The sequence below is a fragment of the candidate division KSB1 bacterium genome (genome assembly GCA_034506335.1).
Classification (GTDB): domain Bacteria; phylum Zhuqueibacterota; class Zhuqueibacteria; order JANLFK01; family Oleimicrobiaceae; genus Oleimicrobium.
Map to the genome: position 1 here is coordinate 1 of JAPDPR010000004.1, position 46,135 is coordinate 46,135.

General features: G+C 60.2%; 34 protein-coding genes. All 34 read left to right on the plus strand.

Going from position 1 to position 46,135, the window contains the following annotated elements; all coding sequences use genetic code 11:
- Positions 1–139: 139 nt before the first annotated feature.
- The gene (locus tag ONB25_02455; protein MDZ7391747.1) at positions 140–1,075 is read left to right on the plus strand and encodes a thiamine pyrophosphate-dependent enzyme; all 936 of its coding nucleotides are present in this window, start codon (positions 140–142) and stop codon (positions 1,073–1,075) included.
- A gap of 21 nt (positions 1,076–1,096) precedes the next feature.
- The gene (gene pgsA / locus ONB25_02460) at positions 1,097–1,723 is read left to right on the plus strand and encodes a CDP-diacylglycerol--glycerol-3-phosphate 3-phosphatidyltransferase (GenBank protein MDZ7391748.1); all 627 of its coding nucleotides are present in this window, start codon (positions 1,097–1,099) and stop codon (positions 1,721–1,723) included.
- Positions 1,720–2,166, plus strand: coding sequence for a phosphatidylglycerophosphatase A (locus tag ONB25_02465; protein MDZ7391749.1), 447 nt, complete (start codon positions 1,720–1,722; stop codon positions 2,164–2,166). Before pgsA ends, ONB25_02465 begins: the two co-directional genes overlap by 4 nt.
- 120 nt (positions 2,167–2,286) lie before the next feature.
- Positions 2,287–3,561, plus strand: coding sequence for a competence/damage-inducible protein A (locus tag ONB25_02470; protein ID MDZ7391750.1), 1,275 nt, complete (start codon positions 2,287–2,289; stop codon positions 3,559–3,561).
- Between the two features lies 1 nt (position 3,562).
- On the plus strand, positions 3,563–4,132 hold the full coding sequence (gene thpR / locus ONB25_02475) for an RNA 2',3'-cyclic phosphodiesterase (protein ID MDZ7391751.1): 570 nt from the start codon (positions 3,563–3,565) through the stop codon (positions 4,130–4,132).
- 18 nt (positions 4,133–4,150) lie between these two features.
- Positions 4,151–5,212 carry a recombinase RecA gene (recA, locus tag ONB25_02480; GenBank protein MDZ7391752.1) on the plus strand — a complete coding sequence of 354 codons (1,062 nt, stop codon included), beginning with the start codon at positions 4,151–4,153 and terminating at the stop codon, positions 5,210–5,212.
- Positions 5,213–5,229: 17 nt separating this feature from the next.
- A complete protein-coding gene (locus ONB25_02485; protein ID MDZ7391753.1) occupies positions 5,230–5,901 on the plus strand; it encodes a RecX family transcriptional regulator in 672 nt (223 codons plus the stop codon).
- 25 nt (positions 5,902–5,926) lie between these two features.
- On the plus strand, positions 5,927–8,554 hold the full coding sequence (alaS, locus tag ONB25_02490; GenBank protein ID MDZ7391754.1) for an alanine--tRNA ligase: 2,628 nt from the start codon (positions 5,927–5,929) through the stop codon (positions 8,552–8,554).
- 19 nt (positions 8,555–8,573) lie between these two features.
- Positions 8,574–9,320, plus strand: coding sequence for a geranylgeranylglyceryl/heptaprenylglyceryl phosphate synthase (locus tag ONB25_02495; GenBank protein ID MDZ7391755.1), 747 nt, complete (start codon positions 8,574–8,576; stop codon positions 9,318–9,320).
- A 43-nt stretch (positions 9,321–9,363) separates the two neighbouring features.
- Positions 9,364–9,939 carry a rubrerythrin family protein gene (locus ONB25_02500; GenBank protein ID MDZ7391756.1) on the plus strand — a complete coding sequence of 192 codons (576 nt, stop codon included), beginning with the start codon at positions 9,364–9,366 and terminating at the stop codon, positions 9,937–9,939.
- A 27-nt stretch (positions 9,940–9,966) separates the two neighbouring features.
- Positions 9,967–10,764, plus strand: a complete 798-nt coding sequence (locus tag ONB25_02505) for a hypothetical protein (GenBank protein MDZ7391757.1) — start codon at positions 9,967–9,969, stop codon at positions 10,762–10,764.
- An 8-nt stretch (positions 10,765–10,772) separates the two neighbouring features.
- Positions 10,773–11,381, plus strand: coding sequence for a D-sedoheptulose 7-phosphate isomerase (locus ONB25_02510; GenBank protein ID MDZ7391758.1), 609 nt, complete (start codon positions 10,773–10,775; stop codon positions 11,379–11,381).
- A gap of 66 nt (positions 11,382–11,447) precedes the next feature.
- Complete coding sequence (locus ONB25_02515; GenBank protein ID MDZ7391759.1) at positions 11,448–13,547, plus strand: BatA domain-containing protein; 2,100 nt, start codon at positions 11,448–11,450, stop codon at positions 13,545–13,547.
- Positions 13,544–14,863, plus strand: coding sequence for a GTPase HflX (hflX, locus tag ONB25_02520; GenBank protein ID MDZ7391760.1), 1,320 nt, complete (start codon positions 13,544–13,546; stop codon positions 14,861–14,863). The genes ONB25_02515 and hflX overlap by 4 nt, the downstream gene beginning before the upstream one ends.
- Entirely contained in the window at positions 14,860–16,542 is a 1,683-nt protein-coding gene (locus tag ONB25_02525) for a hypothetical protein (GenBank protein MDZ7391761.1), read from the plus strand. The genes hflX and ONB25_02525 overlap by 4 nt, the downstream gene beginning before the upstream one ends.
- A gap of 102 nt (positions 16,543–16,644) precedes the next feature.
- Positions 16,645–17,925 carry a bifunctional folylpolyglutamate synthase/dihydrofolate synthase gene (locus tag ONB25_02530; GenBank protein MDZ7391762.1) on the plus strand — a complete coding sequence of 427 codons (1,281 nt, stop codon included), beginning with the start codon at positions 16,645–16,647 and terminating at the stop codon, positions 17,923–17,925.
- 360 nt (positions 17,926–18,285) lie between these two features.
- Positions 18,286–19,395 carry a sn-glycerol-3-phosphate ABC transporter ATP-binding protein UgpC gene (gene ugpC, locus ONB25_02535; protein ID MDZ7391763.1) on the plus strand — a complete coding sequence of 370 codons (1,110 nt, stop codon included), beginning with the start codon at positions 18,286–18,288 and terminating at the stop codon, positions 19,393–19,395.
- 215 nt (positions 19,396–19,610) lie between these two features.
- Positions 19,611–20,858 (plus strand): transcription termination factor Rho, encoded by a 1,248-nt coding sequence (rho, locus tag ONB25_02540; protein MDZ7391764.1) that lies wholly within the window; start codon positions 19,611–19,613, stop codon positions 20,856–20,858.
- Positions 20,859–21,011: 153 nt separating this feature from the next.
- Positions 21,012–21,866: a hypothetical protein gene (locus ONB25_02545; protein MDZ7391765.1), complete on the plus strand. Its 855-nt coding sequence runs from the start codon at positions 21,012–21,014 to the stop codon at positions 21,864–21,866.
- A 68-nt stretch (positions 21,867–21,934) separates the two neighbouring features.
- Entirely contained in the window at positions 21,935–24,199 is a 2,265-nt protein-coding gene (locus ONB25_02550) for a hypothetical protein (GenBank protein ID MDZ7391766.1), read from the plus strand.
- Positions 24,200–24,228: 29 nt separating this feature from the next.
- Entirely contained in the window at positions 24,229–26,910 is a 2,682-nt protein-coding gene (locus ONB25_02555) for a T9SS type A sorting domain-containing protein (GenBank protein MDZ7391767.1), read from the plus strand.
- A 40-nt stretch (positions 26,911–26,950) separates the two neighbouring features.
- The gene (locus ONB25_02560) at positions 26,951–28,483 is read left to right on the plus strand and encodes a hypothetical protein (protein MDZ7391768.1); all 1,533 of its coding nucleotides are present in this window, start codon (positions 26,951–26,953) and stop codon (positions 28,481–28,483) included.
- Positions 28,480–31,227 carry a TonB-dependent receptor gene (locus tag ONB25_02565; protein MDZ7391769.1) on the plus strand — a complete coding sequence of 916 codons (2,748 nt, stop codon included), beginning with the start codon at positions 28,480–28,482 and terminating at the stop codon, positions 31,225–31,227. The genes ONB25_02560 and ONB25_02565 overlap by 4 nt, the downstream gene beginning before the upstream one ends.
- A 20-nt stretch (positions 31,228–31,247) precedes the next feature.
- Positions 31,248–32,264, plus strand: a complete 1,017-nt coding sequence (locus ONB25_02570) for a PorV/PorQ family protein (protein ID MDZ7391770.1) — start codon at positions 31,248–31,250, stop codon at positions 32,262–32,264.
- 10 nt (positions 32,265–32,274) lie between these two features.
- Positions 32,275–33,426: an NHL repeat-containing protein gene (locus tag ONB25_02575; protein ID MDZ7391771.1), complete on the plus strand. Its 1,152-nt coding sequence runs from the start codon at positions 32,275–32,277 to the stop codon at positions 33,424–33,426.
- A gap of 439 nt (positions 33,427–33,865) precedes the next feature.
- A complete protein-coding gene (locus tag ONB25_02580) occupies positions 33,866–36,559 on the plus strand; it encodes a TonB-dependent receptor (GenBank protein MDZ7391772.1) in 2,694 nt (897 codons plus the stop codon).
- A 737-nt stretch (positions 36,560–37,296) separates the two neighbouring features.
- On the plus strand, positions 37,297–38,424 hold the full coding sequence (locus tag ONB25_02585) for a hypothetical protein (GenBank protein MDZ7391773.1): 1,128 nt from the start codon (positions 37,297–37,299) through the stop codon (positions 38,422–38,424).
- Between the two features lie 189 nt (positions 38,425–38,613).
- A complete protein-coding gene (locus ONB25_02590; protein MDZ7391774.1) occupies positions 38,614–39,387 on the plus strand; it encodes a metallophosphoesterase in 774 nt (257 codons plus the stop codon).
- Between the two features lie 605 nt (positions 39,388–39,992).
- Positions 39,993–40,796: a metallophosphoesterase gene (locus ONB25_02595; GenBank protein MDZ7391775.1), complete on the plus strand. Its 804-nt coding sequence runs from the start codon at positions 39,993–39,995 to the stop codon at positions 40,794–40,796.
- A 798-nt stretch (positions 40,797–41,594) separates the two neighbouring features.
- Complete coding sequence (locus ONB25_02600; protein MDZ7391776.1) at positions 41,595–42,167, plus strand: hypothetical protein; 573 nt, start codon at positions 41,595–41,597, stop codon at positions 42,165–42,167.
- A gap of 22 nt (positions 42,168–42,189) precedes the next feature.
- A complete protein-coding gene (locus tag ONB25_02605) occupies positions 42,190–43,332 on the plus strand; it encodes a divergent polysaccharide deacetylase family protein (protein ID MDZ7391777.1) in 1,143 nt (380 codons plus the stop codon).
- A 37-nt stretch (positions 43,333–43,369) separates the two neighbouring features.
- Positions 43,370–44,104 (plus strand): pyridoxine 5'-phosphate synthase, encoded by a 735-nt coding sequence (locus ONB25_02610; GenBank protein MDZ7391778.1) that lies wholly within the window; start codon positions 43,370–43,372, stop codon positions 44,102–44,104.
- A 32-nt stretch (positions 44,105–44,136) separates the two neighbouring features.
- Positions 44,137–44,679 carry an HD domain-containing protein gene (locus ONB25_02615; GenBank protein MDZ7391779.1) on the plus strand — a complete coding sequence of 181 codons (543 nt, stop codon included), beginning with the start codon at positions 44,137–44,139 and terminating at the stop codon, positions 44,677–44,679.
- A gap of 21 nt (positions 44,680–44,700) precedes the next feature.
- Entirely contained in the window at positions 44,701–46,077 is a 1,377-nt protein-coding gene (locus ONB25_02620) for a tryptophanase (GenBank protein ID MDZ7391780.1), read from the plus strand.
- Positions 46,078–46,135: the final 58 nt, after the last annotated feature.

Here is a 46,135-nt window from a genome sequence, read left to right on the forward strand (position 1 = left end):
ACGGGACTTGGAACCGGAACACATCTACCAGGTCTATGCCGATTTGCGGCAGATAATTGCCACCGGGCGGGTGGCTTTCGAAGTGGGCTATCTGGGCTTGCGCGAATAGCGCGCCCTCTTTGAGTGCGGAGAGTCCTGTATGGCGACCATCAAGGAGCTTGCACAGCGTGGGGATAAGTTGTCGCCTGGGCACCGAGCGTGCGCAGGGTGCGTCCCGATCATTGCTTTTCATCAGGTACTGCGCTCCGTGCAGGGGCATGTGGTGTGTGGTTGTGCTACCGGATGCATGGAAGTGGTCACCACCATCTTTCCTTACACGGCGTGGAAGGTGCCATTCATCCACAACGCGTTCGAAAACGTCGCAGCGACCATTAGCGGCGTGGAAGCCGCCTACCGAGCACTGAAGCGGCAGGGTCGGGTGGAGAAGGATATCAAGTTTGTAGCTTTTGGGGGAGATGGCGGCACCTATGACATCGGCTTACAGTCGCTTTCCGGCGCCCTGGAACGAGGACACAACTTCCTCTACGTCTGTTACGACAACGAAGCCTATATGAACACCGGGATCCAACGTTCCAGTGCCACCCCTTTTGCCGCCGATACCAAGACGGCTCCGGCCGGCAAGGTGCACAAAGGCAAAAGGCAATTCCCCAAGAATCTGACTGAGATCGTCATCGCGCATGATGTCCCTTATGCGGCGCAGGCGAGTGTAAGCCATTGGAAGGACTTGAACCGCAAGGTGGAGCGGGCGCTGGCGGTGGAGGGTCCCACCTTCATCAACATCCTTGCGCCGTGCCCCCCAGGCTGGCGTTTCCCCCAGGAAATGGGTGTCGAGATGGCGCGCCTTGCGGTGGAGACCTGTTTCTGGCCTCTCTACGAGTACGACCACGGCGTACGCATCTTGAACTACCGACCAAAGGAAAAGAAGCCGCTGAGTGAATGGACCAAGCACCAAGGGCGGTTTCGTCATTTGCACCGGGCGGAAAATGCCCACCTGCTGGAGGCGGCCCAGGCAGAAGTGGACCGGAGGTGGGAGCAGCTGGTGCGTCTGTGCGAGCAGGCTGCCCGTCAGCAGTGACTGCAAACCACGTGGGGAACTATGACGCTTGCCAATGGCTTGACCCTGTTGCGCATTGCGCTCACGCCGGTGTTCGTGGTCCTGGTCATGGGCGAGGACCTTCTCAGCGTCTACGCGGGGTGTCTGATTTTTGTGGTGGCGTCGCTCACTGACCTGTATGATGGCTATGTGGCCCGCCGGTTTGGGGCCGTGAGCACCTGGGGCAAATTCCTAGACCCGTTGGCAGACAAGATCTTGATCACCGCCGCACTTATCTGTCTGGCGATACAGGGATACGTGGCAGTGTGGATGGTGGTGGTCATTGCCGTGCGCGATGCGGTGATCACCGGCTTGCGCTCGTATGCCATGTGGAAGCGGCAGCCGGTGGTGACCATGGGTCTGGCGCGCATGAAGACGGCCGCGCAGGCCTTGGCCGTGTACGTGGTGATGGGGTACATGTTGGCAGAGCGGACCTTCGGTGGGAAACCGTGGGCAAGCCGGCCCCTGGAGAGCATCCACCGCTGGGGCCTCGTGGACAAGCTGATGTTCTTTGTCACCTGCCTGACGGTGATCACCGGCGTGCTCTACTTGATCGACAACCGGTCCCATGTACGGCAGGTGGCGGCTGCATTGGTGCGCGCGCTCATCCCGCGGGGGGCGCGCGTATGAGCCCGCTAACTAAGCTTTGCGCCACCGGGCTGTACACGGGATTCTCGCCGGTGGCGCCCGGGACGGCCGGCAGTTTCTTGGCCCTGGTGCTCGCGTTCGTGCTCCCGCGCCCTGGCCTGCTGGGCTGGGCAGCGGTTTTGGCGGTGCTGATCCCCCTTGGCATCGCGGCCGCCTCGCGCGCAGAACGCGTGTACGGCCACGATGCCTCGCAGATCAACATTGACGAAGTGGTGGGCATGCTCGTTGCCCTGTCCGGAGTGCCCAGGACGCCAGCTGCTTTCGCCGCGGCTTTTGTGCTGTTTCGACTTCTCGATGTGGTCAAGCCCTTCCCTGTGGACGAGCTCCAAGAATTGCCGGCTGGATGGGGGGTGATGGCCGATGATTTGATGGCCGGCCTGTACACGTGCCTGGGACTGCATGTGGTGCTGAAGATAATCTCCTGAATTTTCCCTTTGCAGCGTGCCGTGCTTCTGCGCGAGGTGGGTTGGCTCCGGTGAAAACTCACCTTTGTTTTTTCTTGCAGAATTGCTTATATTTCCCCTGGTGCAACACTGGAGAAGTTGATGGCGCACGCCGCACGCGTGGTTGCCGAGCTGGTTGCCATCGGCGATGAGCTCCTGGCTGGCCACGTGGTCAATAGCAACGCACAGTTCTTAGCACGTGCCCTCCGAGGCGTGGGTGTGGTCCCGCAGTGGATGACCACGGTTGGGGACGACCCCGAGCAGATGCGGGATGCTCTGCAGCGGGCACTTTCCCGCGCTCAGGTGGTGCTCATCACCGGCGGGTTAGGCCCGACACCGGACGATCTGACCAGGGAGGTGGTGGCACAGCTGCTCCGAGTGCCTCTGGTGGTGGACCAGGAGGCCTTGGAGGCTATTCGGGCGCGCTTTGCGGCGCGCGGCTTGCCCATGAGCGCGAACAACGAGCGCCAGGCCCACATCCCGCGAGGTGCCACCATACTGCGCAATCCGCTGGGTACGGCCCCGGGTTTCATGTTCAGCTGGCAAGGAGCAGTGGCCTTCGCCCTGCCTGGAGTCCCGGGCGAGATGCGCGCTATGATGGAGCAAGAGGTGTTGCCGCGTCTGCGCACACGGACTGCAGGCTGGTGCGTGGTGGAGCGCGTGCTCCGCACGGTGGGCATCCCAGAATCCACCTTGGCCGAGCGACTCCAGGGGCTGGAAGAGAACCGGACGGTCCGGGTCGCATTTCAGGCCCATCGCACAGGCGTGGATGTGCGCCTCACCGCTGAGGGAGAAAACCGCGCCGCCTGCGTGGAGGCCATCGCCCAGAGCGAGCAGATGGCGCGTACCAGGGTTGGCGAGTTCATTTACGGAGTGGACGACTGCTCGTTGGAAGAGGCGGTGGGGCAGCTGCTGAGCGGCGCGGGAAAGACCATCGCCGTGGCCGAGTCGTGCACCGGGGGGTTGGTGGCCCATCGCCTGACCAACGTCTCTGGAAGCTCATCGTATTTCGAGCGCGGGGTGGTCGCCTACAGCAATCAGGCAAAAGTGCAGCTTCTGGGTGTGCCTCCTGAGCTCATAGCCCAGCACGGAGCAGTGAGCGCGGAGGTAGCCGTCGCTATGGCCGAAGGTATCCGCCGGGTAGCTGGGACTGATTTGGGCCTTTCCACGACCGGCATTGCCGGTCCTACGGGAGCCACCCCCACCAAACCGGTGGGCCTCGTCTACATAGGCCTGGCCGACAGTGCGCAAAGCGTGTGTAAGCGCAGCGTCTTTTCCTTGGATCGAGTCGGCAACAAGGAGCGGGCTGCGGCAGCAGCGCTGGACATGGTGCGGCGGTACCTTGCTGGGCTGCCCGTGATCAATGAGGCGATGTGAGGTGGCTAAGGTCAGGACTTTTATCGCCATCGATATCCCAGCTGCGCAGAAAGAGCAGATAGCCACGCTGCAGGGCCAGTTGCGTGCCCTTGGAGCGCGGGTGACTTGGACGCGGCCGGAGGGGATACACCTGACGCTGAAGTTTCTCGGCGACGTTGACGAGGGGCAGATTACCCAGGTGGCCGAGGCGGTGGGACGCGCTGCGCGAGGGATTGAGCCGTTTGAGGTGAGCATTGCAGGGACAGGGGCTTTTCCGGACTTTCGCCGCCCGCGCGTACTCTGGGTAGGGGTCGAGGAACCAAGCGGACGCCTGAAGGCGCTGGCTCAGGCGGTGGAACTCCAGTTGCTGCCGCTGGGCTTTCCGCGTGAGGGACGAGATTTCTCACCTCACCTGACACTCGGAAGGGTGAAGGACCCGCGAGGGGTGGAGCCGGTGGTGCGCGCCCTGCAACAGACGAACTTTGTGGGTGGCAGCTTTGCGGTGCAGGAGGTGGTGGTCATGCGCAGCGACCTCAAACCCAGTGGTGCCGAATACACGGCGCTGCACCGCATCGCGCTGGCAAGAGACTAACAAAGGTGGGGTCACGCGATGAGTGATCAGAAGAGCGAAAAGGAGCGGGCCTTGGAATTGGCGCTGGCGCAGATTGAGCGCCAGTTCGGCCGCGGCTCTGTGATGCGCCTGGGCGAGGAGCGGGCCCGGGTCAAGATCGAAGCCATTTCCACCGGGGCATTGTCCCTGGACGCTGCCATCGGCATCGGCGGTATCCCCCGCGGGCGAATCATCGAAGTGTTTGGCCCGGAATCCTCTGGCAAGACCACCCTGGCGTTGCACATGATCGCAGAGGCACAGAAGGCCGGCGGCATTGCGGCATTCATAGACGCTGAGCACGCGCTGGATGCCAACTATGCCCGCAAGCTGGGCGTGGACACCGATAACCTCCTCATCTCTCAGCCCGATACCGGCGAGCAGGCGCTGGAGATTACCGAGACCTTGGTGCGCAGCGGGGCGCTGGACATCGTGGTGATCGACTCGGTGGCCGCGCTCGTGCCTAAGGCAGAGATCGAAGGGGAGATGGGCGACGCGCAGATGGGCTTGCAGGCGCGCCTCATGTCCCAGGCCATGCGCAAGCTGGCAGGCTCTATCAGCAAGTCCAAGACCGCCGTCGTTTTCATCAATCAGATCCGAGAAAAGATCGGCGTTATGTTCGGCAGCCCTGAGACCACCACCGGAGGGCGAGCGCTGAAGTTTTATGCCTCGGTGCGGCTGGACATCCGCCGCGTGGGATCCATCAAGGAGGGCGAAAACGTGGTGGGGAACCGGACGCGCGTCAAGGTCGTCAAGAACAAGGTCGCGCCCCCCTTCCGCGAGGCCGAGTTCGACGTCCTCTATGGCAGCGGCATCTCACGCGTCGGCGACATCCTTGACCTGGCGGTGGAGCACAAGATTGTGGAGAAGAGCGGTACGTGGTTCTCCTTCGGCGACGAGAAGATCGGCCAGGGAAGGGACAACGCGAAACGCTACTTGGAGCAGTCTCCGGAGCTGTTGGAAAAGATCGAACGGCGGGTGCGCGAGGCGCTCGGACTGCTCCCAGAGCAAGAGGAACAGTCAGCCCCTGTGGCCGCCGAGCGCTCCTCAGCCAGTAAGAGCTGATTTCCCGGGCTTGCCGCATGAAGGGCACCAAGAAGCGGCAGATCACGGCTATCGAAATCCAGGAGCATGACCGCAGGAGGCGGAACGTCTTCCTGGATGGAGAATTCGCCTTTGGCATCGACCACGAGGTCCTCGCCGAAAGCGGATTTGGCGTAGGGGACTTTCTTACCGCTCAAGACGTGCGGCGGCTGCTCAACGCCGAGCGCAGGCACCAGGCGACGCAGAAGGCCTTGCGCCTGCTTTCCGTACGGAGCCGCAGCGAAAAGGAGCTGCGCACTCGGTTGGAGCAGGCCGGGTTCGGGGAGGCCGCCGATTCCACGTTGCGCACCCTTCGCCGCGCTGGGTTGGTGGATGATCTTCAGTTCGCCCTCAGCTACGCGCGTTCCCGCATCAGCACCAGGCCATGTGGCGAGTTTCTCCTCCGTCGAGAGCTCCGGGAAAAAGGCATTGCTGAGGAGACTATCGAGGCCGCTGTCGCAGAGGCCTATCGCGAGAAGGACCAGCGGCAGCTTGCCTACGAGCTGGCCGGGAAGAAGAAGCGTCTCCTGGCCACCACAGAGCAGGAAAAGGCGCAGCGACGAGTGGCGGATTTTCTCCTCCGCAGGGGGTTTGCATGGGACCTGGTGAGCGAGATCATGGAGCGCTGGGCAGAGCTGCCACTGGCAGTCCACGGCGAAGACAGCGTGTAAGCCTGGCGCGATAACGGCAGAATTGATGAAAACACCGCAGATGAAAGCAGCGACAGTTCGACAATCATTTCTCGACTTTTTCCAGAGCAAGGGGCATCGCATCATTCCCAGTGCGCCGGTCATACCCGTAGGTGACCCCACGCTCATGTTCACCAACGCCGGCATGAATCAGTTCAAAGACGTGTTCCTGGGCGTAGGACGACGGGACTATGTGCGCGTGGCCAACTCGCAAAAGTGCATCCGCGTCTCCGGCAAACACAACGACCTGGAAGAAGTGGGGCGGGACACGTACCACCACACCTTCTTTGAAATGCTGGGCAATTGGTCTTTTGGCGATTACTACAAGCGCGAGGCCATCGCCTGGGCGTGGGAGCTCCTGACCGAAGTGTGGCACCTGCCCAAGGAGCGGCTCTGGGCCACCGTATTTCGCGAGGATGACGAGGCTGCCGAGCTGTGGCCACAGGTGACCGATATCGATCCGGCACACGTGCTCCGTTTTGGTGAGAAGGACAATTTCTGGGAGATGGGTGACACTGGGCCTTGTGGCCCTTGCTCTGAGGTCCATATCGACCGCGGGCCGGAGTTCTGTGATTCTTCGGAACCGGGTCATGTGTGTGGGGTCAATGGCGGCTGCGCGCGTTTCTTGGAGCTGTGGAATCTGGTCTTCATCCAGTACAATCGGGGGGAAGACGGCGTGTGTACTCCCTTGCCGGCTAAGCACGTGGACACGGGCGCTGGGCTGGAGCGACTGGTGGCGGTGTTGCAGGGCAAGCGTTCCAACTATGACACCGACCTGTTCATGCCGCTAATCGAGGCTATTGCCGAGCGGACTGGCAAGAGCTACAGCGGGGGCAGTGACGAGCAGGCGGTGGCCTTTCGCGTCATTGCCGACCATGTGCGGGCGTTGTCGTTTGCCATTGCCGACGGGGCGCTCCCGTCCAATGAAGGCCGGGGTTATGTGTTGCGCCGCTTGTTGCGGCGGGCAGCGCGCTTCGGCCGCGTGTTGGAGATGCATGAACCCTTTATCTTTACTCTGGTGGCGCCGTTGGTGGACATGATGGGCGAGGCCTATCCGGAGCTACGTGCCCGCCATCAGCACATCGCACGGGTCATCCGTGCCGAGGAGGAGAACTTTAGCCGCACCCTTGACCGCGGCTTAGCCGAGTTTGAAAAGCGGGTGGAGCAATTGCTGGCGGAGGGGCAAAAGGTCCTCCCAGGCGAGGATGCGTTCCGCCTGCACGACACCTACGGCTTTCCCTTGGATCTGACACAACTGCTGGCGCGCGAACGCGGGCTTGCTGTTGATGTGGAAGGTTTCAACGCCGCGATGGAGGAACAGCGATCTCGATCGCGGGCAGCTGCGGCTGAGGCCGGTGTCGTCATTCCAGAGTTAGCAGGCCTCCCCTCCGGAGGATCGCGGTTTGTCGGTTATGAAACGCTGAGCGCCCAGACGCGCGTCGTCTACGCCGATGCCGAGCGCGTAGTCCTGGAGACTACCCCGTTCTATGCCGAGAGCGGCGGACAGGTGGGCGACACCGGATGGATCGCAGGCCAGCGCACCAGATTTCGCGTCGAGAACACCGTGCGGAGTGGCGACCATATTGTGCACCTTGGCCATTGGGAGCAAGGTGCCCCGTTCGCGGCGGGCGATGAGGTGGAGGCTCGTGTAGACGAGGAGCGCCGGCGGGCCACCGAGCGCAACCACACCGCCACCCACCTGCTGCACAAGGCCCTGCGCACCGTGCTGGGGGACCATGCGCACCAGGCAGGCTCCTTGGTGCATCCTGACTACCTCCGCTTTGACTTTAACCATTTTGAAAAGCTGAGCGCCGCGGAGCTTGAGCAGATTGAGGAGATGGTGAACCAGGCCATTCAGGCCAATTACCCAGTGCGTTGGGAGATTCTTCCCTTTGCGGAGGCCCAGGCGCGCGGGGCGGTGGCTCTGTTCGGCGAGAAGTATGAAGACATGGTGCGCATGCTGGAGGTGGATGACTACTCCCGGGAGCTTTGTGGCGGGACGCACGTGCGTGCCACCGGCGAGATCGGCGTGTTCTCCATTGTCAGTGAGTCAGCAGTGGCTGCCGGCGTCCGGCGCATCGAGGCCCTTACAGGCCAAAAGGCGGTGGAACGATCCCGGCAAGAACGCGAACTGTTGCGCCAGGCCGCGCAGGTCCTCTCCTGCCAGCCGGACGAGATGGTGCAGCGGTTAGAGGCGCTGCTGCGGGAAAGAAAGGAATTGTTGAGCGCAGTGAAAAGCCGCAAGGGCAAGGACCTGAGCGCCGAAGCCAGCTCGCTGGTGGCCAGGGTGCAGGAAATCGAGGGCATTAGGCTGGTCACCGGGCGCGTGCAAGTGAGCGACTTAGAGGAGCTCAAGTCATTAGCAGACATGGTGCGCGATCGCTTGGGCTCAGGTGCCGGGGTACTCTTTGCCAATGTGGACGGGAAAGGGAACTTTGTGGCGGTAGTCACTCCCGACCTGGCCGACAGCAACCGCTTACACGCGGGGACGCTTGTGCGCGAGGTGGGCAAACTGACCGGCAGTGGCGGTGGTGGGGGTGCGCGCATGGCCCAGGCAGGGGCAAAGGACCTGAGCCGGGTGGACCAGGCTCTGGCGGCCGTGCCCGAGATTGTGGCGCGCCTGCTGCGCTCGTGAGACCGACGAAGGACTCATCGTGCGAGTGTACGACTATCTGATGAGCACCCGCGAGCGTCGGGGTGCCGGCTACCTGGTGTTGTTTGACCCGGACAAGGAGGACGTGAGCAAGGCAGCGGCGCGTGCCGAGTACTGCCAGCAGGCAGGCGTCGATGCCCTGCTTGTTGGGGGCAGCCTGCTCCTGACCCCGTCCTTTGAAGACCTGTTGCGGGAACTCAAAAAGCGCCTGAGCATCCCGGTGATCATCTTTCCCGGCGGGGTGCGCCAGGTCAGCCCCCATGCCGACGCCATTCTGTTTATGTCGCTGGTCAGTGGGCGGAACGCAGAGCACCTCATCGGCGACCAGGTCGTGGCCGCGCCACTGGTAAAGGCATGCGGCCTGGAGCCCATCCCCACGGCGTACATGCTCATCGAGTCGGGCCAGACTACCTCGGCAGAGTACATGAGCAACACTCGGCCCATCCCTCGCCACAAGCCAGACATCGCGGCAGCTACGGCCTTGGCCGCGCAGTACCTGGGCATGAAGTTAGTGTACTTGGAGGCAGGCTCGGGGGCAGCGCAGTCGGTACCCGCCGAAATGATTCGTGCGGTGAGCTCCTATGTTGCCGTGCCGGTGATGGTCGGCGGAGGCATCACCTCCCCTGAGGAGGCCCGCCTCAAGGTAGAAGCTGGCGCCTCGTTCGTGGTGACGGGAAATGTGCTGGAACAAAAAGCCGATTGGGAGGTTATTCGTCACTTTGCCCAGGCGGTACACGTGCGGGGGTAGCATATTCTTCACACGAGATTAGAAACCCCATCGGAGGTGTGAGATGGCAAAGCTGAAAGGAACCAGAACGGAGCAAAACCTGCTCACCGCTTTCGCTGGCGAGTCGCAGGCGCGCAACCGCTACACCTTCTTTGCCTCACAAGCGCGCCAAGAGGGCTTTGTGCAGATTGCCAACATCTTCTTAGAGACCGCCGAGAATGAGAAGGAGCACGCCAAGCGCTTTTTCAAATTCTTGCAAGGGGGCGAGGTTCAAATCAGCGCAGCGTTTCCTGCGGGTGTAATCGGTTCGACCCTGGAGAACCTCCGCGCGGCTGCAGCTGGCGAGCGCTACGAACACAGCACTATGTATCCGGAGTTTGCGCGCGTGGCCGAGGAGGAGGGCTTTTCCGAGATCGCAGTGGCCTTCAGGAAGGTTGCGGAGGTGGAAGTGGCCCATGAGCGCCGCTACCTGAAACTGGCCGAGAATGTGGAAAAAGGGCGTGTATTTCGCAGGGATACCCCTGTGCGCTGGAAGTGCAACAATTGTGGCTACATTCACGAAGGAAAGGAGGCTCCAAAGCGCTGCCCGGCCTGTTTGCATCCGCAAGCGCACTTTGAGCTCTTCACCGAGCCCTATTGATAAGCCGGGTGCGGCTGAGAGACTTTGGTGATCGACCTACACGCGCATATTCTGCCTTCCTTCGATGACGGGCCCAGCTCCTGGGAAGAGGCCCGGGATATGCTGCGGCAGGCCGAGGAGGACGGCATCGTCGAGCTGGTGGCTACGCCGCACATCCTTGGCCCTTCCGACTTTGCCAGGCAGGACGAGATCAAGGCCCTTTTTGCTGAGCTATGTCGGGTGCGCGACCAGGGGGGCTTGAAGCTGCGCCTGCACCTCGGGGCAGAAATCTACGCCCATCATGAACTGCGCCTGGACGGGCCGTTCTTCACCCTGGGCGGAAATGGGCGCTACTTCATGGTGGAGTTTCCCATGGAGAATGTGCCGCCCTTCGTGGGCGAGCAGTTCTTCAATCTGATCATGGACGGCTACACGCCCTTGGTGGCGCACCCGGAGCGGAACTTGGCAATCTTGCGCGACCCAGGTGTGGCGGAAACCCTGGTGGAAAGGGGGGCCTTGCTGCAAATCAACTCTGGCAGCCTGCGGGGCGTGTTTGGTCCTGAGGTGCGACGTCTTGCCGAGCAGCTGCTCAATGCGCAGCTGGTGCATGTGGTGGCCAGCGACGCCCACGGCGCCAGTGCGCGGCGTCCGCGGTTGCAGGAGGCGTTCGGGTTGGTCGCCGAACGGTGGGGAGAGGAAACCGCCACACGCCTGTTCATCGATAACCCGCGCCGCATTCTCGCCGGCCAAAAGGTTGAGGCCCCTGAGCCGCTCCCCTTGCGAGCCGGCGAGTCCTCCGGGCCTTTCCAGCGCCTGAGGCGGCTCCTGCGCGGCAAGCAAAGATAGTTGCGGCTATGACGAGTATCACCCCTACGATGATCGACAAGGTCCAAGCACAGTTTGCGGCAAGCGCCGCGTTACTGCGGCAGGTGGCTGAGCTGCAGGCCGCTCGTCTTGCCGAGGTGGCCAGGGTCATGATTGAGGCAATGCGGGCCGGGCGCAAGATCATGGTCTGCGGCAATGGTGGCAGTGCGGCCGACGCCCAGCACTTTGCAGCGGAGATGATCGGTCGCTTCAGGAAGGAGCGAGCTCCTTTGCCGACCCTTGCGTTGAGCACCGATACTTCGGTCTTGACCGCCGTCGGGAACGATTACGGCTTCGAGCGGGTCTTTGTGCGGCAGGTAGAGGGCCTGGGGGTAAAAGGCGATGTCCTGGTGGGCATCAGCACCAGTGGCAATTCGGCCAACGTGGCGGAGGCGCTCCGGTATGCGCGCGCCCATGGCATTACCACAGTCGGCATTTTGGGTTGCGATGGGGGCATCATCGCCCAGGAGTGCGATTATGCCCTCATCGTGCCCAGCAAGGAGTCGGCGCGCATCCAGGAATGCCACGCCGTGATCATCCACGCCCTATGCGATCTGGTCGAGGAAGAGCTTGCCCACGATTCTGGCCGACCGCGATAGATAGTGGTGGGGGTCAGGTTAGGGGCCTGTGCGTAGTCAGTTCGTTAGCGAGGTGGTCTCGCCTCGATGATCTCTTTCCTTAATCCCACAGTGCTGTTTGGTCTGGTGGCGGCCGGCATCCCAGTGCTGGTGCACCTGCTGACCCGCCACAAGGCCAAGACCATCCCCTTTAGCTCGCTTGTGTTCCTCCGCCAGTTGGAGCAACGTAAGCTGAAAAGGCTGAAGCTGCGCCAGCTCCTTCTGTTGGTGCTGCGGACGCTGATCATCGTTTTCCTCGTGTTGGCCTTTGCCAGGCCAGCACTGCGAGGTACCAGTGTTGGCCTTGGCCCGGGGCCCTCTTCAGTGGTGATGGTGCTCGATAACTCTGCCAGTATGGCACGGGAGAGGGATGGCAGGACGCTGTTTGAGATCGGCGTCGAACGCGCCAAGAAGGTCGCCGATTTGATAGCGCCCGGCAGTGAAACGTGGGTGGTGCTTCCTGGTTCTCCTCCCCGACAGGCAGTCAGTGGCCCGTTAGAGAGCTCGGCTCTGCTTAGCGATCTTCTTAACCGGCAGACGTTGTCGCGGGAAGGGACCGATCTTGGGGGTGCAATTCGCCTTGGTGCTGCGCTCGCCGCCTCCGGGGCGCACGCAGCGCGCGAAATCTATGTGATCTCCGATTTTCAGGCCAGTGCCTTCCAGGAAGCCGGGCCAGATACCGTGAACGTGCCCATTCTGGCCCTGCCCGTGCAGGTGGACGACTGGCAGAACCTTGCGGTGGAAGACGTGCGCGTGGAGAGCCGTATTGTGGAAAAAGGGCGGGCGGTGCAAGTCCGGGCTACGGTGCGCAACACGGGCACGCATGCGCAACGAAACCGTCTCTTGCAGCTTTTCGTGGAAGGGAAAAGGGTGGCGCAGGCATCGGCGAGTTTGGAACCAGGCGACGCCACCGCCGTGACCATGAACTTTGTCCCCCAGCAGGCCGGCATTCTCAGGGGCAGCCTCGTGGTGGAAGACGATGGCCTCCCCCTGGATGACGAGCGCTTCTTCGTCCTGAAGGTCCCAGACCACGTTCCTGTCTTGGTGCTCGGTCAGGGCACAGGGGTAGAGCGCCTCCTGCTGGCATTGAACCCTGTGCGCGCCGAGCGGCCGTTCTTCCAGCTTACCGTGCGGAGGTCAGGAGGCCTGAGCACCGAGCTCGTGGCGGGACAAAAAGTGGTGGTGCTTTGCAACGCCCCACTTTTCAACGTCGAGGACGTGGCAATTCTCCGCCGCTTTGTGGAAGAAGATGGTGGCGGCCTGATGGTGGTCCCAGGAGTGGAAACCGACGTGCGGATGTTGAACGAACGCCTCCTTTCGCCTTTCGGCCTTCCTGTGTTGGCAGAGATGCTGGGCATGCTCGGCCAGGCGAGTTCCAGCTTCGAACTGGGCGACATCGACTACGGACACCCGCTGTTCGAAGGGGTGTTCGATCAAAAAGAACACCAGGTGCGCTCGCCGGAGTTTTTCGCTGCGTGGCGTACCAAGGGCGGTGGGGGGAGTAGGGAGGTTATCATGCGATTCGCGAGCGGTGATCCTTTCCTGCTCGACGCTCGCCTGGGTAAAGGCAGGGTGGTGATGTTTGCCTCGGGTTTTGAGCCGGAATGGTCGACGCTGTCGGTCTCCTCTTTGTTCGCGCCATTGGTATCCCGTGCGGTTCGATTCCTTGCGCAGACGGAGGCGGTGCAGGAGACGGAGGCGCTAGTCGGGCAGCCGCTCGTCGTCAAACTGAGCCCAGAGCACGTGCAAGCGCGGCTCGAGTGGGCAACGCCCGAGGGCACGCGGGTGGCCGTGGCTCCGCAGCTTCGGGGCACAAGTTATGTGGCCGAATTCCTGCAGACACGGCAACCCGGCTTCTACACACTTTATGCCAACGACGTGGTATTGGCGTGTCTGGCGGTGAACATGGATCCGAGAGAGTCCCGTTTTGAGCCTCTTGAAACGGAGGATTTGCGGACTCGCTACCCCACCATGACTTGGGTGACCGAGGGGGAGGATGTGGTCAAGAGCGTGCAACAGGCCAGGATGGGGCGGGAGTTGTGGCGTCCCTTGGCGGTGCTGGCGCTCTTGTGCATGGTGGTGGAAATGGCCCTTTATCGGGAAAAAGGAGAGGTCCTGGATGAAGGGGCGACGGAGGTGAGGAGTTGAATAGATCGGGCACAACTGAGGCGCTGCCACGGGAACGGGCCATTGTTGTGGGTCTTGCCACCCGTTCTACGCGTCGCGCCGCGGTAGAAGAGTATCTGGAAGAGTTGAGTCTCCTGGCCGACACTGCGGGTGCGGAGGTGGTAGGGCGAGTGGTGCAGGAGCGGAGCGAGATCGACCCGGCCTATTTCATTGGGCGGGGTAAGGTCGGTGAGCTCCGTGCCATGGTCAGACAGCATCGGGCCAACCTTCTTCTTTTCGACGATGACCTAAGTCCGGCGCAGGTGCGCAACCTGGAAAAGGGGTGTGGCGCGCGTGTTGTAGACCGGAGCGGGTTGATTCTGGACATCTTTGCTCGTCGGGCGCGCACACGGGAGGCGAAGACCCAAGTGGAATTGGCGCAGCTGGAATACCTCTTGCCCCGCCTCACCCGGCAGTGGACCCACCTTTCCCGCCAGGAGGGAGGCATAGGTCTGCGTGGTCCAGGTGAGACGCAGTTGGAAGTGGACCGGCGTCGCGTCAGACGGCGCATTACCTTGCTGCGCCAGGAACTGGCCAAGCTGCACCGACAGCGTGCCGTGCGTCGCAAACACCGCGAGGACCTGTTTCAGGTCGCCCTGGTAGGCTACACCAACGTGGGCAAATCCACCATCCTCAACGCGCTCACGCATGCCGAGGTGCTGGTGGAAGACCGGCTCTTTGCCACTCTCGACCCTACCGTGCGAGTTATGGCGCACGTGGGGCAGCGTACCGTAGTGCTCATTGACACCGTGGGCTTCATCCGCAAGCTTCCGCACCACTTGGTGGCATCGTTCATGAGCACGCTGCAGGAATCGATGGGGGCCGACCTGTTGGTCCATGTAGTGGACGTCAGTCATCCGCAATATGCGGAGCAGATGGCGACGGTGCGCGAAGTGTTGGGTGCGCTCAACGCTCTGGACCGCCCGATGCTCACCGTGTTCAACAAAGTGGACCTCTTGCCGGATACGAGCATCTTGGCCGGGCTCATGGAGGCCCATCGTCCCAGCGTTGCCGTATCAGCGACCCGCGGTATCTTCATGGACCATCTGCGAGAGGAGATCCTCCGTCTTGCGCAGCAGTCTCTGGTCGAGTTCGAGTTGGCGATGCCGGCAAGCGACAGCAAGCTTGTCGCCAGCGTTTACGCCCTGGCTGAGGTGTTGACTGCGGAGTGCCAGAACGGGCAGCTCATAGTGAAAGGGCGGGCCAGTCGGGCACGACTGGAGCGCATTCGACGGCTTGCGCAGGCCCACATCGCAGCGGGAAAAGAGATTGTAACTCAAGGAGCGGAAGAATCATGATTTCTCACCTCCTTCCTCCGCGCCTACGAGCTGGGCTGATTGGTGCAGCCCCGCTCATTGGGATCGTTGGCCTTGCCTGTGCTTCCCTGGCACAGGCACAAGAGCTGCGTATTCGCGGCACTAACACGCGCTACGCGCCAGGGGATTGGGTCACCTACTCGGTGCTTCGCTATGTGAACGCCGCAGCGGTAGGCGATCAGTACGTCTACTTTGCCACCTCCGGAGGGGTGGCTCGTTACGACCGGTATCGAAACAGGTGGGATTACCCGTGGACGCTGAGCAACGGACTGGCCGACAACAATGTGCGGTGCGTGGCCTATGACTTTTCCACCGGCTTGCTCTGGTGTGCTACTGGGGTGTCGGTCTCTTACTTCCACCCGGCTGCTCAGGTGTGGACTAATCTTTTCTACGACGAAATGGGCCTGGAGAGCGGCGACATGGTACAATCGATTGGCTTCGCTCAGCGGCAAGTTTGGCTTGAGACCGGGCGAGGTCAGTTTTTCGCGGGCGACCCCTCGGGTTTCTCCTTGGTCGGCGCAGACCCTCCGGAGGATGTTGTCTGGTTCGGCCAGCGCGCGCCGCGCCCCAGGTTGCCCCACCTTTTTGCCGAGACTGGACTCTTTTACGACAGCCGCGGTGTGCTCCAGGATGCAAATCTCCGCCAGTTCCCTTTGACCTGTTGGATTGATGACCCGTGGCAGGTGCTGTGGCTCGGTTCGTGGGGCCTGGGCGTGGGGAGGGCGGACCTCAAGAGTTATCGTCTCACCATGCTCCCGTTTGGCCTGTGTCAGCGGGATGCGCGGGTCATTGCCAAGCAGGGCCGGGAGATGTGGATTGGCGGATTTGAGGAGGACGTGTTCCCGGGTGTGACCGCGTGGGACGGTGCAGACTCGTGGGTATACTATGAGCCGCGACTGTTTACCGGCTTTTCGAATGCCAGCGTCCGGGCCATCGCCCTTGACGGCCGCGAGGTCTGGCTTGGCACCACGCACGGGCTGGTTTGGTTTGACCGCTCCCGCAATCTTTGGAAGACCTTTGGCAAGGCACATCTGCTCCCTGACGAGCAGGTCAACGACGTGCTCGTGGATTCCCTGTATGTGTGGGCGGCGACCGCGCGCGGCGTGACCCGCCTAGTCCGAGCCACGCTGCGGACCGACTCCCTTGTGGCGGAACTGGTCCAATGGCCAGCCCTCGGCGACGTTCATATCTACGACCTGGAGCGCACCCACAATCTGGTCTGGATGGGCACCGAGTACGGCATCTACGTCTACGACTGTGCGCGTGACTCGGGCGGCTTCTACAACGCCCCGGAGGGGCCTGTCAATCGCGCCGTGACAGCAGTGACCAGCTGCGGACAAGAATTGTGGTTCGGCACTACAGAAACGATCGAGGCCTTTGACATGGGCTCGCGCACGTGGTATCGACCCCCTGCGCGTCTGGTTGGCACTGGTGCTCCGGTCAACCGCATGACGGCTGACACCAGTGCGGTGTGGGCAGCCACCGATAAGGGGGTGCTCCAGTACGACCGCAAGCGGAAGCGCTGGCGCCTGTTTACCGTGGAAGATGGCCTCCCTACGAACGTGGTCTTTTCGCTGTGCTTGGATGGCGACTACATCTGGTTCGGTACCCCCAGCGGGCTGACGCGCTTCTACTGGAAAAGCCCTTATCGCATTGACTGAGCTATAGGCGCACGCCTGCAGAAGGAGGAAATCCTGACCGCCCAGAGACAAGAGCTTATCGACTACCTCTTTGGCCTCCACCGCTTTGGCTGGCGCTTGGGATTGGAGCGCATCACCGCGCTGCTGGAGCGCCTTGGCAACCCCCAGGGGCAGTTCGCCACCGTGCACATAGCCGGCACCAACGGCAAGGGGTCGACGGCGGCGACGCTGGCTGCCATTCTCACCCACGCGGGGATCCGTACCGGTCTTTACACGTCGCCCCATCTGGTGCGCCCTGAGGAGCGCATCGTGGTGAACGGCGTGCCCATCGCGGCGGAGGATTTTGTCGAGCTGATTGCCACGGTTCGCCCATGGGTAAACGAGCTGAATGCCACCTTTTTTGAGGCCATGACTGCTCTTGCCTTTCTCCATTTCGCCCGTCAGGATGTGGAAATCGCCGTCGTGGAAGTGGGATTAGGGGGTCGGTTGGACGCCACGAACGTCATCCACCCGCTCCTTACGCTCATCACCAGCATCGACATTGACCACACGCAGCAGCTCGGTGCCACGGTGGAGCAGATCGCCCTAGAGAAGGCAGGCATCATCAAGCCGGGGGTCCCGTGCCTCACCTCGGCTGCCAGTGCGGAGGCAAGAGCGGTACTCCGCTCCGTAGCTGAAGAGCGGGGGGCCCCTTTCTTCACCGTGGAGGACTTGTATCAGGTCGCCGATGTGACGCTAACGGACCGCATCACCCGTCTTTCACTGCTCAACGAGCATTTCAGCGTGCTTCATCTAGAGACGTCCCTCGTGGGGGGACATCAGGTGAGCAACGCAGCGCTGGCCGTCGGGGCGGCGCACCTACTGGCGCAGCAGGAAGCACGCATCACGCACGAGGCGGTCAGGGCGGGGCTCGCGAAGGTCCACTGGCCCGGGCGGCTGCAAAGGATCAGCGACTTGCCCACGATAGTGGTTGATGTGGCACACAATCCGGCCGCAGTGCAGTGCGTGGTGGAGGCCCTGCGCCTCTTCCACTTTCGGCGACTCCTGCTGGTCATGGGGGTGATGCGCGACAAAGACTACCACGCGATGGTGAAGGCCATAGCGCCGGTCACGCACCGGGCCATAGCGGTTGCCCCTGCAACGCCACGAGCCTTGCCTTCAGAGGAATTGGCGGCCGCGTTTCGCGCGCACGGAGTGCCGAGCGCGGTGGAGGACTCGCCAGCGGCTGGCCTGGGCCGTGCGCTGAGCTTCGCGGAGCCCGATGATCTGATCCTCTGTACCGGCTCCCACTACACGGTGGGCGAAATACTCGGAGCCTGGAACAACCGCGCCGGGCAAAACCGTCCGGTCGCTCAACCCCCGGGAGCGGGTCACTGCGGCGCAACAGAGAAGAGCGTCGGCTGATGATCCTTTGCTGGGGAATGCCGTGGGCGCCGCGGCCCTACCATCGCCCTTTCTGATTCAGGTGAGGGCTAGGCAGAAAGAGGGCCTGCGGTGACCAACAGTCGACAACGGCAGGTGGTGGCTTCGCCTCCGAGGCGTGATGTGACGCCGGACGAAAGGGGGAAACACGTTTTCGTCGCGCAATGTGACAGACACTTAACAAAAACCTTGACAAAGTTGCGATTATTTGCTATATTGCCGTGCCGTTTGTGCGACGGCTCTGGTCCCTGACGCCCCCTATCTGTCCTCGTCATGTGAAAGACCCAAGCACGCGCGCTCAACCTCATGCGTCTTGACCGAACAATCCGGAGCTGAATAATTATGGCCAGGGTGGAACTGAAGGAAGTTACCAAGGTATTCGAGAAGAACGTGGTGGCAGTAGACAAAGCCACGTTTACTGCTGAAGACAAGGAGTTTGTGGTGCTGGTGGGCCCTTCTGGGTGTGGCAAGTCCACTACCCTGCGCATGATTGCGGGGCTTGAGGAAGTCACCGAGGGGGAAATCTACATCGGCGATCGTTTGGTTAATGATGTGCCGCCGAAGGATCGGGACATTGCCATGGTCTTTCAGAACTATGCCTTGTACCCGCACATGACCGTGTACCAGAACATGGCATTTGGGCTGAAGCTGCGCAAGTACCCGAAGAAGGAGATCGAGCAGCGCGTTAACGAGGCGGCGGAGATATTGGGGATCAAAGATTTACTCGACAGGAAACCCAAGGCGCTTTCCGGGGGTCAGCGGCAACGGGTTGCGGTGGGACGGGCAATCGTGCGCAAACCTAAAGTGTTTCTTTTCGATGAGCCGCTTTCCAACCTCGACGCCAAGCTTAGGGTGCAAATGCGCACGGAGATTTCCAAACTCCACGCACGCCTGGAGACGACAATGATCTACGTCACGCACGACCAGGTAGAGGCAATGACCATGGGGGACAAGATCGTGGTGATGAAGGACGGGGTGATTCAGCAGATTGCCGACCCGCTTACGCTCTACAACCGCCCGAGGAACAAGTTTGTCGCCGGATTCATCGGCAGCCCGGCAATGAACTTTTTCGGGGGCCGCATTATCCACCAAGATGGGCTGTGGTTCGACGCTGCACCGCTCCGCCTGCGCATTCCGGCTTCGCTGATGTCCCTCCTCAAGCCCTATGTGGAGCGCGAGATCATTTTTGGCATTCGTCCGGAGGACATTCATCTCGGCGAGTTTGCCGGACATGTCCGGGAGGCAGCCACGGCGACCTGTGTGGTAGAGGTCGTCGAACCCATGGGTAACGAAATATTCCTGTACCTCAGTTGCGGGCCCAACTCGATGGTGGCTAGGATTCCTGCCCGTCGCGAACCCGCCGTTGGCGAAAGGATGGATGTGGTGTTCGACATGAGCAAGGTGCACTTTTTCGACAAGAGCACAGAGGAGGCTGTCGCCCAAAGCCAGTGACTGGTTGCCCGTTGTGCCAAGCCAAGCATCCAACACCTTCTTCCCAAATCAACGTGCACAATGAGTGTCTTTCCGCCGAAGGCGGAGTGTACAAAGTCCCTTTGTATCGGGAGTGAACTGCTGCGCCGATGAGCGCTGTGGGGGTGCGGACCGTTTTCCGCCTTCCGGAGGGCAGAAGAGTGTCTTTGTTGACCTAAAGTTATGGAGAGTGAAGTATGGATATTGCCCAGTTGAAAGCGATGAAGATCGCAGAGTTGGTCAAACTGGCGCAGGAGATGCAGATTTCTGGCTGCACCAACATGCGCAAGCAAGAGTTGATCTTTTGCATTTTGGAGGAACAGACCAAGCGCGAAGGCCTCATCTTCGGTGAGGGGGTCCTCGAGGTCCTGCCGGATGGGTATGGCTTCTTGCGCTCCCCGGACTATAACTACTTGCCGGGGCCGGACGACATTTACGTGTCGCCTTCCCAGATTAAGCGCTTTGGCCTGCGCACCGGCGACACCGTTTCCGGGCAGATCCGCCCACCGAAGGAGAATGAGCGCTTTTTCGCCTTGCTGAAGGTGGAGGCGGTCAACTTTGAGAATCCGGACCTTGCCAAGAGCAAGATGCTGTTCGACAACCTGACGCCGCTGTACCCCATGGAGCGCATCAGGCTGGAGACCTCGCCCACCGACTACTCCATGCGCATCATGGATCTGTTGACGCCCATCGGCAAGGGGCAGCGCGGCTTGATTGTCGCCCAGCCCAAGACCGGCAAGACGACCCTCCTGCAGAAGGTGGCCAATAGCATCACCACCAACCATCCAGAAATCAAGCTCATCGTATTGTTGATTGATGAGCGGCCGGAAGAGGTCACCGACATGGAGCGTTCCGTAAAAGCGGAGGTGATCAGTTCTACCTTTGATGAGCCTGCGGAGCGCCACGTGCAGGTGGCCGACATGGTCTTGGAAAAGGCAAAGCGCCTGGCCGAGTATGGGCATGACGTGGTGATTCTGCTAGATAGCATCACCCGCCTTGCGCGAGCCCATAACGCGGTGGTGCCTCATAGTGGCAAGATTCTCTCCGGCGGTGTCGACGCCAACGCTCTGCACAAGCCAAAACGCTTTTTCGGAGCCGCGCGTAACATCGAGGAGGGCGGAAGTTTGACCGTCATCGCTACTGCCCTCATTGACACCGGTTCGCGCATGGACGAAGTGATTTTTGAGGAATTCAAGGGCACCGGAAACATGGAGCTGGTGCTCGATCGGCGTCTGTCTGACAAGCGCGTGTTCCCCGCCATCGACGTCAACAAGTCGGGGACGCGTAAAGAGGAGCTACTCCTGACGCCGCAGGAGCTCAATCGGGTGTGGATTCTCCGCAAGGTCCTCAGCGAGCTTTCCGTCACCGAGGCAATGGAATTCCTGTTGGAAAAGATGCGCGGAACAAAATCCAACAAGGAGTTCCTGGAGTCCATGAGCACCTAACACATCAAGATCCGGCACCCGCGCTTTCTGGCGCCTGTTTGAAGCCCTTAGCGTGCGCCTGGGCTAATGCGCCGGTGCCTTCGGAGGCTCTCTGTGACCTCAGAGGTTGGTGCAGGCGCTCTCTGGGTCTGCCGATGGACGTGGAGGAGGCTCATGAAGGCCCACCTGGTATTTGGGGCACTAGTGTGGTGTTTGGTGCTGGTGGCAGCCGGTAATGGATTGTTGGACCGTACCCCGGGAGAGCAGCGCGAGTACGTGACTGTGCGCGGGGAACGAGCCATCATCCACGGCAGGGGCCTGTATAGCCTCGACCCAGAAGTCCTAGCAGTAGAAGGGATGGTATGGGACGCGGTGAATATTGCGTGGGGCCTGCCCCTGCTGGCGCTCGCTGTCATTGCGGCGTGGAAGGGTTCGCTCCGTGGACGCCTGCTGCTGGCCGGCCTGTTTTTCTACTTCTTCTACACCTACCTCCAGCTCCTCACCGTATACGCCTTCAACCGAATGTTTCTGGTGTACGTGGCAATAGTGGCACTGAGCGGCCCCGGCATCTTCCTCAGCTTGTCGACCATTGATGTGCCGCGGCTGCCTCAGCGGGTAGGGGCTCGGTTTCCCCGAGGTCTTTTCATTGGGTTTGTCCTCGCGGCGAGCGCTGCGCTAGTGGCGATGTGGACGGCGCGCATCGTGCAGATTTCCAGCACAGGACGTTTTCCGCCGGAGCTTGCCGGCCTTATCACGCTCACGACCCAGGGCTTCGACCTGGGCTTGATTGTGCCACTGGCCTTGGCCAGTGGGATTCTCTTGCTGCGGAAGTCGTCCTGGGGCTATGTGTGCACGGGTGTCCTGTTAAGCTTTGTTCTGGTCATGAGCCTCACCCTGCCTGCCTGGATAGTCTATCCGCTTGTGAAGCAGGGCACCCTCCGTCCATTGGAAGCTCTCCCCTTTGCCGCGATCAGCCTCGTGGGCTTGGGGCTAGCCGTGCTCTTTTTTGCTCATCTAAGGGAACGGTGAGCTCGTCCAGAGAAAAATGTGCTTGACTTACCAGGAGAGAAGTCCTATATTACGAGGCGCGAAAAGAAGTGGCGGCGAGCGATGGGAAAAAGCGAGACGTGCGCTGTGCCATGACCGCAGGCGGAAGTGCGACAAGTTTGCGCGGCGAGTTGGCCGCGCGGATCCTATGCCGGTTGGTATTTGTGGCATCGGTGGCGATAGGACAGCTTTCCGGGGCCTTTGCGCAGAGCCCTTTGCGGCCGCCGCACGTCCCTCTGCCCCTGGGCAAGGGGACGGTCGACGACTACCGCCATTTTCACAATGTGGGAAACCTTGGCCTCACAGTGACAAACTACGGGCTGCTGGGGCAAGGTTACCAGGTTGCGCTTAAAGAGCAACCTTCTTGCCAGTATAAGCTTCACTCCCGCCTGGACAAAGAACGCATCGAGCACTTTTCCTATGCGGGGCTCTGGGTTGGCGGCATCGGAGGCGCCCAGGGGGAGCAGAAAACGCTGGTGTCCACTGCCATTGTGGACGGTGTATTCCAGTATGGCGAAGCGGGCTTCGAGTTTACCACCTCGCCTGACGAAGCAGACACCGTGCGTGAGCGCTCCACGATCATCACCTCCCCCCATTTCCATCCAGCGGCGATCTCACACCAGGACTTCCTCTGTGACTTTACCGACCGCAACGTGCGCGTTCCTGGCACTCAGATTGAGATCCTGGAGCACACCCCCCTGGGCATCGACGTCCATCTGGAGAGCTACGCCTGGAACTACTCTTTTGCCGACGCCTTCGTTATCCTGAACTACACCATCAAGAACGTCTCTCGCTACCCCATCGAAAGAGTCTACGTGGGACTGTGGGTTGACGCCTCGGTGGCCAACATGAACTATACCAGCCGGTACGAGCCCGGCGGCGGCTTTACCTGGTACGATAATCTAAACGGCTTCGATGCGGAATACAACATGGCGTACCAATATGACGCCGACGGGGATAACGGCTACGCGGAAAGCTACCTGGGCATTCGTGCGTTGGGAGCGTCGGTGCCACGGGGAACCTATAAAGTGCATTACAACCAGTGGAAGTGGAATACTGCCGCCAACGCCCAGTTTCCTGACTACTTCATGCCCAGAGACGATACCGAACGTTATCAGAAGATGTCAAGTACACCGCCGCCCCCTGTGCCCAATCAGCCGGACAGTTGGATGATCCTCCTTTCCATGGGGCCGTTGGGCGACTTGGCACCGGGTGACTCCGTGAACGCGGTGTTCGCGGTGGTGTGCGGGTTCTGGGGGCCGGGAGAAGGCGACTCTCCGGAACGACGGAAGAATCTCCGCCTCAATTCAGATTGGGCGCAAATTGCCTATAACGGCGAGGATGTGGATGGTGACGGTCGCCTGGACCAGCTGAACGAAGACCTGAACGGCAACGGCATCCTGGATCCTGGCGAGGATGTGGATGGCGACGGGCATTTGGACATTGACGAAGATGTGTACCACAACCCGCAGCGTGGCATCTACGCGCACAACGGGAGGTTAGACCGGTACATTCTCCCCTCGCCCCCGCCTTCGCCGCGCCTACTAGCGCTCCCCGGTCCAGGGCGCGTGGAGTTGTATTGGGATAACCTGCCGGAGCTCACGGAAGACCCTATCACGCGCGAGATCGATTTCGAAGGGTACCGAGTGTACGGATCTCCGAAGACGCGCGGCAGCCAGGAAGAGTACTCCTTGTTGGCCCAGTTTGACCTCAAGAACAATCTCGGGTACGATACTGGCCTTCAGCTGATCCGCCACGACACACTCATTGACGGAACCCAGTACCACTATCGTTTTGTCAATGAGATGCTGCACGATGGCTGGCCAGGGCGCTACTTCTACAGCGTGACGGCATTTGACCGGGGCAACCCGGCGAACAATTTGCCGAGCCTGGAAAGCTCGGTCTACGAGAATCTGACCTACGTCATCCCAGGCACGCAGGCCAGTGCGGGCGAGCTGAAAGTGTACGTGTATCCCAATCCGTATCGGGGTGGCGCGGTGTGGGATGGAAGGGGTGAACGCCAGCGTCTCATCTGGTTTGCCAATCTTCCCCTGCAGGCAGTGATTCGCATCTACACCCTAGCAGGGGACCTCGTGGATGAAATCCACCATGATGGGCGCCACTACGCTGGCGAAGATGTGGCGCGTCTCACGGCAGTGGGGGGAGGCAAGGAGGTGAAGTTCCCAGGTGGCATGCACGCCTGGGACCTAATCACTCGCAACGATCAGGCTATTGCCTCTGGTCTCTATCTTTACACCGTGGAAGACAAGAGTACGGGCCAGATCTACACTGGCAAGTTCTTAGTCATCAAGTAGACTCAAGCAAATCTTGGAGGCAGACCGGGATGAGAACCGCATTTCGTACGCTGATGGCTGTGTGTGTGCTTGCGTACAGCATGGTCCACGCACAGACAAGAATCCGCGACGTCCAATACACCACGGACCCGACTGGTGCTTCTCCCTTGAACGGGCAGGTGGTCACCGTGACGGGCATTGTGACCGCCGAACACCGTGGCGACAATCCCAACAACGGCGGCATCTCCAACGCCTACTTTTTCATGCAGGACGCGGCCGAGCCGTGGTCTGGCATTCAGGTCCTTTACAATGCAACCCTGGTCGCCGAAGGGGACTCCGTCACCGTCACCGGCACGGTGAACGAGTACTACGGCCAGACGCAGATCAAAGACGTGACGAGCTTTACCAGGCACGCCACCCGGAGGAAGCTGCCTCCGCCGTTGGAGGTGACCACCGCCCAAGCGGCCAGCGAGGCCTATGAGGGGTGCCTGGTGCGGGTCAGCAACGTGACCGTAGTGGAGACGGACATCGGTACCTACAAGAACTGGAAGGTGGACGACGGATCAGGAGCGGTGCTGATCGACACGCGGGCCAAGTATTTCTACAAGCCCCAGGTGGGCGCGCCCATTCGTTCCTTGACCGGAATTGTGCTGTACGGGTCTGGCAACTTCAGCATCGCGCCGCGGCTTGCTTGGGATATTGTGGAAGGGGGCCGATTCACGCGCCTGCAGCGTGTGCAGCAGGTGCGCAATTCTGACTTGCTATTGGCGCCCGTGAACACTTACTCGGACACCTCCTATGCTGTCGGCGACACAGTCACGGTGCGCGGCGTAGTCACCATGCCCACTGGTCTCAGCTACGCCGGAGCGGGGGTGAAGTTCATCATGAGCGAGCTGGAAGGCGGTCCGTGGAGCTCCATCCTGTCCTACCACCCGGACTCCACTGCTTACCCCAGCCTCTACGAGGGGGATGTGATTGAGGTGACCGGCTACATTGGCGAGTACCGCACTGGGCCCAGCAACATGACTGAGCTGTGGATCACGAGCCCCATCGACATCGTCGGTATTGGCCAACCGTTGCCTCCGCCTGATCGTGTGAAAACCGGCGATCTTCGCCTGCCGGTGACCGCCGAGCAATGGGGCAACTGCATGGTGTATGTCAAAGACGTGAAGGTCACCAAGAACAACCCGCAATACGAGCTGTTCGCCGTTGATGATGGCTCCGGCTCTGTGTTGGTTGACGACGACTCCGACAGCCTCCGCGTCTACTACCTTGCCCACCCCCGTCCCCCAGTGGGGACGCAGGCGGATTCCATCCGGGGATGGGTCTATCACCACTATGGCTTGTACACGGACAGCACGGCCTACAAACTTGAGCCACTTTACATGTCAGACATTCGATGGGGAAGTGGTCCGCCCGTGGTGAGCGATGTAGTGCGCAATCTGTCGACTCCCCGCTCCTCGGACCCGGTTTCTGTCTCGGCGAAGGTGACCAGTAATCTGGGCGTCAACGAGGTGGCAATTATGTATCGGGTGGACACCGCCTACCCGCTGGGTAAGAGCAGCCTCGGTGGCTATACCAGAGTAGTTATGGCTAACCCGAGCGGGAACACCTACCAGGGCCAGATCCCACCTCAGCCCAATGGCAGCTTCGTGAGTTTTTTCATCGAGGCGAAGGACAACCAGGGGCAGAAGACGCTGTCGCCCTCTGACACCGCGCAGCAGCACTACTCCTACGTGGTCAGGGACGGCATGTTGCGGGTGGCGGATGTCCAGTACACGCCGTGGCGCATTGCTGACTCGCCGTTTGACGGGTACACTGTCTCGCTTGCGGGGGTGATTACTACCGATAGTTCAGCCAATCGCGTGTTCAAGGCCTATGCATTGCAGGATGCTGAGGGCCCGTGGAGTGGCATCCTCGTGTGTGGGCTTCCCAACACCCTCAGCCGGGGCGACATGGTCGCGGTGACGGGCAAGGTGACTGACTACAACCCCGACTGGCACTACAAGTGGGACAATAACACGGTGCTCTTGGCCGATGCCTACGAGTTGGGTGGCTCAGGTTATACTATCAACCCGCTGGATGTAGCCACAGGTACGTTGACCACTACCGGTCTGGAGGCCGAGGCATATGAGGGGGTGCTGGTGCGCATAAGAAACGCGACTTTGATCAGTGTGAACCGCTATGACGTCACCTTCGATGACGGCAGTGGCCCCTGCCTGGTGGATGGCGACTTTATGTTAGCACGGGACCAAGACCCCAACAACCTCTTTTATGTCAACCAGAGCGGTGGCTACCTGGTGGCCTTTGGCGACACCATTCGCCCGGGGCAGAAAGTAGATCGCATCCAGGGTGTGTTCCTGTACAGCTTTGGCACCTACAAGATCGAGGTGCGCGACCAGAAAGATTTTGGCCAGCTCGTGGGCGTGGACCCGGGGTTCGTGCCGCCGGTGTTCACGTACAAGCTGGAGCAGAACTTTCCTAATCCTTTCAACCCCGGGACAAAGATCTACTTCGAGCTGCCGTCGTCCCAGCGCGCAAAGGTGGTGGTGTACAATCTGTTAGGGCAGAAGGTGAAGACTGTGATGGATGAGACCCTGCCAGCGGGTCGGCACGTAGTGCCGTGGGATGGGACTGACGAGTTCGGCCGTGCCGTGCCGGCCGGGGTCTATATTTACCGCATCATGGCTGGCGACTTTATCGCCGCACGCAAGATGGTGCTGGTGCGGTGAATTCGAGCCCGCAGACTTGAGCACGAGGTAGTTCCGGACGGTGAGGTGGCTTAACCACATACGACCATTGGGCAAGCAGTTCGCGCGGTTGGCCGTAGCCTTGTCGATGGTTGCGGCCATGGTTGCCCTTTCGACATGCGACCAGAACCCTTTCCATAAGGCGCGCGAGGGGCGTCGTCTAAGCAACCTGCCGCCGGAGACGTTCCTCTTCCTGGCCGTCAAGCCGGACACAGTGGTGCTTCCCGGGCCTTCTGGGCCGGATACTACCATCATCGGTCTGGACACCACCGCCAGCAGGCAGGTTCTGCACTGGTGGGGCGAAGACCGAGACGGGGAGGTGATGGGTTACTACATCCAGTGGGACTACCAGCCGGAGCGGCAGTGGACTACCGCAGAGTACGACACCTTTTACCTTCCCATCCGCGCGCGTTTTGCCAGCTTCACCTTCCGCGTGTGGGCAGTGGATGACGACAGCGCGGTGGACCCCACGCCGGCGACGATGACCTTTCCGGTGTACAACTCTCCGCCGGAGATCGCATTCCGCTACCGCAGCAACCCACCAGCGCCGCCTGGCAACCCCAACGTGACCGCGTACACTTTCCCCACGCGCACCTTCATGTGGGATGCGCGTGACCCGGACGGGGACGAGACGATCGTCAAGATTCTCTATGCCCTGGATGACACATCCAATTGGCAGGAGCTCCCAGGATCCGCGCGGAGCGTGACCCTCACCGGCCTCACTCCTGGCAGCCATCGTTTCTTTGCGCGGGCGGAGGACATTGCCGGCGCACAGAGCAAGGTGATCTCCTTCCCAGACCCAACCGACCCGCAGACACCGAACTTCTGGGTGGTCAAAGAACCCCGCGGTGATGTGCTGCTGGTGAACGACTTTGCCCAGGACCAGAGTACCTACCAGGTGCAGGGCTACTATGAGCAGCTTTTGCGCAACATCGTGGGCGAGGGTGGCTACAGCGTGTGGGAAATCGGCACTTGGCGCACCCCCGTGATCAATCCCCAGAACAGCCTCCCTTACGCCACAGCCGATATCAAGGCCAACTTGAGCTACTTCAAAGCCGTGATCTGGTTCTCTCATTTGGGGCGTCCTAATTTGGCCCAGGCTGGCCTCAGTCTGACCCAGTACATCGCGGCCGGGGGAAAGGTGTTCATCACCAATGGCAATGAGGAGGTGCCGGACACGGCCTGGACCTTTACCGACATCGATTCGGTCTTCCGGCTTAATCCTGGGGGGCGACTGCTGGCAGGCGTGCGGGTCATCGCCTCGTTTACCAATAGCGAGCGGGACTCGGCGCTGACCCTGAAAGTGGGCAAGCTGATCGGCAATCGCGTCTCTGCGCTCGTGCCAGGCCCGCAGGCGCAAGTGGTCTATCGCATGGAGCCGGATTCTACGGCTGCCGTGGCAGTGCCGTACAAGGGCTCGCCGGTGGTGGGGATTCGGTACATCTTGGGCCAAGGCAGGTGCATCTACTTCTCGTTGCCCTTCAATTACTGCGACGGTTTTGGGAACGCGGAGGAGGTGCTCCGCTACATCTTGCGGGAAGAGTTCGGCATATGAAGGCTCAATGGCCGACAACGCTGTTGATGTTGGTCTGGTCGGCGATCCTGATGGCCCAGCCGCGCACCAAGGGTTCCATCACAGGCACGGTGTTGGACCGGCAGACGCGCCAGCCGCTGCCCGGGGTCAATGTGGTGATCAAGGGCACGTACATGGGCGCTGCCACCGACGAAAAAGGCCGTTACCTGATCGAGCGTGTGAGCCCCGGCCAGTACGACATCGAGGCGTCGATGATCGGGTATAAGATCCAACTCCACACAGGCGTCAAGGTGAGCGCCGGGCAACAGGTGGTACTCAACTTCGAGCTTGAGCAGTCGGTGCTGGCCTTCGGCCAGGAGGTGGTCGTCATTGGCGAGCGCCCGCTTTTGCAAGTGGACCTCACCGCGTCGGAGGTGCACTTTAGCGCCGACGACATCCGGCACCGCATCGTGGAAAACGTGCAGGACATCGTCACCCAGCAAGCGGGCGTGGTGAGGGCTGACAACGAAATCCACATTCGTGGTGGGCGCGCCGACGAGAGCCTGTACATTGTGGACGGGATCTCCATCAAGGACCCACTTTCGGGCTATGGCAATACCCTCTACGTTAATGCTGACGCGATCAAAGAGCTCAAGGTCATCACTGGCGGCTTCAACGCAGAGTACGGCCAGGCGATGTCCGGGGTGATAGATGTGGTGACCAAGGAGGGTGGCGAGAGGTACGGAGGCGGACTCACTGTCAAGAGTGACCGGCCGAGCCTTGGGCTGTTTACCAGCTACAACACGCAGGTGGTGGAATTCAACCTTGGCGGGCCGGAGCCGCTCACCGCGCGCGTGCTTCCTGCCCTGGGCATCCGCCTGCCCGGCAACCTGAGCTTCTTCCTGTCAGGCTATGGCAACGTTTCGGACACCTACCTGCCCACCGCTTCGCGCCTCTACCCAAGTCGATCCGGGCTGAGAATCTTTGCGCCGCGACAAGAGAATGACTGGCACCTATTGGGCAAGCTTTCCTGGAAGGTCAACCCGAATCAGAGGCTTTCGTTCTCCTACGACCGTTCCCTGAACATTAACCAGGGGTTCTTCCGGCGATATGTGATCTCACGGCGCTACTTCCCGTACGAGTTCAGCAAGCACTTGGACCACTATCCCACGTTTACTTCCGAGAGCATCCTGGCAAATGCTTCGTGGATGCACACCTTGTCCTCGCGCACCTTCTATGAGCTCACGGTAGGGAACTTTTTCACTTCAACGCACAGCGCGGTGCAGAACAAGCACTGGTCCCAGTACGTGGAACAGCTGGACCTGGAGCCGGTGCGGTATGTGCCAAGCTCTACCGGCGACATCGTGATCCGCCGTGGCGACGGATTCTACGACCACGGTGACTATGGCCAGTGGTTCGACTACTTCAGCGACACCTGGACGGTGAAGGGCGACCTGACCAGCCAGGTTGATCCTAAACATCAGGTGAAAGGCGGCTTCGAGGTGGGCTATACCACCATGCAAGTGGTGGACATCGTGGACCCGTGGGTGCGCAGTGAGAGCGGCTACGGACGGAGCTATGACATCTATCGGGTCTACTCCACCGCCGGAGCGTTTTACCTGCAAGACCGTATTACCTACGAAGGGATGATCGTCAACGTGGGGCTGCGCTACGATTACTGGTTCCCTGGCAAGTTCGTTCAGGATGCGATCGATGACCCTGAAACGGTGATCATCTCGGCCGCTGCTCGGAAGAGATTCTATGAGGATACCTTCGAGTTCCTGGGCATGCGGGGTAAAGGTCACCTCAGCCCGCGGGTGGGCATCTCGCATCCGGTCACCGACCGGGACGTGCTCTATTTCCACTACGGGCACTTTTCCCAGCGACCGCAGGGGCAGTACGTCTATGCCAAGCTCAAGTCAACTTCCCCGGCTACCTACCAGCTCTTTGGCAATCCCAACCTAAATCCGACCACCACAGTGGCCTACGAGCTGGGCATCAAGCACAAGTTCACGGAAAACCTGGTGGCGGAGTTCAAGGCCTACTACAAGGACATGTTCGACTACCCCACGGCAGAGCGCGTGCAGATGGAGAACCCACGTCTGGGCAACATCAGCTACCTCATGTATTTCAACATGGACTACGCGCGCTCGAAAGGCATAGAGCTGTGGGTGCGGCAGAGGTATGCGCGCTACTTGACCGGCACGCTGAATTTTACCTATGCGGTGAGCAAGGGGAAAAGCTCCAAGCCCAGCGACAATCTCCTGGTGGAAGCAGGAAGGTTGGCGGAAAAGCCACTGCGTGAGAATTTCTTGGAGTGGGACCGACCCTTCCGGTTGACCCTGGACCTCAACGTGCACGTGGGCGAGAAGCAGGGGTTCCGCCTGTTCGGGTGGCGACTGCCGGAGAAGTGGGGAATCAACTCGCACTGGGAGATGGAATCGGGCAAGCGCTACACCCGTCTCATCGATATCGAGCGCGAGATCTATGACACTGCCCATCCGTACGCAAACCTCGCTCCGACCTGGCACCAGCTCGACGTGCGAGCGTACAAGTACTATCGGCTCAAGGGGGTGGAGATAAACCTGCAGGTGGAGATAGAAAATGCATTCAACGCGCGGATTCCGCGCATCATCAACCCGTACACCGGACGGGAATACCGGCCCGGGGATATTCTGACCAAAAGCTACACGCGCGACATCAACCCGAGTCCGAACCCCATATATGACCCCTCGAAGTTTCGTTGGCCGCGCACGGTGCGCTGGGGCGTCGGGGTACGGTTCTGAACTCTGGCCTGGGGTAGACCATGTTCACGAATAGCTTGCTACGGCGCTCCGCAGGGTTGTTGGGCTTCTTTGCCCTGCTCTGCTGGAGTGTTGGGGCGCGCGCGCAGGCAATATTTCCACTGTTGGGGGGACAGCGCATTGGTACCGCCTCGGCTACGTTCCTTAAGATCGAGGTGGGAGCTCATGCGGTGGCCATGAGCGGTGCAGGCACAGCGTTGGCCAGCGATGCAACGGTGTTGTATTGGAACCCTGCCGGGGCAGCACAACTGGCCCACAACAGTCTCTCCTTGAGCCACTTGACTTGGCCGGCGGACATCCAGTACGACTTTCTTGGCTATGTGCACCACCTCCCCCGCGTTGGCACCTTGGGCATTAGCATGGGCATGCTCCACATGGCGGACATGGAGGTGACCGACGAGTACTACCCAACCGGCACCGGCGAGTACTTTCGCTTTCAAGACAGCTTCGCTGCCTTTACTTACGCGCGGCGCATGACCAACCGCTTCTCTTTTGGCGTGTCGGTCAAATATGTGGACGAAGTGCTGGCCGACGTGCGCATGGGGGGGTGGATGATCGACTTGGGCACTTTCTACTGGACGGGGTATCGCCAGGTGCGGTTTGCGGTGAGCTTGGTGAACTTTGGTCCCGACCTCCAGGCGCGGGGATCATTCCTGAAAAAGGATGCGCAGGGGGAGCTGGTCGAACAGCCCTACGAAGCCTTTGCCCCTCCGACGACGTTTCGCGTAGGAGTGGCAGGGGACTTGTACCAGTCGGACCTCTACAGTGTGACGGCAGCGCTGCAGGTCAACCATCCGATGGACAATGTGGAGAACGCAGTGGTAGGTTTGGAGGTGGCACTTCTGCAGCGACTCCACCTGCGTGGAGGTTACCGGATCAATTTTGATGAGGAACGGCTGACCCTCGGTGCTGGACTGGTGCTGCCAGCAGGCGGGGCGCACGTGGTGTTGGATTATGCGTTCAAAGACTTTGCCCACCTCGGGGCGACGCACCAATTCACCCTGAACTTTGCCTTCTGAGGAGCACGAGGTGAAGAGGAGCGCATTGGTTGTGATGGCCCTGGCGCTAATGGCAGCGGCCGGCTGCGGGCGAAAGCTTCCCTTGCCTGCGGTGGCCACCGTGGCTCGCTCTTTCGGCGCCAGCGATACCTCCTACATTCCCCTGAGCCCGGAGTGGGATGCGACCACCTTGGGATATCTCCCAACGCAGGCGATGGTACCCACCGACCTGGTCATCGGCGAGGACGGGTACATCTTTGTCGCCGACAGCGCTAACGACCGGGTCTTCGTTCTGAGCGGAGCAGGCCGCGTCGCCAGGGAGCATGGCCTGGACCAAATCGGCCCAGTTCCTGGCCCGTTAGGAATCGATATCGACCAGAAATTGAACCTGCTGATCGTCAACGGTGGCAAGGTTGTGTGGGTGTGGAATCAGTACTTGCATCAGGAGGGAGTGGACTCCATCGCCTCCCCCTCGGGCCCTTTTTCGGCTAACCAGGCCTCCATCGACTCAGTCCTGCGCGTGCACCCTTTTTATGTGGATGAGGGGCGAAAGACCAGTTTCCAGGGTGTTGCCTTTGGCCCGGTCTCCAGTAACACCGTCTTTCTCACGGACAAGGGGAACAACCGCATCCTTAGGCTGCGCATCGTTGTGAGCGGCAGGGTACGGCTGCGCAACGGCCGTGTGCACCCCACGTTCAAGGGGGTGTACGATGGCGAGGTGGCCACTTATGGCTCGGGTGCGGGGACGGTAGACAACCCGCGTGGCCTTACAGTGGACGGCGAGGGAAACATCTACTTCACCCAGCTGGGCGGCAACTTTCTTGTGCAAAAGTTGAAAAAGCAAGGGGATTTCTACTCTTCCGCCTATACCCTTTATCAGCACCCCATTATGGACCTCAACCGCTTTGCCGGTCCCTGCGATGTGGCGCTTGACCCAGACGGGGCCATCTTTGTCGCGGATACCGAAGCAGGCAGGGTTTTCAAGTTCTTCAACAAGGGCTCAAGAGCCGGTCATCCCGCTTCTCTGGGCAAGAGCGGGTTAGGGCAAGAGCAATTTGCCAGGCCAAGGGGGATTTATGTGTCCGCGGACAACGTGGTCTATGTCGCCGATGCTGGCACCCACAGCATCAAGCGCTATCGCTTTTCCGTTTCGGAAGCGGACCTTCCGGTTGAGCAACCCTGAAGAACTCTCCTACGCGTCCCGACACACAATGCGGGTGCCTCCATATGTGGTGGCCTTTTTTCCCTCTGACGTCTATATGGACGCAACTTTGGTCTTGACTCCTTGTCTGAGAATCCGTATATTTGCTCGCGCCCGATGAGGGAGCGGCCATCCCTGCGGGCGCCAAGGTGTGGGCCTGTGTGCGGCAGGACAGAAGTCAGTTCTGTTCTTTGACAATTGCAACAGGGCAAGGCCGGCGGATGGAGAATGGGAGCTGCCATCCACAGCCAAATGAGGAGGCGGTGTTCCGGTCTTGTCGGGGGACAGAGGCCGAAGGGCTGGCTAACGGACGCCAGTCGTATGCGAGTGTGCCTCTGGGAAGGGGGCGTAGTGAGCGAAATGAACTGGCCGAAGTGCTGCTGCGCAGCCAGAAGGAAAGGACAAGATTCGGAGGGAGCGTATGAGAAAGAGTGTTGTCGTTCTTATTGCCCTGCTGGTCGCGGGTGTGCCAGGACTGGTGTGGGCACAGAGCGGCAAGGTGGTGGGCAAAGTGACTGACATGCGCACCGGTGCGGCATTGCCTGCAGCTAATGTGGTGTTGCAAGGCACCACCATCGGTGCGGCCACGAACCTGGCAGGCGAGTATGTGATCCCAAAGGCGCCGTTGGGCACCTACCAGCTCAGAGTCAGCTACATCGGCTACCGCACCGCCTTTGTGCCGGTTGAGGTCAGGGCGGGTGTGAGCACTAGGGTGGATGTGCAGTTGGAGCCGGAGATCATTTCCGGAGCAACGATCACGGTGCTTGCGGACCGCGCCAAGATCCGCGAGACGCCTGTTGCGTTCACCGACGTGCGCAAGGAGGAGATGGAGGCCCGTCTTGGCTCGCAAGATATCCCTCTGGTGCTGAACACTACCCCCAGCGTGTACGCCACGATGCAGGGCGGCGGCGCCGGTGATGCGCGGGTCAACGTTCGCGGCTTTAACCAGCGCAACGTGGCTATCATGATCAACGGCGTGCCGGTCAACGACATGGAGAACGCCTGGCTGTACTGGTCCAACTGGGATGGCGTCGCCGACGCCACCTCTTCCATCCAGATACAGCGTGGACTTAGTGCTGTCAATCTAGCCACCCCCTCCATTGGCGGGACTATGAACATTATCACCGATCCGACCGCCACCGAGTTGGGCCTGAAATTCAAACAGGAAGTCGGCAATGACGGCTTCTTGAAGTCCACCCTCATTGGCAATAGCGGCCTGATCGCGGGCAAATATGCCTTCAGCGCCGGGGTCGTGCGCAAGGTGGGCGACGGGGTCGTCGACAAGACCTGGACAGATGCGTGGGCCTACTACTTCGGCGCCAGCTGGCAGATCAACCCGAACAACAGGCTGGAGCTGTATGCGTTGGGCGCTCCGCAGCGGCACGGCCAGAACAGCTTCCGCCAGAACATCGGCGTCTACAGCGCCGAGTTTGCCAAGAAGTTGGACGACTACGAACAGGCGGCCCTCACCAAGTACTTCCAGGCCCCACAGGGGCGCAAGTACAACCAGAACTGGGGCCCGGTCAGCTCCTCCTACACCGGTTTGCAGTACTGGAACGGGAAAACGCACGAGCGCTACAACCCGAACTTTATCAATGAGCGCGAAAACTACTACCACAAGCCGCTGGTGAACTTGAACTGGTACTCGCAACTCACCGAGAAGCTGGGTCTGCTCAGCACGGTCTACTATTCGGGAGGCAAAGGAGGGGGCACCGGTACCTATGGCTCGATCAAGTGGAATACTACGACCCCGACCCGCACGCCTGACTGGGACGCCACTATTGCTGCCAACAAAGCAAGCGCCACCGGCTCTAAAGGCATTCTGCGCAACAGCGTGAACACGCAGTGGACCGTCGGTGCCATTGCCAAGGCCACCTATCAATTGACTACTCCGGTCAAGCTGACTGCCGGCGTAGACTGGCGCACCGCCGAGATCAAGCACTATCGCGAGGTACGGGACCTGTTAGGCGGCGAGTACTTCTATGCCAGCCATTCTGACTTTTGGACCGACGCCCAGAAGCAGCGGAAGCTGGGCGACAAGATCGATTATGATTTCACCAACACCGTCGACTGGGCGGGTGTATTCGGCCAGGCCGAATATGCGCAGGGCCCAGTGACCGCTTATGGCATGGGCGGTTACTCTACGATCAAGTACAGCTACACCAACCATTTCCGCAAGGATCCTGCTACCGGTGGTGAGCTGAAAGCGAACACCGACTGGATCTCCGGCTACCAAGTGAAAGGCGGCGCCAGCTACCGTTTCACACGGCAGATCGATGCCTTTGCCAACGCCGGCTATGTGGAAAAGGTCCCCATTTTCGACAACGTGATCAATGACCGCACCGGCACCAAGGCCACCGATCCCAAGAATGAAAAGTTCACCTCGGTCGAGGCGGGCGTCAACTACGTGGGCATGGACGGCCGGTTGGTGGTGCGCGGCAATCTGTACCACACCACCTGGATGGACCGCTCGGTGCCTCGCGAGGTTACCAATCCTGACGGCACGGAAGGCATCATCTTCATTCAGGGCATTGACCTCCGCCATCGGGGCGTGGAGTTGGAGGCCTCTTTCCAGCCCATCCAACTCTTTCGGTTGGAGGGTTCGGCTTCCATTGGTGACTGGAAGTACCTCAACGATGTCTCCGGTGTGTACAAGGATTACGCCACAGGCGGCGCGCAGGATGTCCATTACAACTTTTACGTGAAGGACCTCAAGGTGGGTGACGCCCCGCAGACGCAGTTTGCGTTGGTGGGGTCGCTCTTCCCCGTGCGCGGGCTACAGGCGCAGGCGGTGTATCGGTACTACATGCGGCACTACGCCGATTGGGACCCGCTGAGCCGGACTAATCCCAACGACCGAGCGCAGAGCTGGCGAGTACCAAATGCTGGTGTGCTCGACTTCCACCTGACCTACGATCTCCCGTTCCGGTTTGGTGGTGTGGGGCTGCAGCTTTTCGCCCACGTGTTCAACGTGCTGGATACCGAATACATCCAGGACGCCACCGACAATAGTGCCTATAACGCCTGGAACAAGAACCACACTGCCGATGATGCGGAGGTCTTTTTCGGGCTCCCGCGTACGTTCAACGCGGGGCTGATCGTCACCTACCGGTAACGCGTAGCGGTTGGGGTTACCACGGGGCTGGTTGCCTATGCGCCAGCCCCTTTTGTGTTGTGCCGCTACGAGCCAAGGAATTGCAGACAAGTGCGAGAGCTTTACGCGCTTGTCGCACAGAAAGGATGGGCGAGGCGGCGGCTTCGGGGGGATTGGAACTTTTCTATTGATAGTGCTTCATCTTTTGGTTATATTCGCCACGGAGCAGGGAGTTAGTGACCCTGCAGGGGAACCACGGGGGGGTGTTCAGATAGAGACGGACGTGGTCACGTCAGCGAGGCGTGCCTTGTACTCCGCACTGGCTACGACAGCCTCAGCACAGACAGGGCGTATTCTACCTCCCCGAAGCATTTCGTTCCCTCCCAAAACAGGACGCACCAGGCAGAGATGGGGCAGGTCGAGATCAACGCGTTCTTGACCCAGCGGGCCGTGGGGGAAGGAGCGGGCGGCTCCCCCGAGAAGCAAGCTCTCTGCGCCCTGTTCTTCATTTGCCACCAGGTGCTGAAAGGCGCACTGTCAGGTGGTCTGCGCGTGGAGGCCGCCAGGGCACTACGTCGTCCTAACGCGCGAGGAGGTGGAGGCGCTCCTCCTGGAGATTTCCAGGAACAGCGGGTTAGGGCGTCCCTGAGATTCGGTACCTAATGGAGTTTCAGGCGGGGGATGCTCGTCCCCGCCTTGGGCGAGCAAGTAGATGGTGGGCATATTTGCCTTAGGCGCGGTGTTACGAGGGAGCTGCTATGTACAAGTCCAAGCTGTTTCTGCTCGGTCGAGATAGGGACAGCCTCTCCGTACTTGAGGAGACGGGATACGTGCGTGAAGGTACCCTTCAGGAGTTCCTGGCAATGTACCCGGACCTCCTGCCCGGAGATCAGATTGATCCAGAGAATCCCCGCCGCTGGCTTCTGGTGGCACGGGAGATAGGCGTGCCCGGGGATATGGAGGAAGGTGGGCGCTGGAGCCTCGACCTCCTGTTTCTTGACCAGCACGGAATTCCCACGTTCGTAGAATGCAAACGAGCCTCAGACACCCGAGCCCGGCGGGAAGTTGTTGCCCAAATGCTTGACTACGCGGCGCACGGCACCGAGTATTGGACCATTGATCGCCTGCGTCAAATGGCTGCTGAGACGGCTAAAGCGCAAGGGCGGTCTCTCGATGAGGAGGTTTTCCATCTCCTTGGCGAGGAAGAGGGGGATGTGGAGGAGTATTGGGAGACCGTAGCGGCCAATCTCCGGGAGCATCGGGTGCGTTTGGTGTTTGTCTCAGATAGTACGCCGAAGGAACTACGACGGCTGGTTGAGTTCTTGAACGAAGAGATGACTCGGGTAGAGGTGCTTGCGGTGGAGGTCAAACAGTTTCGGGAAAGCGGCGCCGAGGGGCAGACAATCCTCGCGCCGCGCGTGATCGGCTTGACAGAAAGCGCCCGAAGCCGCAAAGAAGCTTCGCGGTCCCCGCGACGGCCAACTACCCCGGAGGAGTTCATGAACACGTGTGAATCGCCAGCAGTCAGGGCCTTCTTCGAGAGGGTGCTAAAGTTGGCTGAACAGAGAGGGCACGTCGTTTATTGGGGCACCGTCGGGTTCTCGGTTCGTGCCCGCTTGCCCGAGAGGAGAGCAACTTTCTTGCTCTGTTTCCCCCACGGTTCTTTTAGCTTCTATTTCGACCAGGCGTTTCGGGCGGGAGAGGCACCAGGTTCTCTTCGCAAGCGGCTGCTGGCGTCCGGAGTGTTCAGGGAAAGCGGTAATTGGACACTCACCGCAACGGTGGGGGAAGACAACGTGGAGCAGATGAACAGCGTCTACGACCTGGTGCTCGACGAAATGGATAAGCTTCTGGCAGCCTTCGGAGAAGATGCCGACGAGGACTAACGCCTGTGGCATCAAGGTGTTGTGGCGTGGGCGTAGCTTTTTTCCGGGTCAATGCTGTGCCTCGTCTGGGAGAGGCGTGCTGCAGGTCCAAGAACACCCTTCAGAGATAAGGTGGTCTTCCGCGCCTCGTGTTGATACGCGCAGCAAAGTGGGGAAAACCAAACCTAAGACAACTCGGAGGTGAGAGAGTTGTATCTCGCAGTGTTTGGTGATGTCCATGGCAACTTGGATGCGATGTACGAATACGTGAGAAGGTGGGAGCGGAAACATGAAAAGGAGATCGCGGCGGTTTTGCAGGTGGGCGATATGGGTGTATTTCAGCCAGGACGCCCTTTAGACAAGGCAACAAAGCGATACGCGGACAAAGACCCAACCGAACTTGGCTGCGCAGACTACATCAGTGGGCAGAAGCAGGCCTCTCACCGGACCCTCTTTGTGCGCGGCAACCACGAAGACTTTGATTTTCTTCTGGCTGTTAGAGATGGGCCTGTAGATTATCACAAAATGATATGGCATCTATATTCGAGCGTGCAGACCATTGAGCATGAAAAAGAAATCGTGCGTGTTGGGGGGTTGGGTGGCATTGTCTACCATGGTAAGAAAACGAAGTGGTACGATATGGGACGCAAGTATTTCACGGATGAGGAATGTGATTGCTTGCTGAGCCTGAAGCCGGGGACGGTTGACATTCTCCTCTTCCACGAAGCGCCCAGGGGTTACGGACTCGCGTATGTGGCTGACACTGGGGCAGAAGAGGTGACCCTAATTATTGAGTATCTCAGACCCAGGTACGCGTTCTACGGCCACTATGAGTATCCTCCAAAGCCATTCCGTATTGGCGACACCTTGTGTGTGGGGATGAATAACCCACACGCTCTGAGGCTGCCGCGTCGCGGTGGCGCAATGGGAGTGGTGGATACAACTGCTTGGGTTTTCGAGTTTGTACCGCGGGGTGATTTTTAGGCAAGCAGTTGTATTATATCAAAGTTGAGGCACAGGGTCGTGGCGCTTGGCCGTGTGGTTACATCGCTCGCACCCGCCTTTAGGTCTTGTCAAGGCGATAAAGGTATCACCTGTCGAATATTGGGGAACGCTTCCTGAGCACGCCCTTCCTCCAGGTGTAGGCCCCATGGCACAAGAAATCACGCCCAGGAGCAAGTTCTCATACTTCGCTGGGGCACAGGTTCTCGCTCCACGTTGAGGTCAGCGGGGAGCAGGTCGCCCTTTGCTTTGGCACTCCGCAGGGTTCTGTCTTCAAGCGGTCCGGCTACATAGCTCCGGGAGGGATCTTACCTAAGTCAACTGTGCCTGAGGATATCGTGAATGCGCTCTGGAGCGATGCCGAGCATATGGTTCCGCCCGGCAGGACGAGAATTGAGGTATGACATCGACCATCAGCTCCTACAGGATGACATGGACCCACTGCTAGCGTGGTGCGGCAAGGTAGCCGCATTTGTTAAGAAGCGCGAGCTCAGGGAATAGCCAGGCCGAGTCCTGCACCCGACGCGGAGCGCGGGCAGGCAGCTATACCAACAGGCGTCTTAGGCCGTAACCTTCGGTATCGTCTTGTGAAACGCGTTGTTTGGCTGACAGACATCCACTTGGAATTCTTGGACTGCGCTCGTGAATTTGACGCGTTCAGCGAGAGCATAGTCGCTGCATCCCCGGACTTGGTTCTGATTGGGGGAGATATCAGCGTAGCCCCCTCCTTTGAGCGGGACATTCTCCGACTGCAAGAGCGACTACGAATCCCTATCTATTTTGTGTTGGGCAACCACGACTTCTATTGGGGGTCAATTCGACAAATGCGAAAGGTCGCAGAAAGACTGACCAAAACAACGAAGTGGCTCCGCTGGTTGGCGTGGGAGGGGATTGTAGAGCTCACAGCCAATACAGGACTTATCGGGCACGGCTCGTGGGCCGATGGGCGACTAGGGAATGGCGCCAATTCCCAAGTCTTGCTCAATGACTATTTCGTTATTGACGAGCTGAAGAACCTATCCACTGAATCACGTTTTAAACACCTGAGCGCACTCGGCGATGAGGCGGCGAGTCACTTTCAGCGATGGTTACCGCTCGCACTGGAACGCTTCCGCAACCTGCTCATACTCACTCATGTTCCGCCTTTCAGAGACGCGTGTTGGCACCAAGGAGGCATTTCCGATGATGAGTTTCTCCCCCACTTCACGTGTAAAGCGGTCGGAGATGTGATCCTGCGTGTCATGCAGATGCATCCGGAGTGTACCGCGACAGTCCTATGCGGGCATACCCACAGTCAGGGAGAAATCGCCATCTTGCCTAACCTGCGCGTCAAGACGGGCGGAGCTCAGTACGGCCACCCGAGAGTCCAGGAAGTGATTTTAGTCGAGTAGAGGGAAAAATGCTGCTCCGATTATCGACCCAACGGCACCTGCCCAGTGCCTGGCTACTCCCGACGCATCAGGGAATGGTTCTCCTGGCAGGGCTTTTCACTTGAGATGCTTTTTGTCGCCTGTTCGTGATGATAGGGGTAACCTACGCAGCAAGCATATCGCCGCGCGCGGGACAGTGGCTGTCCTAGGCGCTGCTCCAACGGCTTGACCAGGCCGAGGTGGCCCTGGTGACTCACATGTCCGCTGAAGGGAAAGGCCCCTTTTGGCCGACTCTTGTGCTCTTCAGGTACCAGCATTTCACTGTCGCTCGCGGATGTCAAGGTCCTGGGTCTTGAGCATCGACGCTGCTGCTCGTTTCCGCCATGGCTCAGAATTCGCTGCTCTCTTCAAGCGGGGCCACCGTGCAGCTGGAGGGCAAGCGAGGCCATCGCCTTGTGCGGCGACATGCGGGGGGCCGCACGCAACCGCTCCCCCTAGCCCCTTCTCTGGGGGTCGCGGAAAACCGTCTAATGGGTTACTACCTATGAGCTCAGACCTGGTGGGGGCAGTCCGGCACAGACCAGAGTGAAAGTGTGACGAGGGCTCCCGGCCAGATGGCTACTTAACCCTTGCAAAAATGGGCGAATTCTGTTATATTCGTCAGGGTGGTAGCTCGGGCTCCTGTGGGGTTGTCACGGGTACCTGGAGCACCTGCTCTGGTCGTCGCGTCGTGAGAGATGGGTTGGAGTTGCCAAAGCAGAGGCGCAGCGGAGGGCGGTGACACACAAAGGATGTCGCAGAAGTCTCGGGACAGCGGCAGTGAGCATTGCGCTGCTGGTGGCGCAGTGCAAGAACCCCTTTGCCACCCGTGAAGCCGAGCCACCCATCGGGGGCCGTACGCCGTGGATTCCCCCCTCCTCTCCCACCTTGGTCTTGGCCAACCTGCGCAATGCGATTGCGGGAAAGAGCGTGGACAATTACCTCCGCTGCCTGAGCAGTGGGACTCCAGACCGACCTTCGTTCACCTTTATCCCTGACCAGGGTGTCGCCTCCCTGAACCCCGGGTTCTTCGACCGCTGGGGGATTGCGCATGAAGAAAACTATCTACGCCAACTTTTTGCGGTGGTGCCGGATGATTCGCTGCACAAGTTGGAGCTGGAATTGGTTTCGGAGAATTCCTTCCCGGACTCGGCGGTAATCGTGCAGAACTATGTCCTGACGGCCCACCACACGCTGCGCGATCCGTCCTACCCGCGGCAGGCACGGGGGCAGGCGGAGTTCAGGCTGTTTCTTGACCAGCAGAACGGCTACTGGTACATCTGGCGCTGGCACGACACCGGCACGGCGCAGGCGCCCTCTTGGAGCACGTTCAAAGCAGTGTTTGGAAAGTAGGGTCGAAGAGGAGGGGCGGGCGATGGGCAGTCGTGGCCTACGGCGGAAAAAAGGACGGTGGCGCCGAAGAGCGCAGTTCCTTGTGATGCTGGGGGTGGTGTTCTTTGTCCTGCTGGCGGTGCGCTCCCTGCGACGGGCAACGACAGGGGCGAGGGCGCCGCTGGCTACGAAGGAATCCCTCCAGACCACCATCCTGCGCCTGGCTGCGGGTCACGGCATTGAGCGGGAAGCGATTACAGAGGAGGGCCAGTGGCTCGTTTTTCCGGTACCTGAGGGCAGGTCGGCGGCACAGCTTGCCACCGAGATGGCAAGCGCTGCTCAGCGATTGGGGGTGGATGCAGACCGCGCCGAAGAGCAGCCGGGCGACCATTCCGTGCGGCTGGTCTTCAGGACGAAAGGCCGCGTACTGCTCCGCTGCCACCTCAAGCCGGTGTTACCCGCCGGCTCACCAGGCCCTTACATTGCCCTTGTCATTGACGACTTTGGCTACTCAACCGGAGAGGTCACCAGAGACTTTCTTAGCCTTCCTTGCGACATCACGGTGTCGGTCATTCCAGGTTTGCCGTTTTCCAAAGAGGTGGCCGAACTTGCCGCTGCAGGTGGGAAGGAAGTGATGGTGCACATGCCCATGGAGGCATTGCATGAGCAGGTCGAGGACCGAGGATACACGTTGTTTGTGGCCTTTGCCGATGAAGAGATCCGGTCGCGGGTGCGGCTGGGCATCGCCAGCGTGCCACACGCGCGTGGTTTGAACAACCACCAGGGCTCGCGAGCCACCGCTGACGAACGCGTAATGAGAATTTTGATGGAAGAGCTGCGTGCGCAGAATCTCTACTTCGTCGACAGCCGCACCAACAGTGGGAGCGTCGCGGCCGAGGTCGCTTCGCGACTGGGCGTGCGGTGCATAGCCAATGGGGCTTTTTTGGACGTGGACCCCGACACAGCCAGTGTGCGGCGTCAACTGTGGAAGCTTGCCCAGCTGGCCAAGCGGCGAAACGGCGCGCTGGGCATTGGCCATGCCCGGCGTAATACGCTGGAGGTCCTGCGTCGGGAGATACCCAAACTCGCGCAGGAAGGGTACCGGGTGGTGCCTGTGTCCAAGCTCCTCGGGGTGCCCGCGCCGCCCATAGCCATGTGTGAGCAAATCGTCTTGTCGGGGTCCTGACGCTCCAGTGGCCGGAGAGAATGCGGGAGGACGCGCAATGCTCAGACTTGGGGTAGATGTGGATCTGGTAGCGGTGATGCGCGCAGACCGGCGGGGCAAGGAACCCAGTCCGGTGGCGGCGGCTTTGCAAGCGGAAGTGGGGGGCGCAGATGGCATAGTCGCCTCCTTGCGCGAAGACCGCCGTTACCTGACCGAACACGACATTGCCATGCTCAAGGAGGTGGTCACGACCCACTTCAACCTGCGTGTAGCGGCCAATGAGGAGATGACCAAAAGGGCCATCGCCATTCAGCCGGACATGGTGACGCTGCTGCCACCTATGCATCAGGGGGCCCCGCCCAGCGCGGGATTAGACATTGTCGCGGGTGCAGAGTTGGTGGAGGAATTGGTGGCAGCGGTGCGTGCCAGCAACATCGTGGTCACCGCCCGCATCGAGCCGGAGCTGCGGCAGGTCAAAGCCGCTGCCCAAGTGGGGGTGGACTATGTGGAGCTGAGCACCACGGCGCTGGCGTCGGCCCCCGACCTTGCTTCTCAAGGCGAACAGTTGGAGAGGTTGCGCGCCGCGGCACTGGCGGCCCAAAAGCTGGGGTTGGGCGTCAGCGCCGCAGGAGGTCTCAACTACCAAAACGTGCGTGAGGTGGCAAAGATCGCACACCTAGAGGAACTGAACGTGGGGCATGCGATCATCTGTCGTGCCTTGTTGGTTGGATTGGCGCAGGCGGTGCGGGACATGGTGGCGATTGTGCGCGAAAGCAAACCCGCCACTGCCTAAACCCGAATGATTCTCTGTGGAGAACTGGTCCGATGGAACTTGTGGAGGAGCTGCAAGACGGTTTTCCAGAAATCAACACCATCAGTGATTCCCTCTTGCGCGAAAAAGTAGCAGCCGTCATAGCAGATGCCCTCAGCCGCGGCGGCTGGTCAGTACAGGACCTGGCCACAATGCCCTTTACCCTGCTGATTCCCAATTGCAGGGTCAGCTATCTTACCCATGTGCGGGCCGTCACCCGGGTGGCCATTGAGACGGCAAGAGTGTTGCGCGAGCACTATCAAGGGCACTTGACGCTGAACATGGACGTCTTGGTAGCCGGTGCGCTGCTGCACGACGTGGGCAAGCTGTTGGAGTTTCGGCGTGACCAGGGCGGCGCTTTCGTCAAGAGCGCCGGTGGAAAACTCCTCCGCCACCCGTTCAGTGGGGCAGCGCTGGCGGCTGCGCACGGCTTGCCCGATGAGGTGGTGCACATCATCGCCGTCCATGCGAAGGAAGGCGACGGGGGCTATCGCAGCCCCGAGGCTATCATCGTACACCACGCAGACTTTATCACCTTCGAGCCCTTGCGTCCCTGAAGAACAAAACGCGGAGTGAGCATGGAACAGCTGTTCGAGCCGTTCAAGATTAAAGTCGTCGAGCCCATACGCCGCACCACACGGGAAGAGCGGGAGCGGTTGCTTCGACAGGCCGGTCTCAACGTGTTCAACCTGCCGGCAGAGAGCATCCTCATCGACCTGCTCACCGACAGTGGCACTTCCGCCATGAGCGACAACCAGTGGGCTGGCATGATGCTGGGGGATGAATCCTACGCCGGGAGCCGCAACTACTTTCACTTGGAGCAGACAGTAAGGAAAATCTTTGGCTTCAAACACATTATCCCCACGCACCAGGGCCGCTCGGCGGAAAATCTTCTTTTCTCGGTCACGGTGAGCAAGGGCAAGGTGGTCCCCAACAACAATCACTTTGACACGACTCGCGCCAATGTGCTCCACAACGGCGGAATTCCCTTGGACCTGGTTATCGACGAGGGCCGCGACCCGCACCTCGAGCACCCCTTCAAGGGGAACATGGACCTGGCCAAGTTGCAGCAGGTCATCCAGACTTACGGTGCCGAGAACATTCCGCTGTGTATGATTACCGTTACCAACAACAGCGGCGGCGGGCAGCCGGTTTCCATGGAGAACATCCGCAAGACGAAGGAACTCCTGAGCCGGCACGGCATTCCGTTGTTTTTCGACGCCTGTCGCTTTGCCGAGAACTGCTACTTCATCAAGGAACGTGAGGAAGGGTATGGGGACAAGTCAGTCATGCAGATCGCACAGGAGATGTTCTCGTATGGTGACGGGTGTACGATGAGCGCCAAGAAGGACGGCCTGGTCAACATCGGCGGGTTCTTGTGTATGAACGACGACCAGCTGTGCGAAAAGGTCTCCAACTTGCTCATTCTGGTGGAGGGGTTCACTACCTACGGTGGACTGGCCGGGCGGGACTTGGAGGCCATCGCGCGCGGGTTGGAGGAGGTGTTGGACGAAGACTACTTGCGCTTCCGCATTGGGCAGGTACGGTATTTGGGCGATCTTTTGGACAAGGCGGGGGTGCCCATCCTCAAGCCGGTGGGTGGCCATGCGGTGTATGTGAATGCCCGGGAATTTCTCCCGCACATTCCGCCGGCGCAGTTCCCCGGACAGGCCTTGGTAGTCGCGCTCTACCGGGAATTTGGCATCAGGGCGGTGGAAATCGGTAGTCTGATGTTTGCGGAGAAGGACCCAGTCACGGGCGAGGTACGTCATCCGCCCCTGGAGTTGGTGCGGCTGGCCGTGCCCAGGCGGGTCTATACGACGATGCACATGAACTACGTGGCCGAGGCTCTCATTCGCCTTTACGGCATGCGCGAGAGCATCAAGGGGCTGCGGCTGGTGTACGAGGCGCCGCTGCTTCGCCACTTTACCGCCCGCTTGGAGGAGGTGTCGTGATCCGCGCTGTGCTGTTTGACTTTGACGGCGTCATCGGCGACACCATGTCGTGGCATCT

Bases quoted from the DNA above. Each gene is read 5' to 3' on its own strand.
- ONB25_02455 (MDZ7391747.1), top strand. From the start codon at position 140: ATGGCGACCATCAAGGAGCTTGCACAGCGTGGGGATAAGTTGTCGCCT.
- pgsA (MDZ7391748.1), top strand. From the start codon at position 1,097: ATGACGCTTGCCAATGGCTTGACCCTGTTGCGCATTGCGCTCACGCCG.
- ONB25_02465 (MDZ7391749.1), top strand. From the start codon at position 1,720: ATGAGCCCGCTAACTAAGCTTTGCGCCACCGGGCTGTACACGGGATTC.
- ONB25_02470 (MDZ7391750.1), top strand. From the start codon at position 2,287: ATGGCGCACGCCGCACGCGTGGTTGCCGAGCTGGTTGCCATCGGCGAT.
- recA (MDZ7391752.1), top strand. From the start codon at position 4,151: ATGAGTGATCAGAAGAGCGAAAAGGAGCGGGCCTTGGAATTGGCGCTG.
- ONB25_02485 (MDZ7391753.1), top strand. From the start codon at position 5,230: ATGAAGGGCACCAAGAAGCGGCAGATCACGGCTATCGAAATCCAGGAG.
- alaS (MDZ7391754.1), top strand. From the start codon at position 5,927: ATGAAAACACCGCAGATGAAAGCAGCGACAGTTCGACAATCATTTCTC.
- ONB25_02500 (MDZ7391756.1), top strand. From the start codon at position 9,364: ATGGCAAAGCTGAAAGGAACCAGAACGGAGCAAAACCTGCTCACCGCT.
- ONB25_02510 (MDZ7391758.1), top strand. From the start codon at position 10,773: ATGACGAGTATCACCCCTACGATGATCGACAAGGTCCAAGCACAGTTT.
- ONB25_02515 (MDZ7391759.1), top strand. From the start codon at position 11,448: ATGATCTCTTTCCTTAATCCCACAGTGCTGTTTGGTCTGGTGGCGGCC.
- ONB25_02525 (MDZ7391761.1), top strand. From the start codon at position 14,860: ATGATTTCTCACCTCCTTCCTCCGCGCCTACGAGCTGGGCTGATTGGT.
- ugpC (MDZ7391763.1), top strand. From the start codon at position 18,286: ATGGCCAGGGTGGAACTGAAGGAAGTTACCAAGGTATTCGAGAAGAAC.
- rho (MDZ7391764.1), top strand. From the start codon at position 19,611: ATGGATATTGCCCAGTTGAAAGCGATGAAGATCGCAGAGTTGGTCAAA.
- ONB25_02545 (MDZ7391765.1), top strand. From the start codon at position 21,012: ATGAAGGCCCACCTGGTATTTGGGGCACTAGTGTGGTGTTTGGTGCTG.
- ONB25_02555 (MDZ7391767.1), top strand. From the start codon at position 24,229: ATGAGAACCGCATTTCGTACGCTGATGGCTGTGTGTGTGCTTGCGTAC.
- ONB25_02565 (MDZ7391769.1), top strand. From the start codon at position 28,480: ATGAAGGCTCAATGGCCGACAACGCTGTTGATGTTGGTCTGGTCGGCG.
- ONB25_02570 (MDZ7391770.1), top strand. From the start codon at position 31,248: ATGTTCACGAATAGCTTGCTACGGCGCTCCGCAGGGTTGTTGGGCTTC.
- ONB25_02580 (MDZ7391772.1), top strand. From the start codon at position 33,866: ATGAGAAAGAGTGTTGTCGTTCTTATTGCCCTGCTGGTCGCGGGTGTG.
- ONB25_02585 (MDZ7391773.1), top strand. From the start codon at position 37,297: ATGTACAAGTCCAAGCTGTTTCTGCTCGGTCGAGATAGGGACAGCCTC.
- ONB25_02605 (MDZ7391777.1), top strand. From the start codon at position 42,190: ATGGGCAGTCGTGGCCTACGGCGGAAAAAAGGACGGTGGCGCCGAAGA.
- ONB25_02610 (MDZ7391778.1), top strand. From the start codon at position 43,370: ATGCTCAGACTTGGGGTAGATGTGGATCTGGTAGCGGTGATGCGCGCA.
- ONB25_02615 (MDZ7391779.1), top strand. From the start codon at position 44,137: ATGGAACTTGTGGAGGAGCTGCAAGACGGTTTTCCAGAAATCAACACC.
- ONB25_02620 (MDZ7391780.1), top strand. From the start codon at position 44,701: ATGGAACAGCTGTTCGAGCCGTTCAAGATTAAAGTCGTCGAGCCCATA.